Source organism: Virgibacillus sp. M23, from assembly GCF_034190895.1.
GTDB lineage: Bacteria > Bacillota > Bacilli > Bacillales > Amphibacillaceae > Virgibacillus > Virgibacillus salarius.
The window spans coordinates 1-57,671 of the sequence record NZ_JAWDHA010000020.1 but is presented as its reverse complement, the minus strand read 5'-3'; the positions used below and the strand labels follow the sequence as shown (position 1 = coordinate 57,671).

At 37.7% G+C, this 57,671-nt stretch carries 47 protein-coding genes, 1 pseudogene and 1 riboswitch (1 of these 49 running past the window's edge); of the genes and pseudogenes, 34 read left to right on the top strand and 14 right to left on the bottom strand.

Features of this window, described 5'->3' with window-relative positions:
• The 5 genes from RVS70_RS10210 to RVS70_RS10190 all read left to right on the top strand — a co-directional run.
• Positions 1-149, top strand: partial view of an isochorismatase gene (locus tag RVS70_RS10210; protein WP_321133182.1) — the end only. 325 nt of this gene lie to the left of the window's left edge; 149 of the gene's 474 nt are visible here — the last part of the coding sequence; the start codon falls outside the window, past its left edge; the stop codon is at positions 147-149.
• 64 nt (positions 150-213) lie between these two features.
• Positions 214-1,248: a S66 peptidase family protein gene (locus tag RVS70_RS10205; protein ID WP_166530936.1), complete on the top strand. Its 1,035-nt coding sequence runs from the start codon at positions 214-216 to the stop codon at positions 1,246-1,248.
• A gap of 73 nt (positions 1,249-1,321) precedes the next feature.
• A complete protein-coding gene (locus RVS70_RS10200; RefSeq protein WP_228089015.1) occupies positions 1,322-1,516 on the top strand; it encodes a hypothetical protein in 195 nt (64 codons plus the stop codon).
• Between the two features lie 20 nt (positions 1,517-1,536).
• Positions 1,537-1,749, top strand: coding sequence for a hypothetical protein (locus RVS70_RS10195; protein WP_321133179.1), 213 nt, complete (start codon positions 1,537-1,539; stop codon positions 1,747-1,749).
• Positions 1,749-2,399: a hypothetical protein gene (locus RVS70_RS10190; protein WP_321133177.1), complete on the top strand. Its 651-nt coding sequence runs from the start codon at positions 1,749-1,751 to the stop codon at positions 2,397-2,399. The genes RVS70_RS10195 and RVS70_RS10190 overlap by 1 nt, the downstream gene beginning before the upstream one ends.
• 283 nt (positions 2,400-2,682) lie before the next feature.
• Here the strand turns inward: RVS70_RS10190 and RVS70_RS10185 are convergent, their stop codons facing one another.
• Positions 2,683-3,426: an SDR family NAD(P)-dependent oxidoreductase gene (locus tag RVS70_RS10185; protein ID WP_026681734.1), complete on the bottom strand. Its 744-nt coding sequence runs from the start codon at positions 3,424-3,426 to the stop codon at positions 2,683-2,685.
• Between the two features lie 14 nt (positions 3,427-3,440).
• On the bottom strand, positions 3,441-4,193 hold the full coding sequence (locus RVS70_RS10180) for an SDR family NAD(P)-dependent oxidoreductase (protein ID WP_121604700.1): 753 nt from the start codon (positions 4,191-4,193) through the stop codon (positions 3,441-3,443).
• Positions 4,194-4,598: 405 nt separating this feature from the next.
• Between RVS70_RS10180 and RVS70_RS10175 the strand changes: the two genes are divergently transcribed.
• The 5 genes from RVS70_RS10175 to RVS70_RS10155 all read left to right on the top strand — a co-directional run bounded on the left by RVS70_RS10175 (position 4,599) and on the right by RVS70_RS10155 (position 9,325).
• Entirely contained in the window at positions 4,599-6,059 is a 1,461-nt protein-coding gene (locus RVS70_RS10175) for a LuxR C-terminal-related transcriptional regulator (RefSeq protein WP_162986372.1), read from the top strand.
• A gap of 47 nt (positions 6,060-6,106) precedes the next feature.
• Complete coding sequence (locus tag RVS70_RS10170; protein ID WP_321133174.1) at positions 6,107-6,943, top strand: GNAT family N-acetyltransferase; 837 nt, start codon at positions 6,107-6,109, stop codon at positions 6,941-6,943.
• Between the two features lie 83 nt (positions 6,944-7,026).
• Positions 7,027-7,302 carry a GNAT family N-acetyltransferase gene (locus RVS70_RS10165; protein ID WP_026682787.1) on the top strand — a complete coding sequence of 92 codons (276 nt, stop codon included), beginning with the start codon at positions 7,027-7,029 and terminating at the stop codon, positions 7,300-7,302.
• 77 nt (positions 7,303-7,379) lie between these two features.
• The gene (locus tag RVS70_RS10160) at positions 7,380-7,610 is read left to right on the top strand and encodes an excisionase family DNA-binding protein (RefSeq protein WP_026682786.1); all 231 of its coding nucleotides are present in this window, start codon (positions 7,380-7,382) and stop codon (positions 7,608-7,610) included.
• 509 nt (positions 7,611-8,119) lie between these two features.
• Entirely contained in the window at positions 8,120-9,325 is a 1,206-nt protein-coding gene (locus RVS70_RS10155; RefSeq protein WP_321133173.1) for an N-acetylmuramoyl-L-alanine amidase, read from the top strand.
• A 398-nt stretch (positions 9,326-9,723) separates the two neighbouring features.
• Here RVS70_RS10155 and RVS70_RS10150 read toward each other — a convergent pair whose 3' ends face one another.
• Positions 9,724-10,710 (bottom strand): P1 family peptidase, encoded by a 987-nt coding sequence (locus tag RVS70_RS10150; RefSeq protein WP_026682784.1) that lies wholly within the window; start codon positions 10,708-10,710, stop codon positions 9,724-9,726.
• A 95-nt stretch (positions 10,711-10,805) separates the two neighbouring features.
• Between RVS70_RS10150 and RVS70_RS10145 the strand changes: the two genes are divergently transcribed.
• From RVS70_RS10145 to RVS70_RS10130, 4 genes are all read left to right on the top strand, one after another.
• Positions 10,806-11,381 carry a peroxiredoxin family protein gene (locus tag RVS70_RS10145; protein WP_026682783.1) on the top strand — a complete coding sequence of 192 codons (576 nt, stop codon included), beginning with the start codon at positions 10,806-10,808 and terminating at the stop codon, positions 11,379-11,381.
• Positions 11,382-11,567: 186 nt separating this feature from the next.
• Positions 11,568-12,689: a CdaR family transcriptional regulator gene (locus RVS70_RS10140; RefSeq protein ID WP_026682782.1), complete on the top strand. Its 1,122-nt coding sequence runs from the start codon at positions 11,568-11,570 to the stop codon at positions 12,687-12,689.
• 136 nt (positions 12,690-12,825) lie between these two features.
• A complete protein-coding gene (gene glcD, locus RVS70_RS10135; RefSeq protein WP_321133171.1) occupies positions 12,826-14,238 on the top strand; it encodes a glycolate oxidase subunit GlcD in 1,413 nt (470 codons plus the stop codon).
• Positions 14,238-15,611 (top strand): (Fe-S)-binding protein, encoded by a 1,374-nt coding sequence (locus RVS70_RS10130; protein WP_051388448.1) that lies wholly within the window; start codon positions 14,238-14,240, stop codon positions 15,609-15,611. The genes glcD and RVS70_RS10130 overlap by 1 nt, the downstream gene beginning before the upstream one ends.
• A 403-nt stretch (positions 15,612-16,014) precedes the next feature.
• On the opposite strand, the gene RVS70_RS10125 is transcribed toward RVS70_RS10130, so the two are convergent.
• The gene (locus RVS70_RS10125; RefSeq protein ID WP_205389653.1) at positions 16,015-20,295 is read right to left on the bottom strand and encodes a S8 family peptidase; all 4,281 of its coding nucleotides are present in this window, start codon (positions 20,293-20,295) and stop codon (positions 16,015-16,017) included.
• 863 nt (positions 20,296-21,158) lie between these two features.
• On the opposite strand from RVS70_RS10125, the gene RVS70_RS10120 reads away from it, so the two are divergent.
• From RVS70_RS10120 to RVS70_RS10090, 7 genes and pseudogenes are all read left to right on the top strand, one after another.
• Positions 21,159-22,445 (top strand): globin-coupled sensor protein, encoded by a 1,287-nt coding sequence (locus tag RVS70_RS10120; RefSeq protein ID WP_321133168.1) that lies wholly within the window; start codon positions 21,159-21,161, stop codon positions 22,443-22,445.
• Positions 22,446-23,118: 673 nt separating this feature from the next.
• Positions 23,119-23,266: riboswitch (FMN riboswitch) on the top strand.
• 418 nt (positions 23,267-23,684) lie between these two features.
• A complete protein-coding gene (gene ribE, locus RVS70_RS10115; RefSeq protein WP_026682778.1) occupies positions 23,685-24,329 on the top strand; it encodes a riboflavin synthase in 645 nt (214 codons plus the stop codon).
• 12 nt (positions 24,330-24,341) lie between these two features.
• Positions 24,342-24,956 (top strand): annotated as a pseudogene (ribB, locus tag RVS70_RS10110) (3,4-dihydroxy-2-butanone-4-phosphate synthase); the annotation flags it as partial.
• A gap of 1 nt (position 24,957) precedes the next feature.
• On the top strand, positions 24,958-25,422 hold the full coding sequence (gene ribE, locus RVS70_RS10105) for a 6,7-dimethyl-8-ribityllumazine synthase (protein ID WP_026682777.1): 465 nt from the start codon (positions 24,958-24,960) through the stop codon (positions 25,420-25,422).
• A gap of 878 nt (positions 25,423-26,300) precedes the next feature.
• Positions 26,301-26,516, top strand: a complete 216-nt coding sequence (locus RVS70_RS10100) for a hypothetical protein (protein WP_121604706.1) — start codon at positions 26,301-26,303, stop codon at positions 26,514-26,516.
• Between the two features lie 13 nt (positions 26,517-26,529).
• Complete coding sequence (locus RVS70_RS10095) at positions 26,530-28,398, top strand: ABC-F family ATP-binding cassette domain-containing protein (RefSeq protein ID WP_321133166.1); 1,869 nt, start codon at positions 26,530-26,532, stop codon at positions 28,396-28,398.
• A gap of 398 nt (positions 28,399-28,796) precedes the next feature.
• Positions 28,797-29,372 carry a hypothetical protein gene (locus RVS70_RS10090; protein WP_121604708.1) on the top strand — a complete coding sequence of 192 codons (576 nt, stop codon included), beginning with the start codon at positions 28,797-28,799 and terminating at the stop codon, positions 29,370-29,372.
• A gap of 30 nt (positions 29,373-29,402) precedes the next feature.
• On the opposite strand, the gene RVS70_RS10085 is transcribed toward RVS70_RS10090, so the two are convergent.
• Positions 29,403-31,121: a DNA-binding protein gene (locus tag RVS70_RS10085; protein ID WP_321133165.1), complete on the bottom strand. Its 1,719-nt coding sequence runs from the start codon at positions 31,119-31,121 to the stop codon at positions 29,403-29,405.
• A 228-nt stretch (positions 31,122-31,349) separates the two neighbouring features.
• Here RVS70_RS10085 and RVS70_RS10080 point away from each other — a divergent pair, with 228 nt between their 5' ends.
• From RVS70_RS10080 to RVS70_RS10060, 5 genes are all read left to right on the top strand, one after another.
• Positions 31,350-32,402 (top strand): C45 family peptidase, encoded by a 1,053-nt coding sequence (locus RVS70_RS10080; protein WP_321133164.1) that lies wholly within the window; start codon positions 31,350-31,352, stop codon positions 32,400-32,402.
• A 243-nt stretch (positions 32,403-32,645) separates the two neighbouring features.
• Positions 32,646-33,317: a hypothetical protein gene (locus tag RVS70_RS10075; RefSeq protein ID WP_026682773.1), complete on the top strand. Its 672-nt coding sequence runs from the start codon at positions 32,646-32,648 to the stop codon at positions 33,315-33,317.
• Positions 33,318-33,651: 334 nt separating this feature from the next.
• The gene (locus tag RVS70_RS10070) at positions 33,652-33,864 is read left to right on the top strand and encodes a hypothetical protein (protein WP_321133162.1); all 213 of its coding nucleotides are present in this window, start codon (positions 33,652-33,654) and stop codon (positions 33,862-33,864) included.
• Positions 33,865-34,114: 250 nt separating this feature from the next.
• The gene (locus tag RVS70_RS10065; RefSeq protein WP_321133160.1) at positions 34,115-35,218 is read left to right on the top strand and encodes a glycerol dehydrogenase; all 1,104 of its coding nucleotides are present in this window, start codon (positions 34,115-34,117) and stop codon (positions 35,216-35,218) included.
• Between the two features lie 334 nt (positions 35,219-35,552).
• Positions 35,553-35,747: a hypothetical protein gene (locus RVS70_RS10060; RefSeq protein WP_121604059.1), complete on the top strand. Its 195-nt coding sequence runs from the start codon at positions 35,553-35,555 to the stop codon at positions 35,745-35,747.
• A gap of 102 nt (positions 35,748-35,849) precedes the next feature.
• Here the strand turns inward: RVS70_RS10060 and RVS70_RS10055 are convergent, their stop codons facing one another.
• The 5 genes from RVS70_RS10055 to kynU all read right to left on the bottom strand — a co-directional run bounded on the left by RVS70_RS10055 (position 35,850) and on the right by kynU (position 41,699).
• Positions 35,850-37,193: a CoA-disulfide reductase gene (locus RVS70_RS10055; protein WP_026682897.1), complete on the bottom strand. Its 1,344-nt coding sequence runs from the start codon at positions 37,191-37,193 to the stop codon at positions 35,850-35,852.
• Between the two features lie 55 nt (positions 37,194-37,248).
• Complete coding sequence (locus RVS70_RS10050) at positions 37,249-38,592, bottom strand: sodium-dependent transporter (RefSeq protein ID WP_321133157.1); 1,344 nt, start codon at positions 38,590-38,592, stop codon at positions 37,249-37,251.
• Between the two features lie 344 nt (positions 38,593-38,936).
• Entirely contained in the window at positions 38,937-39,785 is an 849-nt protein-coding gene (kynA, locus tag RVS70_RS10045) for a tryptophan 2,3-dioxygenase (protein ID WP_321133155.1), read from the bottom strand.
• Complete coding sequence (kynB, locus tag RVS70_RS10040; RefSeq protein WP_321133154.1) at positions 39,775-40,428, bottom strand: arylformamidase; 654 nt, start codon at positions 40,426-40,428, stop codon at positions 39,775-39,777. Before kynB ends, kynA begins: the two co-directional genes overlap by 11 nt.
• Entirely contained in the window at positions 40,428-41,699 is a 1,272-nt protein-coding gene (gene kynU / locus RVS70_RS10035) for a kynureninase (RefSeq protein ID WP_026682900.1), read from the bottom strand. Before kynU ends, kynB begins: the two co-directional genes overlap by 1 nt.
• Positions 41,700-41,984: 285 nt before the next feature.
• Here kynU and RVS70_RS10030 point away from each other — a divergent pair, with 285 nt between their 5' ends.
• The 7 genes from RVS70_RS10030 (at position 41,985) to RVS70_RS10000 (ending at position 50,485) form a co-directional block, all read left to right on the top strand.
• A complete protein-coding gene (locus RVS70_RS10030; RefSeq protein ID WP_205389659.1) occupies positions 41,985-43,568 on the top strand; it encodes a Na+/H+ antiporter NhaC family protein in 1,584 nt (527 codons plus the stop codon).
• Positions 43,569-43,683: 115 nt separating this feature from the next.
• On the top strand, positions 43,684-44,853 hold the full coding sequence (locus RVS70_RS10025; protein WP_121604714.1) for an aminotransferase class I/II-fold pyridoxal phosphate-dependent enzyme: 1,170 nt from the start codon (positions 43,684-43,686) through the stop codon (positions 44,851-44,853).
• 4 nt (positions 44,854-44,857) lie between these two features.
• Positions 44,858-46,519, top strand: coding sequence for a thiamine pyrophosphate-binding protein (locus RVS70_RS10020; RefSeq protein WP_026682903.1), 1,662 nt, complete (start codon positions 44,858-44,860; stop codon positions 46,517-46,519).
• 34 nt (positions 46,520-46,553) lie between these two features.
• A complete protein-coding gene (locus RVS70_RS10015) occupies positions 46,554-48,047 on the top strand; it encodes an aldehyde dehydrogenase family protein (protein WP_026682904.1) in 1,494 nt (497 codons plus the stop codon).
• A gap of 98 nt (positions 48,048-48,145) precedes the next feature.
• On the top strand, positions 48,146-49,318 hold the full coding sequence (locus RVS70_RS10010) for a saccharopine dehydrogenase family protein (RefSeq protein ID WP_026682905.1): 1,173 nt from the start codon (positions 48,146-48,148) through the stop codon (positions 49,316-49,318).
• Between the two features lie 68 nt (positions 49,319-49,386).
• Complete coding sequence (locus RVS70_RS10005) at positions 49,387-50,154, top strand: IclR family transcriptional regulator (protein ID WP_321133148.1); 768 nt, start codon at positions 49,387-49,389, stop codon at positions 50,152-50,154.
• A 16-nt stretch (positions 50,155-50,170) separates the two neighbouring features.
• Entirely contained in the window at positions 50,171-50,485 is a 315-nt protein-coding gene (locus RVS70_RS10000; RefSeq protein WP_121604716.1) for a DUF3870 domain-containing protein, read from the top strand.
• Between the two features lie 228 nt (positions 50,486-50,713).
• Here the strand turns inward: RVS70_RS10000 and RVS70_RS09995 are convergent, their stop codons facing one another.
• The 4 genes from RVS70_RS09995 to mreBH form a co-directional block, all read right to left on the bottom strand.
• The gene (locus RVS70_RS09995; RefSeq protein ID WP_321133145.1) at positions 50,714-52,162 is read right to left on the bottom strand and encodes an NAD-dependent succinate-semialdehyde dehydrogenase; all 1,449 of its coding nucleotides are present in this window, start codon (positions 52,160-52,162) and stop codon (positions 50,714-50,716) included.
• A 143-nt stretch (positions 52,163-52,305) separates the two neighbouring features.
• The gene (locus RVS70_RS09990) at positions 52,306-53,511 is read right to left on the bottom strand and encodes an acyl-CoA dehydrogenase family protein (protein ID WP_026682908.1); all 1,206 of its coding nucleotides are present in this window, start codon (positions 53,509-53,511) and stop codon (positions 52,306-52,308) included.
• A gap of 13 nt (positions 53,512-53,524) precedes the next feature.
• Entirely contained in the window at positions 53,525-54,685 is a 1,161-nt protein-coding gene (locus tag RVS70_RS09985) for a CaiB/BaiF CoA transferase family protein (RefSeq protein WP_026682909.1), read from the bottom strand.
• Positions 54,686-55,102: 417 nt separating this feature from the next.
• Positions 55,103-56,110, bottom strand: coding sequence for a rod-share determining protein MreBH (gene mreBH, locus RVS70_RS09980; RefSeq protein WP_026682910.1), 1,008 nt, complete (start codon positions 56,108-56,110; stop codon positions 55,103-55,105).
• A 446-nt stretch (positions 56,111-56,556) separates the two neighbouring features.
• On the opposite strand from mreBH, the gene RVS70_RS09975 reads away from it, so the two are divergent.
• Positions 56,557-57,480 carry a CAP domain-containing protein gene (locus RVS70_RS09975; protein WP_026682911.1) on the top strand — a complete coding sequence of 308 codons (924 nt, stop codon included), beginning with the start codon at positions 56,557-56,559 and terminating at the stop codon, positions 57,478-57,480.
• Positions 57,481-57,671 lie beyond the last annotated feature (191 nt).

Below are 57,671 nucleotides of genomic sequence, written 5' to 3'. Positions count from 1 at the left end.
ATACTAATACAAGCTTAATTGCGTGCTGTTGGGATCTTAAGCTAATGAGCTTTGAGAGGGATAGCTGGGTGGGTACGGTTCTGAATCATCCATCAGGTCAACCTAGTGTGGAGGAATATTTACAGAAGCAATTAAATGTTGATATATAAAAAAGTCTCGTGCAGCAATACATACGAAAGGTAACTTTCTCAGAAAAGTCAGGGTGGTGGTTTTATGTTAAAAAAGCCAGAAATGTTAAAAAAGGGAGATCGTATTGCTACTATAAGTCCGAGTTGGGGAGGTGCTGGTGATCCAGAATTAAGACGCCGTTATGAGCAGGGAGTCAAACGTTTGGAAGATGTATTTGGTTTAGAAGTGGTGGCTATGCCTAATAGCCTAAAAGGTTCAGATTATGTATATAAAAATCCCCAAGCCCGTGCTAATGATATAATGACAGCATTTAAGGATAAGTCAATTAAAGCAATTATTGCCAACATTGGTGGAGATGATAGTATTCGATTGCTTCCCTTTATTGATTTTGACGTAATGAAAAATAATCCAAAGATTTTACTAGGATATTCAGATGTTACAATCCTACATTTGTTCTGTTATAAAGCAGGAATAACATCATTCTATGGTCCAGCGATTTTAACTGATTTTGCCGAAAATGTAGAAATGCACGCGTATACTGTTGAATCTATTAAACAAACGTTATTTTCACGAGAGCCTATAGGTGAAATTAAGCCAGCTAAAGCATGGACGAGTGAATATTTAGATTGGGCAGTTGAATCCAATAATCAGATACAAAGAACAATGCAACATAATAATGGATATGAATTGCTTCAAGGCTCTGAAGTGGTGTCTGGTAGATTAATTGGAGGGTGTATAGAAGTTTTGGAGATTGCAAAAGGAACAGAGCTCTGGCCTGCTAAGAAGGACTGGGAAGATAGTATTATATTCTTCGAAACTTCTGAGGTCAAGTCATCCCCAGATCTCTTGAAATCTTGGTTACGCAACTATGCGGCACAGGGTATTTTGCAGGCTGCTAACGGAATCGTTTTTGGGAAACCAAAAGATGAAGCTTATTTTGCAGAATATAAAGAAGTTATTCAGTTAGTCATGCAAGAGTATCAATTAGAAGATTTACCTATCCTTTATAACTTGAATTTTGGTCATACGGAACCCAAAATCGTTCTACCGTATGGGGCGATGGCTGAAATTAATTGTGATCGTCAAACATTCACCATTCTGGAAAGTGGTGTGAAATAGCATCTTTAAATAACGATTAGATTAGCTTCGTTTTGAAAAGGTTGTTCGTATAGATAATATAATTGAATTGATAATGGTAATAATAGCATATGGATTACTTGGTGTGATAGCACTTCATACGTTTCAAAAGCATTCTCAAGCCTTGAGCTTCTGGAAAGCAATCTTATTTTTAATTATCGGACTTATTTCCATACAATTAACAGTTGGTTCTTTTGATATTACTGTGTTTCCAATTAGTGTAGTATTACTATTTTTAATAATAATTTGAATCCATTTGCTGAGAGGCCTGTGGATAGCGGGAAATGGTTTGAAGCAGTACATACATTAGGTTCAAATCACAGAGAGGCATGTTTTCCGTATGTATTAACAGGCATCGAAACAAAATGGGGTAGTGGAAAATCACCTATCATTTATCTTGAAAGTATACTTATTTCGATGGAAGATAAGCAGTTATATTTTCGATCATCTGCCCCTTTTCTAAAAGAAAAGGGGTCATCATAATGTATAAAAAAATAATAATGTTTAGCTTATTAGCAGCTGTTATAGTATTTTTCATATATTGGTTTTATCCGTTTAAGCCTAGTGTATTCTTAAGTGATGAGCAGATTGCTTTGGAAATAGAGGAGGTTATATTTAAGAGTAACGTAAAACAAGATGTAATAAAAATTGATGAACGGCATTTCTTCGTCCCATTTATTACAGAAAATCAAACGTATTCAGGAAGTTACTGGGAATGGAAAAGAAATCAATGGAAATTGAATTGGGTTAAGATTAATCTCCGACCACGTGTGTTAAAAATAGAGGAGAATAATCCCGAAACGTATTATTTTGTATGGAATTTAGATCCTCGTGACCAAGTGGCAGCATTGGATTTTTTTCTGAAGAAAAAACGAGGCTATTCTGGAACTAATTATCATCCAGCCATACAGATGAAGGATGAAATATCGCTTGATACGTCTTCTTATGGTATACGTAAATTGCCAAATGATTGGAAAAGCATGATTGAGGAAATAAAAACATTCGAAGCGACTAAAGCGACGAATACATTTAATAGATTTATTTTCGAGCATCATCTAAGATTTGGCTGGGTTCCATATGATAATCATCATAAAGTGACAGATATTACTTATTCGCTCAATGGATCTGGATAATCTGTAAATAATGAAGAAAATTTTGAGCGTATGTTTCATTTTTCGTTAACAGATTTAGAAATTGCCCACTAAAAGACTCGTCATTGCTGGACTGGTAGTAACTAGTATGTAAAATAGAAACGGCACTGGCCCTTAGACTAATCCATACTATAATTGGCGTGTGAAACTCATATGGAAGTCTGACATAGCTAGTTGTGCTTTTAAAGCAGTTATTGGGACAGGTCGTTTCTATGAATATTCTACTAAAGCATTGTTAACATTACGCTTTATGTTTATTTTTAGCTTATTGCGCAGTATAGCCACCGTCTACTAATAGAGTTGTTCCAGCAATAAATGAGGCATCGTCACTTGCTAAAAACAACACGGATTTAGCAACTTCTTCTGCTTTACCCAGTCTTCCCATTGGATGGAGACTAACAAGATGGTCCTTTACTTCTGGCGAAGATTTGGCGATTAATGGAGTATCAATGTACCCTGGGCAAATAGCATTAACACGTATGCCTTCTTTGGCGTAAGCAATACCTAATGTTTGGGTAAGTAGTTTTACACCACCTTTTGCTGCGGAATAGGCGGTTACACTATCCTTCCCTACGAAGCTGTGAATGGACCCGCTATTTACAATAACTCCACCATCCTCCTGCTGCCGCATTTGCTCAATGGCGTATTTATCGGAAAGATAAACGCCTGATAAATTAATATCAATTGTTTTTTTCCACTTATCGTAGGATAGCTCATGGATATTTGCGTCATTCGCAATTCCAGCATTTGCAAACATAATGTCCACTCTGCCAAAATGTCGTACCGTTTGATTAATCATATTTTTTGTATGTTCCTCGTTGGAAACATCGGTTTTTATAAAGATGGTTTCATATCCTTTTTGATTCAGCTCATCCGAGATTTCTTGACCATGGTCTGAAAAGTCCGCTATTGCTACTTTAGCACCTTCCTGTACAAATAATCGCACAGTTGCTTCTCCAATACCGCTAGCGCCACCAGTAATAATTGCTATTTTTTCTGCTAATTTCATTTGAAAAACTCCTTTTAGTTTACTGTTGCTCCACCATCAATTACAAACTCAGCTCCTGTTGAGAAGGAAGCATCATCTGAAGCAAGAAATAGCACCATTTTAGCTACTTCTTCAGGCTTTCCCATTCTTCCAAGTGGATAGGTTTTGTCTAATTCTTCTTTGGAATGACCAGTTTGTTCAGTTGCATAGTTAGCCATTGCTGTCTCAATATAACCGGGATGGATAGAATTTACGCGCACTCCAGTATTTGCATACTCCATAGCAATATCCTTCGTCATTATACGTACAGCACCTTTGCTAGCTCCATATAGAACATGGCCTGGCGCACCGTTAAGCCCTGCTACAGAGGAAGCATTAATGACAGACCCACTTTTTTGTTTTGCCATTACTGGAACAGCATGTTTCATACCCAAGAATACACCAGTAACGTTAATCGACATAAGACGGTTCCATTCTTCTAATTCAGTTTCTACAAGTGGTTTAATAATATAGATGCCAGCATTATTAAATAACACATCAATTGTGCTGAAATGGTTTATAGTTTCATTAATTACTTGCTTCCAATCCTCTTCATTACTTACATCATGCTTAATGAAAATCCCTTCCGAACCTAACGCTTTTATTTCGTCTACTGTTTTTCTACCAGATTCTTCGTTAATATCTGTGATGACTAATTTCGCCCCTTCGTTAGCAAACAATAGGGCTGTCTTCTTACCAATTCCAGTTCCTCCTCCTGTAATGATGGCTACTTTATTCTCTAGCTTGATCACGATCGTCCTTTCTAGTTATATGAATAGGGTTTTATTATTGTTAGTAATGTATACATTACTAGTTATCTAAAGACACCTCCTTAAGAAGGGATACAAATAAAACTATAGGATGATTAGTTTAAAATTTGTACTTTCTAAATTATTTTTCTTATAATAATGGTGATTCCGTAACTCCATGATGATGTATTACGGCATTCAAGTTTTGTGACTATTTCTCGTAATTCTTTTCTTAGTATAGATAATCGACTGGTGTTCATGCGTATTTATCGAAAATGGTATACGTACGTTATATAAATTGTATATGGCATATGAAAAAAGGAATATCCTATGAATAGAGGGAAAATAGTCATAAAATACCGTTCAAATATAGGAAGTTTTGGTATAAAGGGGGTTAGAATAGAATTGACACAGCATGCTCATTTCATTCCAGAAATATCCAATGAGGATTTTAAACGATTTATCAGGACACATAAGCAACAATTGCAGGGGAATATGAACATTCATCTTCAATTAGATTCATTACTTACCAATTACGAACAAGAAGTAATAGGAATACTTGCAAATTCTTTCTTTGAAACAATTACAGGTTCCGATCAATTAAAAACAAAACTGGCGTTTCATCAATTATTAAGCATCTGGATACAACGTCATATTTCTGTATTATCTGTAAAACGGCTACATGCATTTTATTTCATTTTGGAGAAGGCATTTGTAAATTTATACGATGAAACGAAAGATGAACAGTTATTATCGGGAATATTATTCTTATCATCAACCTTTTCTAAGTTATTTCAAATATATGCCTCTGCAAACAACCGTAGTCGTGATAGACGTGGCCTAATCCCACATGATTTTCAAATATTAATAACATCTTATTTAGCAAGTTATCCTATTGGTGAACTATATTTACTACAAAATCAACAAGCCGTTTCACCGATTGTGAGCAGCTGGAAGCGGTCTGAAGTTGATGGTAGTCTTCATTTTGTACCAGACGCTTTTCAAACATCATTAAGCCCAGGTTTTCTCGATCAATTGCCGTGCTTTCCATTAGCTGATGGAGCATTGTATATAAAAGGGTCACTCGGGCTCACTATTCAAGAACAATCGTCAATTGCTAATTATATTTCCCAAATAAGTAATTTGATTACAAAGTATGATCGACAGGAGAAAGCAATTACGAAAAAATTACTTACATTAGATAGATTTAATACGATTTTATTAGATTGTGTAGGTGTAGATGATCTCGCTTATATCATGAAGCAATGTGAAGAATTACTACACTATAATCGATGTGTATTATATGCCTATATCCCTTGGTCTAAAGAATTTAAGGGGATAGTCGGTTCAGAATTATCAAAGGTTCAAGGATTTAAAGGCCCACTTTATCCGAATCAACTATTTGATCAGATACGTATTACCAAGAAACCAATGTTTATTAAAGACCCTGCTCTTTCCATTAATAAAGAAACCATTGAACTGTTTGAGCTTTCATCTTTAATTATTGTGCCAGTGTACTACGAGCATGAAATGTTAGGCTGGATTACCCTCGATCAGATGGGAAAAGAATTTGAAGTAGCTAAAGATGAGCTTGAGCTACTTGAAGAAATAGGAAAGCGAATTGGGCATTTTATTCAAAAGCACGAGGGCCAGGTACATCCACTTTACGGCATTCAACTAACAAAACGTGAATTAAACATTTTAACCCTATTAGCTGAGGGCTATGACAATAGACAAATGGGGGAAAACTTACATCTTAGTGAACACACAGTTAGAGACTATGTCAGTAGTCTTATGGGGAAACTAAAGGCAAGGAATCGCACCCAAGTTGTTTCAACTGGCTTCCGTCTAGGTCTCTTAAAATAATACAAGGAATAATATGATTTAGGGAAGAGGGTAGGATGGTAATGCGAATGACAGATAGAATGCAAATGATAATAGAATGTGCAGAAGAAGAAGCGGCAAAAACGGATAAACAAACAGTGTCCATTCTTCATTTATTAATCGCTTTTTTGAAGCAAGACGCTAGTTTTTTGGCTGAGCTTTCCTATTGGAGCTCCATTAGTATTGAAGAATTGCGTTGTGTGGATAAAAACGTTCAAACCTTTGATTATAGGCAAATGTCAAGTTCATACTTTTCTATACCTGTTGAAAAAGATGTAACAATTGTTTTTGCTTCCGCTATTGGATATATGCAAAAATTCAATCAAATATATTTGAACGAGGGTCATTTACTCAAAGCTTTGTTAAGAACAGATCAAGTGGACAAGCTACTGACGGATGATGATAAGTTTATGATGATAAGCTTAGGAGCTACAGCAAGAGATATGATTACCCATCTTGGTAATTATTCATTTCCAAATATTCCATCTTCATTCGGGATTCGACGTGTATATCATACAGATAGGAATAAGCTTGTATCATTTGTCTATGATCACTTTTCGCGGGAATGGTCATTAACAATTGAAAGGGCTTTCGTTGAAGGGAAAGATACGATCTATGTTGCTACTGATTCGCAACGTAACTATGTGGGATTTGCTGCCTTTGACATCTTTCAAAATAAAAAGAACTATTTTGGTCCAATGGGAGTAAAGTTAGACTTAAGAGGAAACGGAATTGGATTTGGTTTATTACACCATTGCTTACGAGATATGAAAGAAATTGGTTATGAATATGCAATACTTGGTGGGGCAGGCCCGATTGAATTTTATGAAAAGGCATGTAAAGCAGTCATTATTCCCATATTTTAAAGAAGATTACTCCAAACTGAATAGTTTTTTTAGTTATTATTAAAACTATCTTTACAAATTCATTTTAGAGGAGCGGTTGAATAATGGCAGCTGTAAAAAAAGGAGATCATAAATTTTATATTGGAGATGATGAACAAAATCCAGAAGCCGAAATTACGTTTGATACTTCTGATGAAGGGCATATAATCATTACTCATACCAAAGTATCGGAAGAATTACGTGGCCAAGGCGTTGCAGGGAAATTAGTTGATGAAGTGGTTAAATTTGCACGGAGAGAAGAAAAAAAGATTAAACCTGCTTGCTCCTATGCGAAAAACAAAATGGAAAGAACTCCAGAATATCGTGATATCTTGGTATAATAATCGGGGATGGGTTTAATAGTACGTGTTAGAGGTGAGTTACGTTTCCAAAATGATGAAGAAAGGAATGGAGGATGATGTATCTAACCATACCGGAAACGGCGGAGTTTTTGTCTATGGAGGAAACAAAGATTAACGCGCTTGTTCTACAAGGTAGAATACGTGCTGTTCATGATGGTGAACAGTTTCTGATTAATAAAGAGCAATTTCATACACATTTAGAGCAGGTGGAAAAATACCGTAAAATGATTTTAGATTATTTGAATGAGCCAATTCCTGAAGATATAGATGTTAAGGATGAGGATTAGAAAAAAAGCGATAAAAAAACCCGTATTACACATTTAAAGTGATACGGGTTTTTTATATGTGGATTGATCCACTAACCATCAGTGGGGGATAAAGAAAACGCTCACCAACTGATGGAAAGTTCACTCTATGCTTAACATGAAACTTATGAACTAATCTGAGTCATTTTGTCTAAAATTGTAGATTTTGGTAGACAAAGCACATAAAATAAATTAATATGAAGATAATAATTTTAGTATATTCAGATTATTAGGTAAATAGTCCTTATTTAACTAAGTCATTTGCTTCAGTAACGATACGACGCTAGCCTAAGGAATCTATTTACAAATAAGTAGGGAGGTTAGAGAGTGAAGACAACGTAGAAATAAGCTATAAACAGTAAATGTCTTCCTTTAGCACACACGTAAATTCTTTTTAATTTCTAGTAAATTTTGGCGGATGATGTTGTATCTTTGCTATAATCTAGTAATGAAAACTAACTACAGGAAAAATGAAGGAGGCTTTTTATTTAATGAAGCGGCTCATAACAGTGAGTATAAGTATGGTAATCATTCTTTTTATTAATTTATTCGAATTACCTGTTAGCGCCCAAGATGCCGAGATGTATGAGGTAGGATCAGCTAATTTAAATGTAAGGTCGTCTCCTAATCATCAAGCACCAATAATAGGTAAGCTAGATAAAGGTGATAGAGTAAAAGTTTATAAGGAGTCTTTTGGTTGGGTACAAACGTATTATGGTGGTCAAGAGGCATGGGTTGCTTCACAATATTTATTTAAACCAAGCTCGTCAGCGAAAGCGGCAGGCTATACGCAAAAAAATCTACCGAAAGCACAGAATGCAGCAACTTTAACGAGTAAAGATAAGGTATTTGCTGCAGGGACATCTAATCTAAATGTAAGATCTGGTCCTTCTCACGATGCACCGATAATAGGGCAATTACAAAACGGCGATAAAGTTAGAGTATACAAGGAATTCTTTGGCTGGGTACAAACGTATTATGATGGACAAGAAGCATGGGTAGCTTCACAATATTTATTTGAGGTCAACGAAACAAATCAAACGCAGGTGTCTAAGAAAACTAGCAAAAAAAATACAGAAAATACCCAAGCGGAAAAAGTGGAATCCACGAAGAAAGATGAACAGAAGAAAAGAGAAGCTAATACTGCTAGTACTGGATCCCTTCAAGGATATAATATTGTAATTGACCCTGGACATGGAGGGAAAGATCCGGGTTCCCTAGGCGTAAACGGTGTGTTCGAAAAAGATATAATTATGCGCACTGCCGATCACGTGGAGCAAAAGCTGCGTCAAGCCGGTGCTACGGTTATTCTGACACGCAATAGTGATTATTACATTTCTCTGAACGAGCGAGTGAGATTAAGTAATTTATATCATACACATGCATTTATTAGTCTACATTACAATGCCCATCCCTTAATGAGAATGAATGGAATTGAAACATACTACCATTCGGGTGAAAAAAACCGTGATTTAGCTAGCAATATTCAAGGTTCGCTGGAGCAAAATGTATCTTTGCAAGGTCGTGGAATTAAAGAAAGTAACTTCTATGTTTTACGTAAAAATCGTTTTCCAAGCGTATTAGTAGAATTAGGGTTCATTACTAATCCAGGTGATTTATCTATGGCACAATCTGAAGACTATCAAAATACGGTTGCAAACAGTATCGTAGAAGGCTTGATGAATTACTTTAATTAAAGAAAGAGACTAAGATAAAAGAATGAAAAAACAATAAAAAACGAATGATAATTAGGTGAAATTAATTATCGTTCGTTTTTTGATTAGAATCATTCATTTAGCACCTGAAATAAGCGAGACTCCGGCGGGAACAGCACAAGTCCGAAGATCCACGTGGTAACGTGTTTTTCTTTGCCAAGTTAGCTGAGGCCTAGCCTGCGGAAAGCGAATATATTTTCACGGTGCGGCGATGATCCTCCTATTGATAACATGATTATTCGTATTTTGAGTAAAGAAGTTGTGTTTTTTCCCAGCCTCTTTCATGTTAACAAGTTAATTCGTGAAGCTAATTAAATCAGTAATTAAATTTCTATTAACATACCAGCGCTGAAATAAATCTATCGCTAGCAAGTACTAGCTTAGAAAGGTGCCTTTTCAATGACCCTTCCTTTTCTTCCTTTCGTAGTATCTGCTTTTTTTAATGAACGAATAACACCTTCCTCAATCACTTCGACTACTGCTTGAAATAACTGATTCATAATAGGATGATCATCACGGAGATACGTCATGGCGTCGTTCATCGTACTTCGTTTATGCTCATATGTATGTGCTGTGGAAAAGGCGATTGCAATGTCGCCACTACCATTATCCAAATGACTACCAGTTCTTCCTAGTCCTGCAGCACATCGTTTGGCTAGCCGTTTCAGTTGCCTATGATACATAGGAGCATCCGTTGCAATCACCATCATAATCGATCCATCTGGTGTGTCTAAGTATATTTTATCCCAAGCAGCAAATAAAGCATCTTCTCGCTTTCCAAAATTACTTACAACAAGACAGCCGACAGTATACTTTTCATTCAGGTGGGTAACGATTCGCGATGCAGTGCCGATACCGCCTTTATAGCCGAAACATACCATTCCTTTTCCAGCACCTACTGCGCCCTCTTTTACTGGATGTATAGTTGCATTTCTAATGGCTTGGATGGCATGTTCTGGTTGAATTGCCGGGTATCGTGCTGTATGTAAATAACTATCATTGCATTCGCCAACGACCAGATTAATGGAACTAGTAGTATCTCCTATTTCTTTTGTTGTTTCAAGCATATATTGCAGCGTTCCTTGCCAAACAGAACCGACACTAAACGTATTTGTTAGCATAATTGGTGATTCTAATAAACCGAGCTCCTCCAGTTGAACAAGACCAGTTGTTTTACCAAAACCATTTAATACAGCGCTGCCAGCATGTGTTTTTTTTCGAAATAGATTACCACTGTGTGGCAATATAGCGGTTACACCAGTACAAATGGTTTGCTCCTCATTTAATTTTTCATATCGTGTTACATGGCCTACATGAACATCATGTACATCGGTAATACAGTTGTTTATCCCTTTTTGTAGTTTCATGAATAATTACTCCTTTTTTAAAGTATTATAGCAAAGTATGTTCTCCTAGCGTATGTGGAATAATAGTCCTAAATAGTATGTCAAGGAGGGCATTTATGAAGCGAGTGACGCTATACCTACCATTGTTGGTAGCTATAATTACCATTATTTATATGCTGTATATTATCGTAGAACAACCATCTACTACCAACGATACAAAGCAGGAAAGTGTGTCTGTTAGTAGTGATAACAGTCCAAGTGATATCGATGAAGGGCTTCAAGTAGGGAAACTAGCACCAGATTTTACGTTAAAAGGTCTAGATGGTAAGAAATATCGTTTATCAGATTTTCGTGGAAAAAAAGTAATGTTAAATTTCTGGGCATCATGGTGTCCACCATGTCGTGATGAAATGCCAGCAATGCAACGCTTCTATCAAGACAAAGATGTCGTATTACTTGCTGTTAATTTAACAAGTACAGAGCGGAAAAAAAGTGATGTTACTAACTTTATAAAGCAATATAAGCTGACGTTTCCAATCTTATTGGATGAAGCAGCAGAAGTCAGTGACAGATATCAAATCAAACCAATACCGACTACGTACTTAATTGATTCCAAAGGGCATATTCAATATAAAGCCTTCGGAGCAATGAGCTATGAGTTAATGATTCAGGAATTTCAGAAGTTAGAATAACATTTGGTGTTCTATAATCCAATCCGTTTACATGCCATACCGGTGAAAACCAACATTTATCGTTGTTCTGTTTTTGGTTGATTTAAACACTTTTGTCACCGCCTCGTAAATGAGTATTTCTTTTCTATGCGATCATAATAGTGATAGAATAGATGAAATAACTAAGCGAATTAGTAGGTGAAGCTATTGGACAATGTTCTATTTCATACAGATCAAATATATAATGCGATCGTACGAGAAATTAATCGTTTAATAGATGAACAGGTTATATTGACAAATGAGCAAGGTGTAATCGTTGCAAGTACAAACTCGGATCGTATTGGTAGTTTTCATGAGGGCTCCTATCTTGCTATGAAAAACAAGGAAAAGATGATTATGACAGATGACGATGTAAAGCGACTACGAGGAGTCCGCCCTGGTGTTGTACTACCTATTATTATTGAAGATAAACCGATGGGAGTTTTAGGAATAACTGGCGAACCTAGTGTTGTAGAACCATATGCAATGCTCGTACAAAAGGTTACTGAATTATTTATTCATGACTCCGTTGCTCGAATTAATCAGGAAAGTAAAACACGTGATTTGGAATTTTTTATTTTTGATTGGCTTAACCATACAGGGGATTTTTCACAATTATTAGAGCGAAGCGACTTTCTTCATATTGATATGTTTTCCTATGATCAGGTTGTTGTTTTTAAGTGTGATTATCTAAAAATAAATCTGACGTATAACCAACTTGAAATGGTAAAGAAATTATGGAGTTCAACGATAAACGCATTATTTATTCGCTGGGGACAAGAAAAAATTGTTATGCTGCTGGAAGCGGTAGAAAAGGATAGGCTAACTGAAAAGCTGCTCTCATTTATTACTCATATAAAAAAGGAAATGGATATTCAGCTATATGCAGGCGTTGGCAATAAAAACGATTCAAAAAGATTATCTTACTCGTTCCAGCAGGCGAATAAATCTAGTGAATATGCTAATTCTAAACATCCCGTTGTTTTTGAAGCAGATCTACGTTTTGAGATGTTGACACATGAATTATCCGCAGAGACAAAAGATCAGTTTGTCCTACGTTCAATAGGAGCGTTAATTCAAGAGGAAGAATTAATGCAAACACTATCAAGTTGGTTCGAGAATAATATGGCAGTGCAATTAACAGCAGATAAATTACATATTCATAAAAACACACTGCACTATCGTTTAAATCGAATTGCGGATGTAACAAAATTAAATGTGAGAAATGTAGACGATTTAATGCTTTTATATATAAGTCATCGATTTTATAATGAAAAAAGGAAGACATAACTAAAATGTGTTAAACTTTTTGTTCATATGTATAAAGGAATTCGCTTACTAAGAAAAATATTTGTGCAATCGCACATATATTTTTCTTTTATTATTTCATAAAATAGAAGTATGATGACTAATTAGGAGAATGTATATGTTACATATGAATGTAAAAGAAAAACTGGTTTCCATTGTTGGAGTGGAAAATGTGGAAGATAATAATGCTAGCTTATTAGCTTATTCCTACGATTCTACTGCAAGATATCAAGCACTTCCTGATGCTATGGTCGCTCCGCGTAATAAACAGGAGGTAGCGGCAGTTGTCAAGCTCTGTAACGAGTATAAAATCCCAATTGTACCACGTGGTTCAGGAACGAATTTATGTGCAGGTACAACCCCAACAGAGGGGGGAATCGTTTTGATATTCAAGCACATGAATCAGATCTTAGAGATTGATCAAGAAAATTTAACGATGACCGTTCAACCAGGTGTTTATACAAAAGAAATTTTGGAGGCAGCCATAGAAGTTGGATTGTTTTATCCACCCGATCCTGGTTCGATGCATATTTCTCAGATTGGTGGCAATATTAGTGAGAATTCCGGTGGTCTTCGTGGACTCAAATATGGGGTAACGAGAGATTATGTTCTTGGTCTAGAGGTTGTGCTCCCTAACGGTGAAATCATTCGAACAGGTGGAAAGCTAGCTAAGGATGTTGCTGGCTATGACTTAACCAGATTATATATAGGTGCTGAAGGAACGCTTGGTGTCATTACGGAAGCGATCCTGAAATTAATACCACAACCCGAGACAAAAAAGACAATGCTTGCACTTTATGAGGATTTAGAAGCTGCTGCAGAAACGGTTTCCGCGATTATTGCTAACCGAATTATTCCTGCAACGTTGGAATTTCTTGATCAAGCAACGGTTCAGGTAGTTGAGGATTTTGCAAAAATCGGGTTACCAACAGAAGCAAAAGCCGTTTTGTTAATTGAACAAGATGGTGCAGCAGAAGTAGTTGCTCGCGACATGGAGAAAATAGAAGCGTTATGTAAGGAAAATCGAGCGTTTGATGTTCAGGTAGCAAGGACTAATGAGGAAGCAGATCAATTAACTGCAGCAAGGAGATCAGCTTTATCAGCTTTGTCACGATTAAAGCCAACCACCATATTAGAGGATGCAACAGTCCCGCGTTCAGAAATTGCAGAAATGGTAAAAGCAATCGGTGAAATAGCAGAAAAATATCAATTAAACATCTGTACATTCGGTCACGCAGGAGATGGGAATTTACACCCGACGTGCTTAACGGATGCTCGAAATGAAGAAGAAATCGAATTAGTTGAAAAAGCATTTGCGGAAATCTTTCAAAAAGCAGTGGATCTTGGTGGGACAATTACTGGCGAGCATGGAGTAGGTATGATGAAGCTTCCATATTTACATTTGAAGGCTGGTGAGCATGGAGTGGAAGCGATGCGTAGCATTAAAAAAGCGATTGATCCAAATATGATTATGAATCCGGGTAAAATGTTTGAGACCACTGAAAGAAAAAGAGTGGTGGTTGAACAATGATGGATAAACAGGAAAAAAAGCAAATTCAGTCAGCATTCAAAGAAAAAATGGATTACGATGAATTAATGAATTGTACCAGGTGTGGTTTCTGTTTACCAACTTGTCCAACGTATATTGAAACGGGAAGAAATGAGGTCCATTCACCTAGAGGTAGGATTGCATTAATGAAGGGGCTTGTAGATGGTGTTATTGAGCCGAGTGAAGAAGTAAAGCAATCCATTGATATGTGTCTTGGTTGTAGGGCATGTGAACCAGTTTGTCCTTCTGGTGTGAATTTTGGTAGATTGTTAGAGCAAGCTAGGGATGCGATTTATCAAAATAAAAAACAAACCGTACCTGAAAAAGTTATGAAGGGTATCTTTTTTAAAGGTATTTTTCCACATCAAAATCGAATGGTAGGGCTAACGGGATTATTGAGTTTTTATCAGAGGTCGGGTGCGCAGAAGCTAGCACAGGCAACAGGTATAATGAAGCTATTTCCTGAAAGTATGCGTACAATGGAAAAGGTGTTGCCAAAAGTTCCGAAAAAAAGTGAAATGAAGGCTCGACCACGCCACTTACAGCCACTAGTAAAGGAACGAAAGAAGAAAGTTGCCTTTTTCTCTGGTTGTTTAATGGATACAATGTTTATGCGCACAAATGATGCCACCGTAAAATTGTTACAGTATGCAGGTTGTGAAATTGTCGTTCCTGATACGCAAGCATGCTGTGGTGCTCTACATGGTCATAGTGGGGAATTGAAACAAGCAAAAGAAATGGCAAAACGTAATATTCAGGCATTTGAAGTAGCGGGTGTTGATTTTATTATTACCAATGCGGGAGGCTGTGGTGCCTTTTTAGTAGAATATGATCATCTCCTAAAGGATGATCCTGTATGGAGTGAACGTGCGAAAAGTTTTTGTGCTAAGATTAAAGATATAACAAGTATATTAATTGAATTAGATTTTCATAAACAACCGCTTGCGCTTGAGAAAAAAATTATTACCTATCAAGACTCTTGCCATCTGAAAAATGGACAAAAGACGTTTATGGAGCCTAGACAATTACTTGAGTCTATCGAAGGTGTTCGGTATGTAGAAATGAAGGATGCAAGCCGATGCTGCGGTTCAGCAGGTATCTACAATATTGTACAATCGGAAATGTCTATGCAAATTTTAGATTACAAAATGGAGCAGGTACAGAAAACAGAGGCAAAAATGATTGTTACTGCTAACCCAGGTTGTTTATTGCAGATGAAGCTTGGGATTGAGCGTGAAGGATTATCTGATGAAATGCAAGCTGTGCATATCGTTGATTTACTACTTGAAGCATATGAGAATGCGAATGCTACAAACGAATCAAGTAATCAACAATTTTTAGCTATGCAGACATAAGAACAAAAGTGCTAGCGCCAAATTAGAAACGTAATGACTGGAGCGAGCTAAAGGAGATAAAATATCTCCTAGACTACAAAAAAGGAGCTGTCACTTCAAAAAGACAGCTCCTTTTTCTAATCACGGAAATATGCAATATTCCGTGGGAAAGAGTTAGACCTTTTACTACATCTTCTTTATACTATTTTTCATCTCATAGAATATCATAGAATATTAGCATTTTCCGTCATTTCCACTATACATGGCTTTGGATCAATCTCCTTTCCATTCGTTTGCTCCAAAGGAGATGATTCCGTCGTCATTTATCTCCTATATAACTGGCAGTACTCCACCCGCTTCAAGCAATAAAGGGAAACCATTATTGGTAAGTGGGGGATAAACAAAACCCCCACTGAAAGAAGTCTCAATTTATAAAGAGTTTTCCGTTTGCCTGTTGACGATTAGTATTTCCATATTCATCTTCAACCTTAACTTCAATAACAGCTCCTTGTGCACGTAGGTTATTGATTGCTGTCCAAAAGCCTTGATAATGGCCATCTGATGTTTCTATCATGGGCAATTCGGTTACATTTGCAAGTCCTAAGGGTTCATTAACCAGTGGCATATGAATAAGAAAAGAAGCTTTAAGACCTGGAACACTATCAAACTCGATATGAACGGATTCTCCTGTTTCAAGAAATACGTCATCCTCCGGATTAAGGTGATTAATAGATGGAATGGTATGGTTTACGTCAACTGTAATGGTTTTCTTGACCTGATTTCCGCTTCTATCTTTTGCAATGACTTCGATTAGATTTTCACCATTGTTTACCATAACCCGTTTTGTGTAATTACCATCGTCCGAAACCGTTGCTTGTTGTCCATTAACTGTGACAACATCAAGATTACCAACGGATACTGTACCTTCAACAGTTATAACTTCTCGATTTGTTTTTTCTCCATCCTTAGGAGAATCAATTGTTAGGGAAGGTTCTTTGCTGAACGTAACAGTAACCGATTCTGATTCACCTACGGGCTGACCGTTGTATAAAGAGACGATAGTAAGCTCATTTTCTCCTTCCGTAAGCACTGTATCTATTGTAAAGGATCCGTCTTCAGCAACCTCCACTGATTCACGTTCTTCATCGTTATTCATAAGCTGTGCAATGGTTCCTGGAGAGGCGGTACCCTCGATTGTGAGCTGTTGCTCATTGGTATCGTAATCCGCTTCCGGTGATGTGATTACAGGTGTTGCAAAATCAGGAGTGTCTTTTCCATAATCAACCACAGCACGTATCATATAGTTACCTATATTATCGTTTGCTTTGAACCATTTTCCGCCAATGTAGTCCCAGCTTTTTCCCGCAGCATTTTCAATGTCACCATCTGAAACAAATCCAGGAATAAACGGATAGTCATTTGCTTGAAGGTAAACGACATAGAAATCATCCTCAACGACAATGCCATGTTGCGAAAGGTCTACTTCTGTCCATTGATTTAAATCTCGTTTTGCTTTTGCTTCAATTGGTCCCGCTAATCGATTTCCAGGAGCTCCATTTTCACCCGTGGCATCATAAATTGCGATCAAAATATCATCTCCACCAGGTACAGGGACGTGAGATGCCCAAAATTGGAGCTTTGCACCTGTTAGCATAGCGGATTCCTTTCCTTCATCTAAAGCCATTTTTACAGCAAAGCCATTGCCTTCTAAGAGCATGGCTAGATTTTTACCATAGTCTCCATTGTCATAATAAATTTCTGACGTCTCATTGCTGGAGAACGTTGTTAATTCAAAGTCTAGCTGGTTTGCCTCATTTTCCTTCACCAGTACAGACTTAGCTTCACCATCATATCCTTCTGCAAATACTTTTACTGTATAAGCACCCTCATAGGCTTGCAAAGTATAGGTACCATTTTCGCTAGATTTAACAGGTTCCGCATGCTCGTCTTCCAATAGAAAAATGGTTGCATTTTCAATTTTATTACCGTTTTTATCTGTAATTGTTCCCGAGATTTCCTGCTTAGGTAGCGGCTCTAAGGAAATTGTCGGAGAAATATCCCCATTCTCAGATAACGTCACAGTCTCTGTTACCGGGCTATATCCATAGGCATTAACGGATAGTGTGTAATCACCGGGTGGGTGATGAATGATAAATTCTCCATTTTTAGGATTGGATTTTGTTTCCCATCCAGTTTCTTCTACTCCAATGGTAGCTTCACCTACGGGTAAGAGATCTGAATCATTGGTTGCTTGTAAAGTAGATATTGGATAGGATAAATGTTCCTGCATATCCTGCATAGTCGTTTTCATCGTTCCAGATGTTTTCATGTTTTGCTTCTCGTTTTTTTGTGCACGATCGTTTGTTAGACGAACATCGTCAAGATACCATCCAGCAAATTGATTATCCTGTGACTTTAAATTAAACCCAATATAAATCTTTTCTCCTGCATAGTCAGATAAATCAATTCCTGTTTCGTGCCAGTTGTCATTCGATTCTGTAATATGATACAATTCTTCCCAATTTTCCTTGTCAGTAGAAACATATATTGTTCCTGTATCCCAGCCGAAATAGCTTAACTCGTACCATTGTTTAAAGCGCAGTTGTGTTCCGTTCTCTGGAAGAATTGGTGGCATAACCATCGTCATATCTGAATGCATTTCATATTGTCCACGAAGATTTGTGCCCAGTAATTTTCTACCAGAGGCCGCTTCTTCTGGTCCGTAGCTTGGTAGTCCCCATTCCCAGGAATTATTAGTACCAAAGGAATACCAGCCGTCTGGATAAGATTCAAAGTCTTCTGAGTAGCCATCCGTTATACCTTCCTCTATACGAACCAATTGAGGTTCACTTTCTGTTACATTTCCACTGAAATCTTCGACTCTCCACCAATAATGTAGTGACGTACCTGAAATATCTTCTAGTGGCACAACAGAAGTATACGAACCACTTTGATGGTTTCCTTCAATTATAGCAGCTGGATAGCTACGTTCTGTATTATTGTCATACTGTACATGTAGTGTAACATCATTAACACTTGTATTATCTTCCGCATGTACCGAAAAAGAAGCATTTTCATTTAAAAACACAGCTTCTCTGAGTTCTGATTCTACTGTTGGAGCTTGATCATCTTGTCCATACGTCTGAACCTGTCCTGTAATTGTGCCTATTCCTTGTTCAACAGCTTCTACTGCATCGTCTACATTTAGAATACCGTACCCATAACCATTATTTGGGGCATTTGTATACTCCTCATTCGTTTTTTCCGTAGCAGTTAGCTTTAAGATATTTTCTATCTCATCAACGGTTAAAGAAGCATCGACTTGCTTCATTAATAATATTGCAGCTGCAACATGTGGGGCGGCCATAGAAGTACCGCTAGACTCCCCATAGTCAAATGTATCCCATGATGCACCAGGTAGAGAAGAACGAATGGTAACTCCGGGAGCAGAGATATCTGGTTTTATTTCACCTCTCTCTGACGGTCCTTGAAGAGAGAACGATGCTAAATCATCATTTGCATCAGTAGCACCGACAGCAATGGATTCTGGATAATTCGCTGGTGCTGAAGCTGTACCAGGCTCTGATGGATTCAAGAACCCTGCATTTCCTACAGAGAATATAGGAACGATTCCAGCACTGCGCCATGCCTGTACCATTGGTCGAAACCAGTCATTGTTTATTGGGCTACCACCCCAAGAGTTATTTACCACATCTGGAGCTTTTTCCGGATGAGGCTCACCGTTCTCATCTGTTGGGGCTAGTATCCATTCTGCGGCTTCCAAAATATAAGAGTCATAGCCTGTTCCTTGATAGAATGCTCTGGTAGCAATCCACTTTGCACCTGGAGCGACACCGATTTTATTTTGTCCACCTTCCTCTTGACCAACCATCGTGCCCATGGTATGCGTTCCGTGGCCATCTGAATCCATTGGACGTGAGCGATCAAAAACAGCGTCATGCCAATTGAATTCATGAACTGGTTGATCGGGATCATCTTCTTGATAACCTCTGTATTGTCTGGTTAAAGCTGGATGATTACCTTCTACTCCACTATCAATATTTGCAACGACGGTACCCTCTCCAGTTATATTTCTTTCCCAAACTTCCGGTGCTCCTACTCGCTCAATATTCCATTCGGTATCCTCTGACTGGTTGTCTGTTTGTTTTACGGCGAACGTATTATCCTCTTCAATAGGAAGAAGTTGCTGTTGTTCATCCAGTATGATCGATTTTACCTGCTTAGATTTAGCGATTCTTTCCACTGATTTCTCATTTCCAGTAACAGAAAAGGCATTAACAATGAAATAGCTGTGAAATTGCTTGATGTTCCCCGATTGTTTTTGTTTTTTTAGTAAGGACTTTAGATCCTGTTGCGTTTTTTCGGCATTTTCTTGTAATGCAGACACAACGGTCCTTTGTTTGAGTTGTTTTGCCTTAGCGGTAGAAAGTTTTGCTTGTATTGCTTCTTTTTTTGCACTTTCTGCTAGCTGTACAGTATTGACCTGATCCTTAAGAATAACTAGATAACGCACATAATCAGTTTTATCAAATGTTTTTACTAGCTTACTTTGTATTACTTGACTAGCAGACTCGCGCTTATCTTGTTGGGCAAAAACATGTGATAGATATGGCGTAGCTAATGTGATAAGTAAGATACAGATTAGCAGAACGGCAATATATTTCCTCATGGGAAATTGCTGCATTTTTTCTCCTCCTTTTTTTTGGTATAAATTCCCCCTAGTTCCATTGGTAGTTGTCTCTAACTATATATGGAGAGTAGTGTAGAACTTTGTCAATATTTGTCTTAATTTTAAAAATGATAGTTTTGTAGCTATTTTTCCAAAATTTTTCGTAGTTCTTTTCTCCTGCTTCATTGTAGTGAACAGCGTGTAAACGTGAATACATTAATAATCTTAGGTCACTAACATTTACCAGGTTTTTAAACGGTTATTGATAAATAAACCATTGGTATTAGTTTCGCAATTTGATTTCATGCAATTATTTCTTTATTAATGAAAATAGGGCATCATATGTGTTTCGTTTATCCTGCATATAAATTCAAGCAATAAAGGAAACCAATATGTTTAAGTAGGGGATGGACTGCCAGTCAATGTCCGATTGGTTCAAAGGCCTTAGGTCATATCCTTGAAAGATAAGAAGTATAAAATTTGCCCATGTGGATAAATATGGGCGTGTTGAGCCACATCCAGCTCCAGCACCCAGAAACGAGGTGACTTCACGAATCTCCCTAATCTAAGTCATCATCGGCTTGCAAGCTCATCGTAATTTCTTTATCTCCGTTGACTCGCTCCAGTCCCTACGGTTCTAATCAGGCGCTTTCGCTTTTGCTCTGGAACTAACTTTCGGTGGAGGATAAAACAACACCCCTAACTCATTGAATTTTCACTTTATAAACATTTATACTCGCGTGAAAATAGACTATCTAGTAAATTAGGGCTGAATTAACCATAAAAACTACAAGTCGATCGAAGGGATCGTTCACTAGACTGAAAATAAGTAACTATTTTGCCGATATTAACCCTATACAGATAGGGGGAAACAATTGATGTTAAGAAATACCAAAAAAACTACCACACGTCAATTAGAAGGTGGACAAGCCAAGCTTCAAATAGAAGCTGGTAGTGAAGTAGAGAGACAATTTCAGATGATTGGACTTACGGAGGCCGATTTACGAATAATTCATTGTACGCAAGAATATGTCGTAGAAAATCTGGATTTTATGGTTGATAGATTTTATCAAAATCTAGAAAATGAACCTGCTTTACTACAAATTATTAATCAACATAGTTCTATAGAAAAACTAAAGCAAACTTTAAAAAGACATATCTCGGAAATGTTTACAGGGGTAATCAATGAGGAATATTTCTCCAAACGACAACGAATCGCTTTAATACATGTACATATCGGACTTGATACAAAGTGGTACATGTGTGCCTTTCAAGACCTGTTCTTGTCATTGGTGACAATAATAGAGAAGAACATTAACTCAAAAGACGAATGTTTCCTAGCAATTCGATCCATTTCAAAAATAGTAAATTTAGAGCAACAGCTGGTATTGGAAGCATATGATGCGGAAACAGAGCGGATAAAAAAACAAGCAGAGGAACAAAAGCAATTAATACGAGAAAATGTAGCACATGCATCGGAGAATCTTGCGGCCATATCGGAAGAAACAAATGCTGCGTTCCAACAACTGAGTTCACAATCAGATGAAATTGTATTAATTGCGAATGCTGGGTCAGAGCTTTCACATTTAGCAGAGAAGCGAGCGACAAATGGTAAGCAGCAAGTAAACGAACAGAAGGAAAACATGTCGACAATTCATTATTCTATACATAAGCTTGCTAGTGAGGTGAAGGCTTTAGCAGATATATCAAAAAAAATGCAAGGAATTATTGATATTGTAACGGGGATCGCTGATCAAACAAGCCTGCTTTCTCTTAATGCTTCAATTGAGGCTGCACGAGCTGGTGAGCACGGTCGTGGATTTGCAGTCGTGGCAGAAGAAGTTCGGAAACTTGCAGATGAAACAAAAAGATCAGTCACAAATGTGTCAACCCTTATCTCGAATACAGATCAACAAGTAGAAAAATTAACTGGATCATTATATAAAATTAGCGAAGAAATCGAAAATGGAAACGATACGTTTAAAGAATCGGAAACGCATTTTGCAGAGATTGTTAATACGATGAAAAAAACCAGGATTCAAAATAATAAGATTGAAAAAGAGTTTATTTCATTTGTGAACGTATTGGATGAATTAGGTAAAGCAATGGACGAAGTGGCTTCTTCAGCAGATAATCTTACGATGATTACTAGTGAAATGCAATAGCAAGGAAGGTACTGTAATAATTACTATTTTATGGTGTGACCCATTTATTATATAACCATATATTTATTTTTTATCCCGCATATAACTGGCAGTAAGTCCCCACTTCAAGCAATCAAGTGAAACCAATATGGATAAGTGTGGGATCGACTGCCAGTAAATGTCCGATTGGTTTAACTAACCATCCGTGGGGAAAAACAAAACCCCCCACGGATGGAAGTTTCATTTTATCCCGCATATAATTGGCAGTAAGTCCCCACTTCAAGCAATCAAGTGAAACCAATATGGATAAGTGTGGATCAACTGCCAGTAAATGTCCGATTGGTTCGGGCCTAAATGGAAGTAGGTCACAAAGGCGTTGCCACAGGATGTGGCGAATGAAGCCTTTGTACGTATATGTTTTAAAAACAGATGGAAGCTTCACTTGATTTGATTACAGAAGTACGAATATCTATAGTTAAATGAATGCTTACACAACTTTAGGAAGCTATAAAGATGATGGGGAGAAAAATATCTCCTTGCATTTTTATATAAGTATTGATAATATTTAAGCAATAATCCTTAAGGAAAGTGGAAGGATTTTGGTAGGAACTTGGCGGGGGTTTATAGGAACCAATAAATGCCCCTATAATAATAAAAAGTTACTACCGTAATAAGGAAAATATAATATAGTAGTTATTTCCTTCGGGGTCGGGTGAAATTCCCAATCGGCGGTGATGAAGTTATTTACTTCTTAGTCCGTGACCCGTGCGGCATAATGCCAAACGGTGGATCTGGTGTGACTCCAGAGCCGACAGTTAAAGTCTGGATGGGAGAAGGAATTTTTGACGCAGCATGTTAGCAAATAGGATACGTATGCTATTTGCCAACGTTTTTTTGCCATTCATATTTTCAATGGCTTATTTACGTATACATGTGGTGACGAAATTCTGTCCTCAAAGCCTCTGAAGCGAAATTCAGAGGCTTTTTTCGTAGTCTAGTAAATTTGTCCATATGGATAAATTTTGGCGTGTTGAACCGCGTCCAGCTCCAGCGCCAAGAAACGATGCGACTTCACGAATCGCCCTGCGATAAGTCATCATCGGTTCGCAAGCACACCGTGATTCCTTTATCTCCGTTGACTGGCTCTAGTCGCTACGTTTCTAATCGTGCGCTTGCGCTTTTGTTCTACTGGTTGGAAAGATAAAGCCAGTATAAGTTCGATCTAGTACGCTTCAATTTTAGGAAAAAGGAGTGAAATTTATGTTTACTGGAATTATTGAAGAGAAAGGTGTCATTCGCTCCATAAAGCAACCATCTAAACAGGCAATCTTTTTAACAATTACTGCCAAAAAAGTGATCATGGATATGCACGTTGGTGATAGTGTTGCTGTTAATGGGACTTGTCTAACAGTTGCTGCATTTGATGATATTGGCTTCTCTGCGGAGGTGATGCCAGAGACAATGAAAGCTACCTCTCTAAAGGAACTGACGAAAGGGTCTGAAGTGAACCTAGAGAGGGCGATGGGAGTTAACAGTCGATTTGGTGGACATTTTGTTTCTGGCCATGTTGACGGTACTGGAACGATTATTCAGAAATATCAAAAGGAGAATGCCATTTATTATGACATTGAAGTGGATAAGGAACTAGAAAGATATTTACTAAAAAAGGGTTCGATTGCAGTCGATGGTGTAAGCTTAACACTATTTCAAGTTCGTGGGAATGTCTTTACGATATCATTAATTCCTCATACAGCTTCCGTGACTATTTTAGGAGATAAAGGCAAGGGGAGCTTGGTGAATATAGAGTGTGATATGCTCGTGAAACATGTAGAGCAATTGCTTTCCCATTCTACTGATTCAAGGAAGCTTGATCATAATTTTCTTAAACAAAAAGGTATTATTTAGGAGGTGCCATAAATGAACACAATTGAAGAGGCTATCGATCAATTAAAGACAGGGAGACCTATCATCGTTGTGGATGATGAACAGAGAGAAAATGAAGGAGATTTAGTAGCACTATCTGAACTGATCACTCCTGATACGATAAACTTTATGATCACCCACGGTAAAGGCCTGGTTTGTACATCGATTGAGTCAGAAGTAGCAGAGCGAGTTGGACTTTCTTTAATGACATCAAACAATAACGATCCGCTATCAACAGCCTTTACAGTCAGTGTAGATTATAAGGATACAACTACTGGGATAAGCGCACATGAACGCTCAACGACAATTCGTGCCTTAGTTAATAAATTTGCAATGAAAGAGGATTTTAAACAGCCAGGTCACGTATTTCCTTTAATTGCTAAGGGTGGAGGTGTTTTAACACGTCCTGGACATACAGAAGCTTCCGTGGATTTAGCAAAACTTTGTGGAGCAGCCCCATCAGGAGTTATCTGTGAAATAATTAAAGAAAACGGCATGATGGCGAGAGTGCCAGATTTAGAAAGAATGGCTGCCAAGTTTAACTTATGTATGATTTCTATTGAAGATTTAATCAATTATCGATTAATGATAGAAGAGGAGTGTAAGCAAAATGGGACATATATTGGAAGGTAATCTTGTAGGAACCGATTTAAGAATCGGTATTGTTGTAAGTAGGTTTAATGACTTTATTACTAGTAAACTTCTCGAGGGGGCTGAGGATGCCTTAATTAGACATGGTGTAGCAAAGGAAAATATTACGATTGTTTGGGTTCCTGGAGCATACGAGCTTCCATTAATTGCTAAGAAAATGGCTCTGAAAGCAGACTATGATGCCATTATTACTTTAGGAACAGTTATTCGAGGCTCGACACCTCATTTTGATTATGTTTGTAATGAAGCAGCAAAGGGGATATCTCAAGCATCCTTACAATCCGAGAAGCCAGTTATTTTTGGTGTCTTAACAACGGAGTCCATTGAGCAGGCAATTGAACGTGCTGGTACAAAAGCAGGTAATAAAGGAGCGGAAGCAGCGTTATCAGCTATAGAAATGGCAAATTTACTTCGATCATTATAAAACGATATATCAAAGCAAGTAAGCAACTTCTCAGAAATAGTTAGAGGAGTTGCTTTGGTTATTTTGCTATTTCTCTTTCTTACTTTATTCCACATAACTGGCAGTAAGCCCCCCACCTCAAGGAATAAAGTGAAAGCAATATGGATAAGAAGGTGTTCAACTGCCAGTAAATGTCCGATTGGTTCACCTAACAATCAGTGGTGGATAAACAAAACCACCAACTGATTGAAGTTTCACTTTATCTAAAATAATATCCTTCTAACGTTGGAAAAATCCATAGGGATAGGATAAACTTGTCCGTAGAGGATTTTTTTAATTTATCCCGCATATAACTGGCAGTAAGATCCGCGCTTTAAGCAATAAAGTGAACCCAATATGGGTAAGTGTGGAACAACTGCCAGTAAATGTCCGATCGGTTTAAGGGCCTTTAGGTCATACCCTTGTGGTACTAACCATCCGTGGGGAAAAACAAAACCCCCCACGGATGGAAGTTTCACTTTATCCCGCATATAACTGGCAGTAAGATCCGCACTTTAAGCAATAAAGTGAACCCAATATGGGTAAGTGTGGAACAACTGCCAGTAAATGTCCGATCGGTTTAAGGGCCTTTAGGTCATACCCTTGTGGTACTAACCATCCGTGGGGAAAAACAAAACCCCCCACGGATGGAAGTTTCACTTTATCCCGCATATAACTGGCAGTAAGATCCGCACTTTAAGCAATGAAGTGAACCCAATATGGGTAAGTGTGAACAACTGCCAGTAAATGTCCGATTGGTTTAAGGGCCTTTAGGTCATACCCTTGTGGTACTAACCATCCGTGGGGAAAAACAAAACCCCCTACGGATGGAAGTTTCACTTTATATATAAAAAATATGAATGATAAAAGATCTTGTGTTCACAGATATGGGGGAGATTATTATTAAGCTATTATTAGGACAATTAGTAATCATTGCTGTTGTATGGACGGGAATGGCTTTTTTCTTTTCAGAGATGGCTGAGCCAAGTAAAGTTATTTTCTACCTTGTAACTTCTTGGATGCTATTGTTAATTGTTATTATTATTAAAACATGGTTAAAGAATCGAAAGAGTTGAAGGATGATCGAGAATGCTAACCGTTGAAAATATAACGAAATCATTTGGTGATAAAATATTATTTCAATCTGTTTCCTGTATCATTGCTGCGCATGAACGAATAGGGTTAATTGGAGTAAATGGTACCGGGAAGTCTACATTCCTTAAAACAATCGCAAAACTTGAGTCACCAGAACAGGGTACGATTCAGCACGCAAAAGATTATCAAATTGAATACTTAGCCCAAGATCCAGATTTAGATGGGGATTTGACAGTGATGGAGCAGATTTATTATGGTAATTCGTTAATTATGCGTGTGATGCGCGATTATGAGCGAGCATTGCTGGATTTACAACGTGATCCAACAAGTGAAAAAGAGCAATCAAATTTGCTTGTGATGCAGCAGAAGATGGATGAGGCAAATGCGTGGGAAGCAAATACAGCAGCCAAAACGGTCCTAACGAAGCTAGGCATTACAGAATTTAATAGAAAAATAAATGCGTTATCTGGGGGACAAAAAAAGCGAGTGGCCATTGCCAAAGCCTTAATTCAGCCTGCTGATCTCCTCATTTTAGATGAGCCGACGAACCATTTGGATAATGAGACGATTGATTGGCTTGAGAGGTATTTACAATCATATCGTGGCTCCCTATTAGTAGTTACACACGATCGATACTTTTTAAATCGTGTGACGAATCGAATTTTCGAATTAGACAAAGGAAAGCTTTATTCGTATGAAGGGAATTATGAGATTTTTTTAGAAAAAAAGGCAGAGCGTGAAGCGCTGGAGAGAAGTAATGAGATGAAGCATAAAAATACGCTACGCAGGGAGTTAGCGTGGTTAAAGCGTGGAGCTAAAGCTCGTTCGACAAAGCAAAAAGCAAGAATTGATCGTGTTCATGAGATGAAGGAAAAAACATTTGACACGAATGAGCAAGCCATTGATGTACCCGTAGGATCTGTCCGATTAGGGAAAAAAGTAATAGAGCTGAAGGAAGTAGATAAGTCCTTTGCCAATAAACAAATCGTAACCAAATTGAATCAATTAATTGTTCCTGGAGACAGATTAGGTATTGTAGGTCCAAATGGGTCTGGGAAAACGACGTTGCTCGACTTAATGGCACAGCGTATTACACCAGATAATGGAGAAGTTATTATTGGTGAAACAGTGAAAATCGGCTATTATACACAGGGTGATGAAGAGCTTAACGGTGAAATGAGAATCATTGATTATATAAAAGAAGTAGCTGAAGTTATCCACACAAAAGACGGGGCGATTATTACAGCTGAGCAAATGCTCGAACATTTTTTATTTTCTCGAACACAACAGTGGACGTATATTCGGAAGCTATCAGGTGGAGAAAAACGTCGTCTCTATTTATTGAAAATATTAATGGAAGAACCAAATGTTTTATTTTTAGATGAGCCTACCAATGATTTAGATACGCAAACATTAAGTGTATTAGAAGAGTATCTCGATCAATTTCCTGGCGTCGTTATAACAGTTTCACATGATCGATACTTTTTAGATCGAGTGATTGACCGTTTATTAGTTTTTACGGAAAATAATCGTATAATACCTTACTATGGAAACTACACGGACTATCTAGAGAAACAGAAGGAAATACCGATGACCCAAAAGCCTGTTGAAAAAACAGAAAAAGTAAAGCCGAAGAAACAGAGGAAAAAACTTTCCTATAATGAGCAAAAAGAATGGAATGAAATTGAAGATGTTATTACAGCATTGGAAGAAGAACTGGAAAAGATCCAGGATAACATTGTAAATGCTGGAAGTGATTCAGAAAGAGTCCAAGTATTATTTAACGAACAGCAAGAGATAGAAGCCAAATTAGAGGCAAAGATGGAACGTTGGGAAGAGTTATCATTATTAATTGGTGAATAGAACCTACCTGCAATGAGGTGCATCCCTAAAGTTAGACCAAATATCTAATTGCTAGGGGTGTTTTTTGTTGTCTAGGAAAATTATAAAATATGCCCATGTGGATAAATAGGGGCGTGTTGAGCTGCGCCCAGCTCTAGCGCCCAGAAACGATGCGACTTCACGAATCGCCCTAATCTAAGTCAACATCGGCTCGCAATCTCACTGTGATTCCTTTATCACCGTTGACTCGCCAATCATCGTTTCTAATCGGGCGCTTGCGCTCTTGTTCTTTATTGTAAATCCATACATGAAAACAGCGTTTTGTATTGGATAAAAGCGCTTAATTGTTTATCTGTATAGAATTACGAAGATAAGCTTAAACTAACCTCAACGATCGTTTATTCAGGTGGTTAAAGCGTATGAGTGTAGATGAACTATATTATCAAATTTATGAATTAAAAGAAAGACTTGGCATTCTACAGGAAGAGTATTGGCATCAAACTTCTGGTCCAGATACATGGTATTTTTGGTTCAATATTGTGAGTGTAATCATTCCTTTCGTTCTTTTATACTTTTTCTTGGATCGAGGGAGAGTATTTGAAATCGGTTTTTATGGTTTTGCCATACATGTCATGTGGTCTAATCTTGATAATGTATTATCGATGTATAATTATCTTATTACACCACATAGTATTTCCTACTTATTTCCAACAAGTCTTACAGTGACAACAGTTGTGCTGCCGATTGGATTTATGTTGCTCTACCAATATTGTACGAATAAAGGGAAAAATTTTTATTTATATGCTATCGTGCTTTCTGCTGGATTTGGATATGGATTAGCCTCTATTTTTATTGCTTTGGATATGTTAATTTTGCATGGAGGAATGAAGTTAACCTATATATTCTTATTGGATGTTGCTATTTCGTATCTTGCTTTTTGGCTAACCAAATTGTTCTGGTGGTTAAAAAATCATGGACCTAAAAAAACAGGCTAAGGAGTAAATCCTCCTAGCCTGTTTTTCCTTTTATTCTGTTAGTCCCTCAATGGAGATTGTTTCTACTATTCCGGTTTGATTGTCACGCATATTTGCTTCTAATTGAACTTTATCGCCTATTTGCAAGAAAATGGATCTTGGTGCTTTTCCAGAATTTACGGTATAAATAGTCGCATCATCTTTAAGTAAGAATTGAACAATTTGTTTTTTATCTTGCGTTGTTACAACAACCCGTTCAACAATACCATTTCTCTTTTCTAATGCTGCTTCTCCAGTTGATTCCACATTACTAGGATCTTGCGCCAAAGCTAAACGATAAGCCTCAAGTGTACTTCTGGCAGTATCACCAAAAACAACAAAATCGGAATCAGACGCTTTAATATATGCATAATGTTTAAATAATCCGTTTGGATCAAGGACATTTACAACCCATGTTGGATTCCCATCAATGTTGTAAAGAATTGGCATGGAACCAGTCCATTTCTTTTCAGGGAACTCTTTATTTACAATTTCCTTTGCACCCTTACTATCCATTATGCCGTTATTCTTTTCCCCGTTATAATATGTTAGTTCACCTGTTCTTGCATTAATTAAGGTGTAACCAAGTGCGGAGTCAATATTCTCTTTTGGGGAAGACATATCAGTAAAATAATGCATCTCTCCATTCTCATCAAAAATTGGTGTAACGCTTGATTCCGTACCAGATTCATTCGCAATCTTTACATCCTTTTTGCCAAAAAGGGAGTTCAGCCACCCATGAATATATTTCCCGAAATATTCATTCTCATTTGAGGCCATTTCTGAACTAATGGATCCATCAATAAATTCAGGTGCATCAGCAGCATGATATAGTTTAACATCACCTGTAACAGGATCGACTACGGCAACATGTAATTTTTCCATATCTGGCTTGTTCGTTAGTCCGATTGGTTTAAAGAGCGTTTGAACATACCAAGGCTTTCCATTTTCGTCTACTTCAATTTGTGCCTCACCACTTCGAATATAATCTGGATGCGCATTATAAATGGTACGATCAATGTTATGATGAAAGTAGCTCGAATTTGTATACTTCATATTATTTTTAATAAATTTTGGCTGGGCATTAACATCAGTAGCAGAGATAGTGAAATAACCTTCTGTCTCTTTGCCTCTAAAGTACCTCCAGAAATCAGTGAACTCTACCGGTGCAACGAACACAATGTCATCTTTAATTTTTTGCACCTGCAACTTACCTAAGTCATAATATTGTGTGTTTGGTACTACACTCATCGCCTTCTGTACTTTATTTCGAGCAAACTCAGGCGAAACAACAATTGGTGTAGCATCTTTATCTAAAGGTTTGGCTTCAGCTACTTCTTCTTTAGCAATGGATTCATACGTATCATCTAAGGTGAATATTCCTAATACAAAAAATCCAGGAATAGCTATAACAGTAAATACAATGATGGCCCCTGTGATCACATCAAACTGTTGACTTGATTTGCTAAAAGGTTGGCTTGACGTAAGCATATACAAACCAGTCATACCAGCTACTCCAATGATGATATTGGCAATCGTCATATTTGGAATCGTAATAGGTGGCATAAAAATATAGACGATTATAGCCCCTATGATAAATAAAGTCGCAAATATAATAGCAACTGCCTTAAAAGTTGTTACTCGATATTTCTTGTTTTTAAGTACAAAATATCCAGCAATAACAAAATACAGGATAAAGGATAGAATCGTTGTTGTTAATATTCCTGTCATGCTTTCATCTCCTATCTTCTTTACAAGAGGGAACTTTGAGAGTCCGGAAAAAATAGTAGCTTTATATACACAAAAACAATATGTGAACCCTACAAGTAATGATGTGATTATTACCTTTATGAATGTATACGTTGAAAATGAATAAAAAGTTTCAGTTTAGGCACATTTATTTTCAAATAAATATAAATTCATTAAAATAGGGGGATACGAATGCAAAGGGGGGAGCGGATGAAACAAATTTATAGTGATGTTATTCAATTTCGTGGTAGTCATTATGAATATGGGATTAGACAGGGTGAATGGTTAAGAAATTCATTTATTCTTGAAAACAGAAAGAAGCAATGGGGAATTAGAAGACCGCGTTTCACTATTAATGAAAGTGAGGTAAAGGCGGCTATCACGACGTTTGCTCCAGGAATATGGGAAGAACTTCAAGGACTCATGCATGCGTTAAAGTGGGATATGAATGATGTACTTCAAGAGTTCGGTGGCTATCGTTTAGCGTATACCAAAAGTGGTTGTTCTATTTTTACAGGGTCCAATTATATGATACGTAATTATGACTATCATCCGAAAACATATGAAGGGCGCTATACCATTTTTCAACCAAATGATCAAGGTTTCGCGACCATTGGACCGTCACAGCGCATTACTGGCAGAATGGATGGTATGAACGAACATGGTCTTGCATTGGGCTATAATTTCATTCATCGTCGAAAGCCGGGTGATGGCTTTATTTGTAATATGATCGGAAGAATAATTTTGGAAAGCTGTAGAAATACAGAAGAGGCAATACATTTATTGAAAGATATTCCTCATCGGCACTCATTTAGTTATGTATTGTTAGATAGGAGCGGGGATTCTATTGTAGTAGAAGCATCACCGCGAGCTGTTAAGGTACGTCAGTCACATGTATGTACCAATCATTTTGAAACATTAACAGCTGAAAACCGTTACCATTTGGATGATTCCTATCGAAGGAAGCGGGCAATAGATGAGCAAAAGGGGTCATTAAATAATGCTTATCAAGCATTTGAAATGATGAATAATTCAACAAGAGGTGTATTCTCTACTAAATATAAAAACTGGTCGGGAACCATTCATACCTCTGGTTATTTTCCTAAAGAATTAAAGGTGTGGTTTGCTTTAGGTGGAGATCGAAAGCCAGAAATCTTTGACTTTAAACGATGGTTAAAAGGGGAGAATATAGCCATGAAACGAGTAATTGGAATGGTTGATACGGACTTGCCATTTGTTCATATGGAAGAAAATGTTCGATAAATACTATTATTTAGGAATTCAATGTTTAAAGTGTTGAGGTTTAAGGGAAAATAAATTTAGACTGACATTATCTGTACAAGTACTTGCTCAACAGAATAGGAGTTTATTACAGCTCAAGAAACATGGATTACATGCATGATCATTCAGAATAAAAGGATTTATTTATTTGAATGAAGTTTTACTTTATTTATGAGTTCCAGTTATATTATACTCAAATGGAATATGAAGGTAGGAGGTAATCTAATGAAGCTTTTTCAGGTAAGGAAGGGCCAATTCGTTTTTTACAAGAATGAATTGCATAAAGTATATTCGGTAAAACCGATGTTTAAAAAATCGGTTCATTTATATCGCCTAAAGGATATGCAGCAAATTCTAACGAAAGCAAGCGAAATAGAACTCTATAGACCACAACATAATGATACATTTATTTTTTACGGGAAAAGGTATACGATTGATAAGAATAAGATGCCAGAACCAGGGGACTATATTCTAATTATTAAGCCAGCTCCAGATTTCCTTGACCATTATTCCTTAAATGCTATTGAAAAAGTAGATAGTGTGGAAGACGGGAATGTTGTTACCACTAGAGATAATGGAGTGAAGCATAGTGAATATGTTGTAATGGTCCCAGGTAAGGCTGATGCAAGTCAAGAAATAGCTTATTATGATAAAAGCCTCGTGCCAGAAGAACAGCAAATTCAAGATGAATCGATTAGCTACCTTGCTGAAAGTGACGGCAGCTTAAAGCCAGTCGTTGGTGATATATATATTGATATTGCTAATGAAACAAAAGCAATGATTGTCGCTATGACAGAAGATGAGGTTGTGTTCGGGCATGGAGTACGTGTACATGTGGCGGATCTACTTAATGAGGAAAATTACAAGTTAGTTTATCGTTTTGAGGAAGATTTATAATTAATCATCAGTCCCTAATCATCAAAAATTGGCGATTAGGGATTTTTTTATAAGTTAAGAAAGTATAAAATCAGTGCAATGATTGCGTTAAGCCAAGTAGTTATTTTGAAATGTTTGATGTATATTGGCAATGCTCCGACTAATTACTTCGCTTTCCGCGGGCACGGCCTTAACTAACTTTGCAAAGAAGAACACGTTGCAAAGTGGATTTTCGGCTCGTGCTAATCCCGCAGGAGTCTACGTAATTAGTCTCCGCTATGCGAAGGTGCAACAATTCTTGTCATAAGTAATAGGTTGACTTTTTTTACAATGGGTAAAGTGAAAATCGCTATTCGTGAGTATAATAGCAGCTGTGTTACTTCATGCTAGCGTTGTAGAGCCTGATAATAGCGAAGGCCGGCCACTTCAACTCCTGTGGGAAATGTTTGACCTGAAGATCCACTTTTTTGAGCGGGTTTTGCTAAAAAAGTTAGCTGAAGGACAAACCCCACGGAAAGGGAAGTGGGCAAGCCGGAGTGGTGGTCAAGCAGTAGCTATTATTCCATAATAGCTACTAGAGAAAGCGTAAATCTGAGCATTTAGTGATAAGGAATGAGCGAATTTTGCTCAGTTTTTCTTATGGTTATAAGCAGACATAATACAAAGGGTTCGTATGTCTCAAGGAGGTGTCATAAAATTGAATGCGCGTAAATGAAAATCTTTGATTATGAATATAATGTGAAACACTTCACAAAATATGGATGAAAATTCGTAGAATTGGTATACTATAGATGTAAAAATTAGAAAGGGTGAAGAAAATGTCAAATATTGTTTTTGTATCACCTGGTAAATATATTCAAGGAAAAGATGCCTTACATCTTATTGGAAAACATGTGAAATCAATCGCAGAAAAGCCACTTATTCTTTCTGATGATGTGGTTTGGGACATAACTAAAGAGACAATTGAAGCAAGCATGAGGGAAGAAAATTTGGACTATCATTATGTTCCGTTTAATGGAGAGGCCTCATTAAGTGAAATAAAAAGAGTGGTAAATGAAGGGAAGGATCATCAGGTAGATGTAGTAGTTGGTGTAGGCGGAGGGAAGACATTGGATACAGCTAAAGCGATAGCAAATGAATTGCATGCTCGTGTTGCTATCGTTCCAACTACTGCTTCAACAGATGCACCTACGAGCGCATTATCTGTGATATATAGTGATGAAGGAGTGTTTGAAAGTTATAAGTTTTATCATAAAAACCCTGACTTAGTACTTGTTGATACTGCAGTTGTCGCCAAAGCTCCAGCTAGATTATTTGCGTCTGGTATTGCTGATGCGATGGCTACATGGGTAGAGGCTCGAGCTACACTGAAGCGCAATGGTGATACGATGGCAGGCGGAAAAACAAGTATTGCAGCTAAGGCAATTGCTAAAGAGTGTGAAAAAACATTATTTGCATATGGAATAGCTGCATATCAAGCAGTAAAAAAAGGATTGGTTACGAATCATGTAGAAGCTGTAGTGGAAGCTAATACATTATTATCAGGATTAGGTTTTGAAAGTGGTGGCTTAGCAGGAGCACATGCCATTCATAATGGATTCACCGTACTCGAAGGTGATATTCACCACCTTACTCATGGCGAAAAGGTTGCATATGGTACATTGGTGCAGTTGTTATTAGAGCTCCATAGCGAGGATGAAATGATAAAATATATTCAATTTTATCGCGAACTTGGTCTTCCAACTACATTACGAGACATGCATTTAGACGATGTTTCTTATGAGGAGCTGCTAAAAGTAGGCGAGGCAGCTACGCAAGAAGGAGAGACGATGAAAAACTTATCACCAAGTATTCAGGCTGGTGATGTTGCTTCAGCTATACTTGCAGTAGATCAGTTAAGCAAACAATTTGTGAATAAGTAATATCAAAAAACTGTCCATGGCGATTTTATCTCATGGACAGTTTTTGTTTCTAAGTTAAGAAAGTATAAAATCAGTGCAATGACTGCGTTAAGCCCAGTAGTTATTTTGAAATGTTTGATGTATATTGGCAATGCTCCGACTAATTACTTCGCTTTCCGCGGGCACGGCCTTAACTAACTTTGCAAAGAAGAACACGTTGCAAAGTGGATTTTCGGCTCGTGCTAATCCCGCAGGAGTCTACGTAATTAGTCTCCGCTATGCGAAGGTGCAACAATTCTTGTCATAAGTAATAGGTTGACTTTTTTTACAATGGGTATAATGAAAATCGCTATCCGTGAGTATAAAAGCAGCTGTGTTACTTCATGCTAGCGTTGTAGAGCCTGATAATAGCGAAGGCCGGCCACTTCAACTCCTGTGGGAAATGTTTGACCTGAAGATCCACTTTTTTGAGCGGGTTTTGCTAAAAAAGTTAGCTGAAGGACAAACGCCACGGAAAGGGAAGTGGGCAGCCGGAGTGGTGGTCAAGTAGTAGCTATTATTCCATAATAGCTATTAGAGAAAGCGTGAATCTGAGCATGTAGTGATAAGGACTGAGCGAATTTTGCTCAGTTTTTCTTATTTTTGGATATAATTATTGTTCAAGTTTAGAACTGGCTTTATATCCAAGAATATTTATTGGATCCTTTGGACTAGAATAAGGTGGTGCATAACCAAGCTCTAAATCAGATAGATCAAAGACGGTTAGCTTTCCTTTGATTGCAGTGGCAAGAACTGCTAGACGCTTATCTACACCTGCATGACCAACGACCTGCCCACCTAGAATGGTTCCATGCTGTTTATCAAATAAAACCTTTATCCAAAGCTTATCTGCTCCAGGGTAATAGCTTGCATTTGATAACGATTGAAGTGTAGCTACATCGTATGATTTTCCATAGGCTTCTAAGCTGTCACTATTATGACCAGTTGATCCAATTGTTAAATCGAATAATTTTAAAATATTGGTGCCATATGTTCCATTATACGTAATAGGTTTTCCATTTAGATGATTAGCAATGACAAAAGCTTGACGATGGGCAGGTCCTGCTAAGGCAATATTTCTCCCATGACCAGTAATTGGATCCTTTGTTTCTACTACATCTCCTAATGCATAAATACTTGGATCACTAGTTTGCATAAAAGTGTTGACTAAGATTGCGCCTGTTTTGCCAATTTCAAGGGATGCATCTACTGCAAGCTTGGTATTTGGACGAATTCCAACAGCCATGATGGTGAGATCCGCTTGAATAGTTCCTCCACTGTTTACATGTAATAGCTTTCCATCATTTGAGAAATGATGAAGGCCATCATTTAATCGTACTTCTATATTCTTTTTCGTTAGGTATTCTTGCACAATCCTAGCCATATCTGCATCAATAACATTCATTACTTGTTCAGAGCGATCAATAAGTTTGCAGGTTATTCCTTTGGCATGTAAATTTTCAATCATTTCTAAACCTACAAAGCCACCACCAATAACAGCTGCGGACTTAGGCTGATTTGTTTCGATATAAGCATGAATTGCATCCATATCAGGTATCGTATGCAAGCTAAATGTCCGTTCCCTATTCATTCCCTTAATAGAAGGCATCACTGCAGATGCTCCAGGTGACAAAATTAACGTGTTATAGGTTTCTTGATGATTGCCTGTCTTTGAGCAATAGGTAATTTCTTTATTGGAACGGTCAATGGCTGTTACCTCTGTAAACGTACGGACCTCTACCTGAAATTTCTCACTAAATTTTTCTTTGGAATATAGAATAGCATCCCTATTTTCTATAGTACCTCCGATGTAATAGGGCATTCCGCAATTGGAAAAGGATACATGGCCACCCTTCTCCAATAAAATAATCTCATCTTCTTTGTTTGCTCTACGGATTTGCGCTGCTACGGTTGCCCCACCACCAACGCCGCCAACAATAAGGATTTTTTTGGCCAACTTGATCACCTCACTTTTTAACGTTCACATTCATTTGCATTACTAGTACTTTACCCTAAATAACCCCAATTGAACCTAAAAAAACAATAATGATTGTCACTGGGACAAGCCAGCGCATTAATTGGAACCATACATGGTATATCCCATCTGATAGATTATTTGCTGAAGTAAATTCCTGTTTTATAAGGCTTTTATCCATTCTAAATCCGATAAACAGAGCAATAAATAAACAGCCACCAGGCAGCATGATATTACTCACTAGAAAATCGGAGGCGTCAAAAATAGTTAGACCGAAAATCTTAAAATCAGCAAGGCTACTAGAGGATAATGCAGCTGGTATGCCTGCAATAAATACAAGTATACCGGAAACGATGGCTGTTTTTTTACGAGAACGTTGTTTTTTCTCACTGAATGCAGATGTTATGATTTCCAGCATGCTAAAGGAAGATGTTAAGACTGCAAATAAAAATAATAGTAAGAATAAACTTAAAAACAACTCTCCAAATGGCATTTGAGCAAATGCCTCTGGAAGCACAATAAAAAGTAACCCTGGACCTTCAGCAGGTTCCAAGCCAAATGCGAATACCACTGGGAAAATAGCAAGACCAGCTAGTAAGGATACAAAAATATTCATAATAGAAACAGAGCCTGCTGACATTGGCAAGCTAACATCTTTATTTAGATAAGAACTATATGTGACCATAACGGAGATCCCTACGGCGAGTGAAAAGAAGGATTGGCCAAGTGCATATAAAACATTTTCTGCATTAAGCTTAGAAAAGTCTGGTTGAAGGAAAAAACGTAATCCTTCTATTGCTCCTTCAAAAGTTACGGATCGAATAACGAGTACAATGAAGAAAATAAATAATAATGGCATTAAGATTTTACTTGTTTTTTCAATTCCGTCCTTAATTCCAAACGAAATAACGATGATATTAATTAAAATAAATAATAAATGGCCGATGATCGTAATGAGTGGATTACCGGTTATCGTTGCGAATAATTCCCCATAATTAGCCGAATCACTTATAATCATGCCGGGTATAGAGATTGCACTATAGATTAATACCCACCCACCAACGACACTATAAAAGGACAGAAGTAAGAATGCTCCTATAACTCCCCAATGTCCAATAAATGACCAGCCAGATTTTGGTGCAAGCTTTTGGTAGGCAGATACTGCCTCTTTCTGAGTACCTCTTCCAATAATAAATTCAGCAATTAAAATAGGAAGACCAATGATGATTGTAAATGCGATGAACAACAGGAAAAATGCTCCGCCACCATTCATTCCTGTCATATACGGGAATTTCCAAATTGCTCCTAGGCCAATTGCAGCTCCTGCTGAAGATAGGATAAATCCTAGCTTTGTTGACCATTGATCTTTTTTCTTTTCCATAAAATTTGTCTTCCTCTCTTCTTTTATTCGTTAGCTCAGATGTAATGTAGAAGACTTACTGAATAGTTCAGTCATAAATAGGGGCTGTCTCAAAGGATAGCTTTGTTTCCAGACACCTGTAAAGCCCTCTTTTCGTGAACAACGTTTCGTCTTTTTGTGAGTACATACTCTCACTCCGGTGATTTACACGAAAGTTCCTCCTACTTGAGTCTCAAATCTAGCAGTTGCTATATCGCAAAGCCCTTTCTTAAACATCCCCTTTAGAATTATGTTTCACTTTATTTACATTATCCGCAAATGTCAAGCAAAATTTTTTTACAAGGTGAAGAAGATAGTCTTCCAATTTAGAGCTTTGTTCGGATTTCCCAAAGCTCAGGAAAGAAATAGTGATTTAGTACGTTTTTTAGATAGCCAACTCCAGAAGATCCACCTGTACCTATTTTATGTCCAATTATTCTTTCTACTGTTTTCATGTGTCTAAAGCGCCATTGTTGAAACCAATCCTCGATATCAACAAGCTTTTCTGCAAGTTGATACAAATCCCAATGGGAATCGACATTTTTATATACAGTCATCCAAGCCTGTTCCACAGAGTCATCCTTCTCATATGTTTTCGAAAAGTCTCGCTGGAGAATGTCTGGATTTATAGAAAACCCATTTTTTTCCAATGCTTGAATTGCCACGTCATAGAGTCCTGGAGCATGATAAGCATCCTGTAGTAATTGATGTACTTCTGGGTCCTTTTCATAGATTTTAAGGATAAAGGGTGTTTTATACCCTAGTACAAATTCAACAAGACGGTATTGATAGGATTGGAATCCAGAGGCATTACCGAGCTTATCTCTAAACTCCATATATTCTGCAGGGGTCAGTGTAGAAAGCACATCCCATGCTTGGATAATCTGCGATTGGATTTTGGAGACACGAGCTAGCATTTTAAAGGAAGCTTGAAGCTCTCCTTGTTGTATCGCACGGATTGCAGCCTGTGTTTCATGAATAATTAACTTTAGCCAAAGTTCACTAACATGGTGAATGATAATAAATAACATTTCATCATGATGATCAGAAAGTCGTTTTTGACTGGATAGTAATGTATCTAACTGCAGGTAGTCCCCATAGGTCATTTTTTCTTTAAAGTTGGTATGAATACCTTTTTCAGAACGAAATGTATCGTTTATATGTTTATTTGTCATGCTGTGCATCCTCCTTATTGATGGGACATAGGGCAGCTCGGACTGGACTTCCATCTGCACCATGAATATGTAATGGAAGCGCAATAAGCTCATATTCTCCCGGTTTAATTTGATCTAACATAATATTTTCAAGTATATGGATACCATGATCCTGTAAAGCATGGTGTGTTACAAGATCTTTACTATCTGGAGCATCTACGGAAGGTATGTCAACTCCCAGTAGGAAAACACCTAATCTTTGTAAGTACGGTGCAATATTAGGATCAAGGTTTGGTAACACATCTGGAAAGCGCTCGGGATTGTTTGGCAGCGAAGTGCGTAATAAGACGCGGTTAATCTCTGATGGCCAATGATACTGGGACAACACCTCCGCTGTTATGGTATTAGCTTGACTAACGTCAATAACTACTGATTTTCCAATATAAAGATTGATGTCTAGTTGCTCAATTGTTTTTCCATTTGAATCAAAATGGAATGGTGCATCAATATGTGTTCCAGTGTGAAGACTAGTTGTTATTTGGCCGATATTTACAGATTTTGTTTCTTGTTTTGATGCTGTAAGGGAATAGGAAAAGGGCTTATCCCCTGGCCAGTGAGCAATTTTATCAGTTAAAGGCTGTGAAATATCAATCCATTCTCCCACTATGCAATCACTCCTCGTTTGTTTTCAAAGTGCTTATAGCTCTGATTATCCATAATTGATTTTAAAATGTTTACCATTTTCCATACTTCCTCGAACGTATTATAAAGTGCTACCGGTGCTAGGCGAATGCCGTTTGGATTTCTGAAATCTGGGATGACTCGATTTGCCTTTAAGGCTTTACAAATGCGTGCAGCTTCTGGATGCTCCAAATATACATGGCCGCCCCTAATTGCTTGATCACGTGGATTAGCAATCGTAAAACCGTGATCAATCAGTTCCGTGTCTATTAAGTTCATTAAGTATTCAGTTAACAGAAGTGATTTCTTTCTAATTTTACCAATGCCAGCCTCTTCAAACATAGATAGTGAGCCTAATAATGGTGCAGCACTAAGTAGATGAGGTGTTCCAATCTGATAAGCACCAGCATCTGAAGCAGCAGTTAAGCTATGTTCCATATCGAATTGTTTTTCCTTATTGGAACTAAACCAACCTGCAAGTCCTGGATGGTTACCGAAGTGCTTTTGATGAACAAATAACCCTCCAACGCTACCTGGTCCACCATTTAAGTGTTTATATGTGCACCAAAATGCAAAGTCAACATCCCAATCATTCAGTTGATGAGGAATAGATCCGATAGAATGACAAAGATCAAAACCAATAATAATGCCACGTTTATGAGCTTCTTTTGTGATGGTTTTCATATCAAGGATTTGGCCACTACGATAGAGTACCCCTGGTAAAACAACCAATGCGATTTCATCTGTCATTGCTTCAATAATGTCGGAGGTTTCTAGGGTATGACCATTTCTACTCTTCACTTGAATGAGATGCTCCTCTGGATGGAGTCCTTTCAGCTGTAGCTGACTTTTTAGTGCATAGATGTCGGATGGGAAATTCAATTCATCCGCAAGTATCTTTGTCTTCTTACCGTTTGGTTGGAAAAAGCTTGCTGTTAGCTGATGAAGATTAGTGGTTGTTGACCCTGTAATAATAACCTCTTTCGGTTGAGCGCCTACAAGATGTGCGGACATTCTTCCTAATTTTTCTGATAAATAGAACCAAGGATGTTCACCTTCTGTCCAACCATCAATCCCATATTGCTTCCATGATTCCATAATGGTGTTGACAGCTTGTTCGGCACGTTTAGACAATAATCCAAGTGAATTTCCGTCGAAATATAAGCGCTCAGGTGATTGATAAAATTCATGTCTAAATTCGTTTAATTCGTCCTCTTTGTCTAATTCCTGTGCGTACGTAATGTCTGTATTCATGATCAAGCACCTCAATTCTTTGATTATTAGTTAAAAACACTATTCTATTCTAACAAATAATATTAGGGAATGTGTGAAAAGTCTGGTAATAACTTTACTTCCTTACTTGTTATAACGCAATTACTTCGTAAACGAAAAGTTTTTCTAGTATAAAAAAGGTATTTATTAAATAATATAGAATATTAAGAATATAAATATGGCAGTTAGTAGGGAGTGGTTCATGGTATAGGAAGCTATTATTCATCTTTGTCCTGAAAATTGAAGAAATAATAAGGGGGGAACATAATGGAATCAACAGTTTGGTCATTAGTACCACCAATTTTAGCAATTATTATGGTGTTATTAACAAAGCGAGTACTATTGTCACTAGGAGTAGGAATCGTGGCGGCAGCTCTTTTTATTGATAGTTTTGATGTTTTAGGATCTATTGTGTTGATATGGGAGGCATTTAAAGGCGTTTTTGTAGCCGAAGGAGCATGGAATACTTGGAATGTCTTTCTTCTATTATTTGTACTTATGCTTGGTATATTAACTGCTTTTGTTAGTATGATGGGCGGGACCGCAGCATTTGCAGAATGGATGATTAAACGGGTGAAAACTAGAGTAGGTGCTCAAGTCATGACAATGCTACTAGGTATTATTGTTTTTGTAGATGATTATTTTAATAGCCTTACAGTCGGTCAAGTAGCGAAGCCTGTTACAGATAAGCATCGTGTGTCTCGTGCCAAGCTAGCTTATATCGTAGATTCTACCTCTGCGCCAATTTGTGTCATTGCACCAGTTTCTAGCTGGGGAGCGTATATTATAGGGATTATTGGCACCGTATTTACAACACATGCCATTTCAGAATATAGTGCTTTTGGAGCTTTTATCCAAATTATTCCGATGAATTTTTATGTGTGGGCAGCATTGGGAGTGGCGCTAGTAATCGCTATTCGCCAAGTTGATTTTGGGCCAATGAAAAAACATGAGCAGCGAGCAATGAGTACTGGGGAGGTTTTGAATCCGGAAAATAAGGATAAGGTAGACGTGGCAGCGAAACTGCCAACAAGTGAATCAAGTCGAATTAGTGATTTGCTGATTCCAATTGCCGTATTATTCATCTCTACTATTGTTTCTATCTACGTGAATGGATTAGTAGCTATAGAGGGTGAAAAGACATTAATTAACATATTCGGAAATGCTGACGTATCTGTAGCCTTATTATATGGTGGAATCATCGGTTTAGTAATAACATTTGCGCTGTTTAGTCGTCATATTATTACGGGTAAGCTTTCAGGCAAGCACTTTATTACGGGAATCATAGGAGGAACTAAATCTATGCTTCCTGGTTTCGTCATTTTAATTTTCGCTTGGGCCATTGTAGACTTAATCGGTCAGTTAGGAACGGGTACTTATTTAGCAGGTATTGTAGAGGCCACTAATATTAGCTTAACATTTTTACCATTCATCATTTTTGTCATGGCAGGCTTTATAGCATTTTCTACAGGAACTTCATGGGGATCTTTTGGTATTCTATTGCCAATTGCTGGGGAAATTGCAGCCGCAACAGACGTGTCATTAATTCTTCCAATATTGGCAGCAGTGCTGTCTGGGGCAGTTTTTGGTGATCATTGTTCTCCTATTTCAGATACTACGATTCTGTCATCTACTGGGTCTAGCTGTCATCATATTGATCATGTTACTACCCAAATACCCTATGCACTTGTTGCAGCAATGATTGCAGGTTTAGGCTATTTAATCTTTGGTATGACAGAAAGTGTTTGGTTAGGTCTAGCTATAGTAATTGTTAGTATTACAGCTTTATTTGCTTTTACAAGAAGAAAAAATGCAACAGATAAAATCAATGAAGAGCCAATTGCAAAATAATTAGGTAATTTGTATGATTTATTTTCAGTATATTGTCAATTTTAAAAAGTTACTATATACTGTTGATATATAAATGAAATATCGTTTCAATATTTGAAACGGCAGGAGGGTAATAATGGCCTTTATTTCTGATAAAGTAGAAAGCTTACCACCCTATTTGTTTTCGGAATTTCAGAAAAAGAAAGAGCAGCTTCTCGCAAAGGGAGTAGATGTTATCGACTTAGGGATAGGTGCTCCTGATTTGCCAACTCCGGAATTTATTTGTAAGGTTCTAGCAGAAGAGGTGATGCATACAGAAAATCACCGCTATTCCACATACAGTGGATGTAGGGAGTTTAAGGAAGCGGTAGCTGAATTCTATTTAAAGCGGTATCGCGTTTCGCTGGATCCCGATTCAGAAGTGCTAGCGCTTATTGGCTCTAAAGAGGGTATAGCTAATTTGATACAAGCGGTCATCAATCCCGGAGACAAAGTAATCGTACCTGATCCAGGGTATCCTGTTTATCGTAATGGAGTTCATTTAGCTGGAGGAGAGAGTGTTTCATTACTTCTAGATAAAGAGAATAATTATATTCCCATGTATTCCAGTCTTACTAAAAAAGATGCGCTAGAAGCAAAGCTAATGTTTCTTAATTACCCTAGCAACCCAACTGCTACGGTAGCTGATATAAGCACTTATTTGGAAGCGATTACATTTTGTCATGATCATCAAATTGTTTTAGCTAATGATGCAGCATATGATCTTGTGACATTTGGAGACCATCGAGCCCCAAGTGTTTTACAAGTACCTGATGCCAAGGATTATGCTGTTGAGCTAGGATCATTATCCAAAAGTTTTAATATGACTGGCTGGCGGATTGGCTATGTCGTAGGTAATAGGAAGATCATAAAGGCCCTGTCTACATTAAAGAGTAATATTGATACATGCCAGTTTATTCCGATACAGAAGGCAGCAGCAGCAGCTTTAAGAGGTGACTTCTCGACAGTACAAGAAAATAATATGATTTACAAACACCGTATGGAGAAACTGTACAATGCATTAAGGGAAGTAGGTATATCTGCTGCAAAACCAAAGGGAACTATATTTATCTGGGCTGAAGTACCAGATGGATACACATCGCTTGAATTTGCGAATCAATTATTGGACGAAGTAGGTCTTATTGTTACACCTGGGACAGCTTTTGGAACACAGGGCGAAGGGTTTATTCGAATTACACTTTCTGTAAGTTCGAAACGATTGGATGAAGTGATCAGCCGCTTAAAGCAGCTTAATTGGAAAGGGTGACAATATGCAAGTTACGAATACAACAGAGACAGCAGCAAAAGCCATTATTACCTGTTTAAAAAGAGAAGGTATAGAACGTGTGTTTTGCGTGCCAGGAGAAAGTTATCTGCCTGTACTAGACGCATTACATGACGAAACATCTATTCAAGTAATCTCGGCAAGACATGAAGGCGGAGCTGCTTTTATGGCGGAGGGCTATGCAAAATCAGCGCTGAAGCCTGGTATTGTTCTTGCAACAAGAGGAGTAGGTGCGGCAAACCTTTCCATTGGTGTACATACAGCTTATCAGGATTCCACACCAATGGTTGTGTTTCTTGGGCAGGTGCATAGTAAATTTAGAGGTAAAGAGGGCTTTCAAGAAGTAGATTTAGATCAATACTTTCAATCTATTGCTAAATGGGCGGTTGAATTAAAGGATGCAGAGCGGACTCCAGAGATTGTGCAGCGCGCTTTTCGAATTGCCACGTCAGGACGACCAGGGCCTGTTATCATTTCGTTGCCAGAGGATGTTCTAAAACAGGAAGCACGGATGAAGTATGGACCAGTGATTCATAGACCAACTCCTGCACCATCGATGACAGAAGTGAAAAAAGTCGAGAGCCTTTTGGATAGTGCCAAGCGTCCGGTAATTATTGCTGGAGGTGGAGTGAAAAGTGCAGGCGCTGAACAGCAATTAAAGCAGTTTGCAGAAACATATCATTTACCTGTAGTTACTGCCTTTCGACGTCATGATGTATTCCCGAACAACCATTTGTTATATGCCGGTCATTTAGGACTTGGCACAGCAAAAGAAATATTGGAGACAGTTTGTGCAGCAGATGTTGTCTTGGCAATGGGAACGAGACTTTCTGAAGTAACGACCCAGGATTATTCGCTTTTGTCACCTGATCAAACACTGATCCACATTGATATTGATTATAACAGTATTGGAAAAAGCTTTACACCAGTTCTTGGCATCGTAGCTGATATGAAAGAGGCGCTTTATCAACTTGAAAAAATTACTGTTAAGCAATCGTGGACAACGTGGGCATTTGAACGAAATGCAGCCTTTATCAGGGCAAGTCGCTTAGAAGTAGAAACAGAAGACCCTATTAATTCTCATATTATCGATTATTTAATCAAAACGTTACCGGAGAATGCCTTAATTACAAATGATGCCGGTAACTTTGCTGGCTGGGTCCATAGCTACTATCCTTTTAAGTATCCCCATACGTATGTAGGTCCTACCTCTGGAGCAATGGGTTATGGGATGCCAGGGGCTATCGGGGCTAAGCTCGCTCTTCCAGATCGGTTAGTTGTTTCATTTTCTGGAGATGGCGGTTTTATGATGACGTGCCAAGAGCTGGAAACAGCTGTAAGATATGATATTCCTATCATATGTCTCGTTTTTAATAATAAGATGTATGGTACGATCCGGATGCATCAGGAAATGCATTACCCCACGAAGGTGATGGCAACAGATTTAGGGGATGTTTCCTTTAAAGACTTAGCAATTAGCTTAGGAGCAGTGGGGTACTGTGTGTCATCATCTCAGGAATTTAAGGTTGCTTTTGCAGAGGCTTGTCAGCTTAAAAGGCCTGTGTTGATTGAGATCTTAACGGATAAGGAGCAGATTTCTGTTTCATCAACAATATCACAAATACGTGATCGAGCTATGGAACAGTAATATAAATTGGAAAAATTAAAGGAGGTTTTTTCAGATGACAGCAACGTTGCAAACAAAGAAACTATCAAATTTTATTAATGGCGAGTGGGTGACGGTAGATTCATCGACAGCTGTTATTAATCCAGCGAATGGGGAAGAAATCGTTCAAGTACCTTTATCTGGAAAGGAAAGTGTTGATGTCGCTGTAGCAGCGGCTAAGCAAGCACAGAAAGAATGGGCATTGGTTCCTGCACCGCAGCGAGCAGAGGTGTTGTATCAAGTTGGGAACATAATGAAAGAACGAAAAGAGAGGCTATCTCAATTATTAACCATGGAAAATGGAAAAGTAATTGAAGAGGCTCGGGGAGAAGTTCAAGAAGGAATTGATATGGCCTTTTATATGGCTGGTGAAGGGCGTAGATTATTTGGGCAAACAACTCCAGCTGAATTAAAGGATAAATTTGCAATGAGTCAGCGTTGTCCTGTTGGTGTTGTTGGTATTATTACTCCGTGGAACTTTCCAATAGCTATTGCCACATGGAAGTCGTTCCCTGCAATTGTTGCTGGAAATGCAGTAATTTGGAAACCAGCTACGGAGACACCAATCATGGCATATGAGTTAGCAAAGATATTTGAAGAAGCAGGTCTGCCAAAGGGAGTAATCAACGTTGTATTTGGTGGAGGTTCTATCGTTGGCGATGCCATGGTTCACCATGACGATATTCGAATTATTTCTTTTACAGGATCAAATGAGACTGGTAGAAACATTGCAGCAGAATGTGGAAAGCAATTAAAGAAAGTATCTTTGGAGATGGGTGGCAAGAACGCAGTTATTGTAATGGATGATGCAGACATTGATCTTGCAGTCGAAGGGATTCTTTGGAGTGCATTCGGTACAAGTGGTCAGCGCTGTACTGCCTGTAGTAGAGTAATTGTTCATGAGCGTGTAAAAGAAACGCTTGAAGAAAGATTATTAGTAGAGATGGAGAAATTGACGATTGGAGATGGGCTAGATCAATCGGTAAAAGTTGGACCTATTATTAATAAATCAGGTTTGAATAAGATTAAGCAATATGTAGAAATTGGAAAAGAAGAGGGAGCGAAACTATTGGCTGGAGGCTTTGTATGGCAGAATGGAGTAAGTCAAGGTGGACATTATTTTGCACCAACTCTATTTACGGATGCCAAGCCTTCGATGCGGATTGCCCAGGAAGAAATATTTGGCCCAGTTGTCTCTCTAATTCCTGTAAAAAGCTTTGAGGAAGCGATTGAAGTGAATAATGGGGTTAGCTATGGTTTATCAAGCTCTATATTTACGAAAGATGTGAATCAAGTATTCCAAGCCCAACGTGATTTAGATACTGGAATTGTCTATGTTAATGCAGGTACTACTGGAGCAGAGATTCATTTACCATTTGGTGGTACAAAGGGAACCGGCAATGGTCACCGCGATTCAGGTGTGCAAGCATTGGACGTATTTACGGAGTGGAAAGCAGTTTATGTAGATTATAGTGGAAAACTGCAACGTGCTCAAATCGATGTCGATTAGTAAATAAAAGTAAATCTTCATCGGGTAGGGTATTACTACCCGTTAACCAGCGACAGACTGGAATACTTCATGAATATGATGTAGAAGGAGTGGATGGAATGAAGATAGGGGTATTAGGATCAGGATTAATGGGTAAAGAAGCTGCACGTGATTTGGTTACAAGTGAAGGAGTTACTGCTGTAGGATTAGCAGATATTGATTTAGCACGCGCACAAGATATATGTGAGCAGTTACAATCCTCGAAATTGACTGCATATCAGGTCAACGCAGCTGATAAACAGGAATTAGCTAATTATATGCGCCGATTTGACGTGATTATTAATGCATTATTTTATTCGTTTAATGAAGTAGTTGCGCAAACTGCAATTGAGGTCGGAGTAAATGCTGTTGATTTAGGTGGACATATTGGCCATATGACAGATAAAGTCTTAGCTTTGAAAGAGGAAGCCAAAGCTGCTGGAGTTACTTTAATTCCAGATCTAGGGGTAGCCCCTGGAATGATTAATATTCTTTCTGGATACGGTAACAGTAAATTAGATAAGCTAGAATCTATAAAACTCTATGTTGGTGGGATTCCAGTTAAACCAGAAGCACCGCTTGAATATAATCATGTATTTTCGATGGAAGGTGTATTTGATCATTATACAGATCCATCCTTGATTATACGAGACGGAGTGAAGCAGGAGATTCCATCTTTGTCTGAAGTAGAGCGAGTCTATTTTGAAAAATTTGGACCGCTTGAAGCATTTCACACTTCAGGCGGTACTTCAACTCTCTCTATATCTTATCCTCATTTGCAGACACTAGAATATAAGACGATTCGCTACCCAGGTCATGCGGAGAAGTTTAAGCTTTTAGTAGATTTAAACTTAACACGTACGGACTATCAAGTGGATATTAATGGTCAACAAGTAAGTCCAAGAGATGTTTTCTTAAAGGTTCTTGACCCAATTGTCGAGCTAGGGGAAAAAGATGATGCGGTTTTATTACGTGTTGTTGTCTCTGGTCAAAAGGACGGACAATCTACGACGTATTCGTATGAAATGACGACATATAAAGATAGAAAAACCCAAGTAACTGCTATGGCTAGAGCAACAGCTAACACTATTTCGGTTGTAGCACAAATGATTGCCAACCAAACAATTACAAAGAAAGGTGTCTATCCGCCAGAGCAAATTGTTCCAGGTGATCCATACATGAAGGAAATGGCAAAACGTGGGGTAAACATTATGGAAAAAGAAAACGTAGTAAAGACACATGTTAAGATATAGATAGATTTTTCATCCCTCTGCAATGAAGCGGAGGGATTTAACTTTAAATCTCAGCAAGGAGTCTATCGATGAATCAAAGCGTAATGAAAGCATTAAAAATTGTAGAGTTATTTAGAGAAGGTGCTCAAGAATTATCCTTAAAAGAGATCTCCAATCAAGCGAAAATGCCAAAACCTACTGCTTATCGATTACTAGCCACGTTAGAACAAAATGGTTATCTAAACAAAACGAAGGAAACGGAGCATGATGTGAAATACCAATTAGGGTTGAAATTTTTGGAGCTAGGAAATTTAGTTTCTGATAGACTTGAAGTAAGGGGGATAGCTTTACCTTATATGGAGAAATTAGCAAAGGAAATTAATGAAGTTATCCACCTTGTCATCGTGAATCAAAATGAGGCTACTTATATTGAAAAGGTAGAAAGCTCAAGAGCACTTCGTCTTAATACTAGAATTGGTAGGAGTGTACCATTATATATTGGGTCTGGACCAAAATTGCTTCTGGCCTTTTTGACAAGTGAGCGGCAGGAGGCTATTATCAATCAATCGGAGCTTATATCTACACATCATCCGATTAATAAAGAGCAGTTAAAGGAAGAAGTAAAGCAAATTCAAAAAAATGGTTATGCATATAGCATTGGAGAGCAGGATGAGGATACGACAGGAATATCCTATCCGATCTATAATTTTCAACAAAAGGTTGTTGCTGCATTAGCAGTAAGTGGTCTTTCCAGCCATTTCGAAGGAATTAATTTGGAGTTAATAAAACAAGAAGCAGCTAAAACTGCAGCTGAAATTTCACAAAAGCTGGGCTATCAATCAGCTGATCAAGATTAGAGGAGGGATTTGTAACTTGAATACAGTATTCATTGCAGGGCATGCTCGTTTGCCTTCAGGAATGGCAGCCCAAAGCATTTATCAGACCTTAACAATTACAGCTGAAATTGATAAAAAATACGGTGTTATTGTGGCAGCGGGCTGTACATTAGCTACGGATCATGGAAAAGATTTTGTCCAGCAATTATTAAGAGGTCATAGTCTACAGGATGGTATCGAAAAACCAGTTGAACTTATTAAGAAACATTACTTAGGGAAAGCAGGTAATGCATTATCATCGGCTTTGAAGGATTTGTATAAACAATATCAAAGCTGTTATGAACAAACATAAATGAACATGTACAAGGGTATTAGATTTCGGCAAAAATTGGGAACTTGAAAGAATACGAGTTTTGTATGAACGACAATTGGGAACGGTGGTCTGATAGGGGAATGCTCACCTCAACAAAGGAAATGAATATGATTGGAAAAATGGTGTTCCTTTATAAAATACATATCTAGTATGTAGGAAAAGAAGCTGTCTTTTGAGACAGCCCCCTTTTAGCAATAAATCTAGTTATTATTGATCAATACCAATAGATATATATTTTTTCTCTACGAATTCATCCATACCATGATGGCCACCTTCTTTTCCGATACCTGATTGCTTTATACCACCAAATGGAGCCTCGGGCGTTGCAGGGAAGACGTCATTAACACCGACAATACCATAATCAAGCTTTTCTGAAACGCGGATAGCTCGATTGGTATTTTCCGTAAATATATATGCTGCTAGCCCGTAATCCGTATTGTTTGCCTTTTGAGTGACATCCACTTCATCTGTGAATGTTTGGATAGGTATAACTGGTCCAAAGGTTTCTTCGTGCATAATTTTCATGTCTTCTGTAACATTAGATAAAATCGTTGGTTGATAATAATGACCTGGTAAATCACCTTTCCACAGCTTTCCTCCGTGAGCTACAACAGCTCCTTTATCCATTGCATCCTCTACATGAGATTGTACCTTTTCACAGGCTTGCTTATTTATTAATGGCCCAATCTCTGTATCTTTTTCTATTCCTAAACCTATCTTTAGATTTTTTACTTTTTCTTTTAAAAGCTGTGCAAATTTATCCGCGATAGAGGAATGAACATATAAGCGGTTTGTGCATATACATGTTTGCCCATTATTTCTAAATTTACTTCCTAAAACGAGTGATGTTGCTTTTTCGATATCAGCATCTGCAAAGACAATACTTGGAGCATGACCACCTAGCTCAAGCGATAATTTCTTTAAGTGTTCGGCACTTTCTCTCATTAAATATTTCCCAACAGCAGTTGATCCAGTAAAAGTAATTAGACGTACATTTTTATTGGTGAGTAATCGTTTTCCAATTGCCCGTGCATCACCAGTTACTAGATTTACTACACCTTTAGGCAATCCAGCACGTTCAAATAGCTTGATAATTTCTATTGCGGATAAAGGTGTCTCTGGGGCTGGTTTTAATACTACTGTACAGCCAGCGGCTAATGCAGGAGCTAATTTACGGGTAATCATCGATGAAGGGAAGTTCCATGGTGTTATTGCTCCTACAACGCCTACCGCTTGAGGAATGACAACAAGTCGCTTGGATTTTATGGAAGAAGGGATCCACTCGCCGTAATTCCTGCTCGCTTCCTCTGCATACCAAAGCAGAAAACCAGCAGCACCTTTTACTTCTCCAATTGCTTCTTTTAAAGGCTTCCCTTGCTCCAATGTTAGTATTTTACCGAGACGTTCTGCATCATCAAGCATGAGTTGAGAAGCTCTATATAAATAACGTGACCTTTCTCTTCCGGTTTTGTTGCTCCATACAGGAAATGCTTCTGAAGCAGCTTGAATAGCCCGATCCGTTTCTTTCCCTCCAGCAAAAGCAACATGAGTTATAGGTTCTAAGGTAGCTGGATTATAAATTGTATCAGTTGTATCTTCATGAATATCTTCCCACACTCCATTAATAAATACGCTCCTTGTAAATGCATCAAACATGATAAAGCCTCCTTTTAAAAAAGATCAAACACCCGGTAGCAAACCAGGTGCATCACTACTATTACTTTATTCTCCAAGTAATTCCTATTAGAACCTTAATGAAGCGATTATCTAAAAATCTCACCATCTCTTGCTGTTTTTAGTCAGTTAATCAATTCATTTTGCTCCCATGCAGGTAGCATGTTGTTTAATGTTTTATCTTTACGATAGCCAAGCACATATTCAGCCTGCATAATCGTGTGAATTTCACGTGTCCCTTCATAGATGACAGGTGCCTTAGAATTACGTAAGTAGCGTTCTACTGGATATTCATCAGAAAACCCATAGGCACCATGAATTTGGACAGCATCATCTGCAGCCTTATTAGCGAAATCACAGGCCTGCCATTTTGCTAATGAGGTTTCCCTTGTATTGCGTTTTCCTGCGTTTTTTAATTCTCCAGCACGATAAACAAGCAATTTACTCATTTGCAAACCCGCTTCCATATTTGCAATCATTTGTTGAACTAATTGATGTTTACCAATTTCTTTACCAAAAGTTGCTCGTTCATGACAATATTTAATACTTGCCTCTAGACAAGCCATGATTTGGCCCACTGCTCCAGCTGCAACTGTAAATCTACCATTGTCCAGTGCAGACATAGCGATTTTGAAGCCTTCTCCTTCTTCGCCAAGTAAATTTTCCTTTGGTACTTTAATATGATCGAAGAATATTTCACCGGTGTTTCCAGAACGAATGCCTAATTTACCTTTAATTGCTTTAGAAGAAAAACCTTCCCATTCCCTTTCAATAATGAAAGCCGAGATTCCTTTATGCTTTTCAGATCGTTCTTTTGTATAGGCGAAAACGATAAAGTTATCGGCAGTATCGCATAACGAAATCCATGTTTTTTGACCATTAAGAATATAATAGTCACCTTGCTTTGTTGCAGTTGTCTCTAATGCTGCAACATCTGATCCAGCGCCAGGCTCCGTTAAACCAAAAGCACCGATCTTTTTTCCCTGTGCTTGAGGTACTAAGTACTTCTGTTTTTGTTCTTCATTCCCCCACTGTAATAAAGTCATACTATTTAAACCAGTATGAACGGATACGGCAGTACGAAATGCAGTATCTCCACGTTCAAGCTCTTCGCAAACAATAGCAAGGGCGTTATAATCCATACCGCTTCCTCCATATTCCTCTGGAATACATACACCCATTAAACCTAAATTTGCGAGCTTTTGTATGATCGTAGGGTCAAATTTTCCTTCCCTATCCCATTGAGAAATATAAGGCATTATTTCTTTATCCGTGAACGTTCTTACGGTGTCTCTTAACATATTTTGTTCCTCCGTGAAATTGAAATTCATTTAAACAACTCCCTTATATTTTTTTATTTGATACACCTAATTGCTTGAAAATTACACTATTATGTTCTCCGGCATCAGGTGGATGGTGCCTATAAGTAACTGGCGTACGTGATAATTTTAATGGACTTCCTATCATATTAATTGTTCCTGCGGTAGGGTGGGGAAGATTAATAAACATTTCACGGGCAAGTAACTGTTTATCGTTTGCTACCTCAGCAATGTTTTGAATAGGACCACATGGTATTTTCTGTTGTTTGCATTTTTCTAACCAGTCGTTAGTAGGATAATGCAACAATACATTTTGGAGCAGAGGAATTAACTCTTCTCGATGCTCCACTCGATTAGGATTAGTCAGAAACCGTGGATCTGTTTTTAATTCAGGCTTATTAATAACGTCGCAGAGTGCCTGGAATTGTCTATCATTCCCTACTGCAATTACCATCTCACCATCTTTTGTTTTGAAGGTCTGATACGGTACAATGTTTGCATGGTTATTTCCCAATGGAGTTGGTATCTTACCTGACATTAAATAATTGCTACCTATATTAACAAGTGCACTGACCGCAGTATCGTATAAAGCTATATCTAATTTTTGCCCTTTTCCAGACTGGCTTCTTTCCAGCAGTGCACCTTGAATACCTATGCATGCATATAATCCTGTCAGAATATCCGTTATTGCTACACCTAGCTTTTGTGGTCCAGTATCTTCATCTCCAGTAATGCTCATTAAACCACTCATAGCTTGAATAATAAAATCGTATCCAGGCATGGCCTGATAAGGTCCAGTTTCACCAAAACCAGTAATAGAGCAGTAGATGAGACCGGGATTTATTTCCGAAAGCGTTTCGTAGTCTAATTCGAATCGTTCCATCGTTCCAGTCCGAAAATTATTGATGACGACATCGCTCTCTCTAATCAGTTCTTTAATTTGTTTTATTCCTTCTTTAGACTTTAAATCGATCGTAATACTCTTTTTATTACGATTCGTACAAAGATAATACGCGCTTACTCCTTCTTGAAAGGGCGGTCCCCATTTCCGAGTTTCATCACTTCCACCTGGTGCTTCTACTTTAATAACCTCTGCACCAAGATCACCAAGAACCATTGTGCAATAAGGTCCTGCTAGTACTCTTGATAAATCAAGTATACGAATATGCTCTAAAGCACCTGCCATGTTTTCACTCCTTTTTGTAGAATTAAAAAGCCAATTCAAACTAAATTACAGTGCACTGTAATTTGAGTTGAACTGGCTTTTACCTGTTGATACGGCTCTGGTATGGAGCTGTGAACAGGTTAGGCAGCTTATTGATAGGTAAATAGATGAACGAAAATCAATAATGCATATGCAGTTAATTCTTATTATTCAGTATACTATTATCTATTTGGTTTGTAAACGTTTTCTTTATGGGTTTATGAATATGGAGAATGAGTGGTATTTGTGCAAAATTAGGATGTGTATAAAGAAAGCTTGTAAAGAAACAAAGGGGTCTCTTTACAAGCAGATTAAGAAGAAGTCTAGTATTTATTTTATAAGTAGTCTAAACCTCGTTGCTCAACTATTTTATCCATAGGAGTTTTAGAAGTTCTTTTATTATTTGGTTGCTTTTTGTAATTTATTAATCATTTTTAGGGCTCTGCCTGTTCCAATAGCAACGGATTCAAGTGGATTTGGTGCCAGATGTACTGGAACGATAATTTCTGTAGAAAGCCATTCCTGCATGCCATTTAATAGCGCGCCACCACCAGTTAAAACAATCCCGTGATCTACTATATCTCCACTTAGCTCTGGTGGGCAATTTTCAAGTGTTGAACGAATTGTTTCTAATACTTGCTCTAAAGACTCTTTCAATGCAATATGAATTTCCTTTGATGTAATGGTAACTGTTTTAGGTAGTCCTGTTACCATATCTCGTCCTCGAATTTCCATTGTTTCTTCCTTATGATTCGGATGAGCATAGCCAATTTCCATTTTAATATTTTCTGCTGTCCGCTCTCCAATTAAAATATTATAGTTTTTACGGATATGATGAATAATTTCTTCATCCATTTTGTCTCCACCGATACGAACGGAATTACAGGAAACAACTCCACCGAAAGATATGATACCAACCTCTGAAGTTCCACCACCAATATCAACAATAACATTTGCAATGGGCTCATCAACTGGTAGGTCTGCACCAATTGCAGCAGCGATTGGTTCTTCGATTAGATGTACGTGTTTTGCACCATAGCTTGTTACAGCGTTATGAATAGCACGGCGTTCTACTGTTGTACTTCCAGAAGGAGTACAAACAACTACAACTGGTTTACGCATGGACATTCCGATTTTTTTGCTCACTTTTTTCAAGAATTCTTTAAGCATTTGAGCAGTTACATCATAATCTGCGATTACACCATCTTTTAACGGGCGAATAGGTATAATGTTTTGCGGTGTTTTCCCTACCATTTCTTTTGCTTCCGCTCCAACCGCAACTACTTGTTTTGTATTTACATCAATAGCAACAACAGAAGGTTCATTTAATACAATACCTTTAGATTTCGAATATATGAGTATATTAGCAGTACCAAGGTCGATTCCAATCTCAGCAGTAGATAACATAATTTAGATCCTCCAATGATGACAATTTTATCTTTTATAATAGTTCTCTTATTGATTATAGTTTTAGGGGGTAGATATACAAGTGTTACTTTTTGGAAAAATAATTAAGAGATGAAAAGACTATTATACTACAATGTAAAGAAGATTTGCCCCTATTTTACGTGACATTTCTATTACAAATTGTTAGAAGCTGTAATATAACATCTGGATTTGCAACCATGTCAACACTAATTTTATTGTAATTTTTTCCTATATATTGTTATTTTTCCTGTGTACGCTTTTCGCTAAAAAAATGAATCCCTATAAATAATAGGTTTAGAGAATTGCTAATACCATGTTCGCATGTGAGTCAATCGATTGGCAAGCTCTTCCATAAATATTACAAAAAATCCATGCTATGATGATTTTGCACGAAACAAAACAACGATAAGGAGCGTGTCACATCAATGATTAAAAAGATAGGCATAGTTACTGCATTATCTACTGCATTACTATTTGGAGGGGCTTTTTCATCTTCTGCTGATGCTTCTGCAAAAGACTTTTCGCAGAATCATATATACAAAATCTTCTATTCTATTAATGGGGATTGGAAGAGTATTTCTGAGGATAATTTAAATGATTTACTAGCTAAATATATGAATAAATTCCAATTAAACTGGAATGAAATCAATTGGGATAAAATTCATGTCGAAAAGCAAGATAAATCAAACGCAGAAAAACCAGCAAAAAATGAAAAACCTGCCAAAGAAGATCAAGCAGATCAAAACGACAAACCGGCTAAAGAACAAGAAAAATCAGAAGAACCTAAGCAACCAGCTAAAGAACAAGAGAAACCTGAAGAGCCAAAACAACCAGAACAATCAGAGGAAACACCAGATAAAGAACAGCCTGCCGAGGAGCAGCAACCTGAAAAACAACCAGAGCAAAATAATAATCAACAACAAACAGAAGAACAACCTAGTCAAAATGAAGAGCAAGCACAATCTCAAGAATTAAGTCAGTTTGAGCAAGAAGTAGTTGATTTGACAAACCAAGAAAGAGCTAAGCAAGGTCTACCAGCTCTTAAAGTGGATACAGAGCTAAGTAAAGTTGCGCGTGAAAAATCAAAAGATATGGCAACAAATGGCTACTTTTCACACAATAGTCCAAATTATGGTTCTCCATTTGATATGATGAAGCAGTTTGGTATTAGCTATAAAACAGCAGGTGAAAATATTGCTAAAGGGCAAAGAACTCCTCAAGAAGTAGTGAATGCTTGGATGAACAGTGAAGGTCACCGTGCAAATATTATGAATGCTAATTTCACTCACATTGGAGTGGGGTATGTTGAGCAAGGCAATCACTGGACTCAACAATTTATTGGAAAATAAGTAGTTTAGGAGATTGACTGAGGTCAATCTCTTTTTTTATAAGTTAAGAAAGTATAAAATCAGCGCAATGACTGCGTTAAGCCAAGTAGTTATTTTGAAATGTTTGATGTATATTGGCAATGCTCCGACTAATTACTTCGCTTTCGGCGGGCACGGCCTCAACTAACTTTGCAAAGAAGAACACGTTGCAA

Bases quoted from the DNA above. Each gene is read 5' to 3' on its own strand.
- ribE (WP_026682778.1), top strand. From the start codon at position 23,685: ATGTTTACTGGAATTATTGAAGAGAAAGGTGTCATTCGCTCCATAAAG.
- kynA (WP_321133155.1), bottom strand. From the start codon at position 39,785: ATGACAAATAAACATATAAACGATACATTTCGTTCTGAAAAAGGTATT.
- RVS70_RS10145 (WP_026682783.1), top strand. From the start codon at position 10,806: ATGAAGCGAGTGACGCTATACCTACCATTGTTGGTAGCTATAATTACC.
- kynU (WP_026682900.1), bottom strand. From the start codon at position 41,699: ATGAATACAGACATTACGTACGCACAGGAATTAGACAAAGAGGACGAA.
- RVS70_RS10050 (WP_321133157.1), bottom strand. From the start codon at position 38,592: ATGGAAAAGAAAAAAGATCAATGGTCAACAAAGCTAGGATTTATCCTA.
- RVS70_RS10090 (WP_121604708.1), top strand. From the start codon at position 28,797: ATGAGTGTAGATGAACTATATTATCAAATTTATGAATTAAAAGAAAGA.
- RVS70_RS10085 (WP_321133165.1), bottom strand. From the start codon at position 31,121: ATGACAGGAATATTAACAACAACGATTCTATCCTTTATCCTGTATTTT.
- RVS70_RS10205 (WP_166530936.1), top strand. From the start codon at position 214: ATGTTAAAAAAGCCAGAAATGTTAAAAAAGGGAGATCGTATTGCTACT.
- RVS70_RS09975 (WP_026682911.1), top strand. From the start codon at position 56,557: ATGATTAAAAAGATAGGCATAGTTACTGCATTATCTACTGCATTACTA.
- mreBH (WP_026682910.1), bottom strand. From the start codon at position 56,110: ATGTTATCTACTGCTGAGATTGGAATCGACCTTGGTACTGCTAATATA.
- RVS70_RS10080 (WP_321133164.1), top strand. From the start codon at position 31,350: ATGAAACAAATTTATAGTGATGTTATTCAATTTCGTGGTAGTCATTAT.
- RVS70_RS10015 (WP_026682904.1), top strand. From the start codon at position 46,554: ATGACAGCAACGTTGCAAACAAAGAAACTATCAAATTTTATTAATGGC.
- RVS70_RS10155 (WP_321133173.1), top strand. From the start codon at position 8,120: ATGAAGCGGCTCATAACAGTGAGTATAAGTATGGTAATCATTCTTTTT.
- RVS70_RS10030 (WP_205389659.1), top strand. From the start codon at position 41,985: ATGGAATCAACAGTTTGGTCATTAGTACCACCAATTTTAGCAATTATT.
- RVS70_RS10010 (WP_026682905.1), top strand. From the start codon at position 48,146: ATGAAGATAGGGGTATTAGGATCAGGATTAATGGGTAAAGAAGCTGCA.
- RVS70_RS10100 (WP_121604706.1), top strand. From the start codon at position 26,301: ATGATAAAAGATCTTGTGTTCACAGATATGGGGGAGATTATTATTAAG.
- RVS70_RS10185 (WP_026681734.1), bottom strand. From the start codon at position 3,426: ATGAAATTAGCAGAAAAAATAGCAATTATTACTGGTGGCGCTAGCGGT.
- RVS70_RS10065 (WP_321133160.1), top strand. From the start codon at position 34,115: ATGTCAAATATTGTTTTTGTATCACCTGGTAAATATATTCAAGGAAAA.
- RVS70_RS10095 (WP_321133166.1), top strand. From the start codon at position 26,530: ATGCTAACCGTTGAAAATATAACGAAATCATTTGGTGATAAAATATTA.
- RVS70_RS10130 (WP_051388448.1), top strand. From the start codon at position 14,238: ATGGATAAACAGGAAAAAAAGCAAATTCAGTCAGCATTCAAAGAAAAA.
- glcD (WP_321133171.1), top strand. From the start codon at position 12,826: ATGTTACATATGAATGTAAAAGAAAAACTGGTTTCCATTGTTGGAGTG.
- RVS70_RS10200 (WP_228089015.1), top strand. From the start codon at position 1,322: ATGGTAATAATAGCATATGGATTACTTGGTGTGATAGCACTTCATACG.
- ribE (WP_026682777.1), top strand. From the start codon at position 24,958: ATGGGACATATATTGGAAGGTAATCTTGTAGGAACCGATTTAAGAATC.
- RVS70_RS10160 (WP_026682786.1), top strand. From the start codon at position 7,380: ATGTATCTAACCATACCGGAAACGGCGGAGTTTTTGTCTATGGAGGAA.
- RVS70_RS10020 (WP_026682903.1), top strand. From the start codon at position 44,858: ATGCAAGTTACGAATACAACAGAGACAGCAGCAAAAGCCATTATTACC.
- RVS70_RS09985 (WP_026682909.1), bottom strand. From the start codon at position 54,685: ATGGCAGGTGCTTTAGAGCATATTCGTATACTTGATTTATCAAGAGTA.
- RVS70_RS09990 (WP_026682908.1), bottom strand. From the start codon at position 53,511: ATGAATTTCAATTTCACGGAGGAACAAAATATGTTAAGAGACACCGTA.
- RVS70_RS10075 (WP_026682773.1), top strand. From the start codon at position 32,646: ATGAAGCTTTTTCAGGTAAGGAAGGGCCAATTCGTTTTTTACAAGAAT.
- RVS70_RS10005 (WP_321133148.1), top strand. From the start codon at position 49,387: ATGAATCAAAGCGTAATGAAAGCATTAAAAATTGTAGAGTTATTTAGA.
- RVS70_RS10120 (WP_321133168.1), top strand. From the start codon at position 21,159: ATGTTAAGAAATACCAAAAAAACTACCACACGTCAATTAGAAGGTGGA.
- RVS70_RS10190 (WP_321133177.1), top strand. From the start codon at position 1,749: ATGTATAAAAAAATAATAATGTTTAGCTTATTAGCAGCTGTTATAGTA.
- RVS70_RS10150 (WP_026682784.1), bottom strand. From the start codon at position 10,710: ATGAAACTACAAAAAGGGATAAACAACTGTATTACCGATGTACATGAT.
- RVS70_RS10170 (WP_321133174.1), top strand. From the start codon at position 6,107: ATGACAGATAGAATGCAAATGATAATAGAATGTGCAGAAGAAGAAGCG.
- RVS70_RS10025 (WP_121604714.1), top strand. From the start codon at position 43,684: ATGGCCTTTATTTCTGATAAAGTAGAAAGCTTACCACCCTATTTGTTT.
- RVS70_RS10125 (WP_205389653.1), bottom strand. From the start codon at position 20,295: ATGCAGCAATTTCCCATGAGGAAATATATTGCCGTTCTGCTAATCTGT.
- RVS70_RS09995 (WP_321133145.1), bottom strand. From the start codon at position 52,162: ATGTTTGATGCATTTACAAGGAGCGTATTTATTAATGGAGTGTGGGAA.
- RVS70_RS10165 (WP_026682787.1), top strand. From the start codon at position 7,027: ATGGCAGCTGTAAAAAAAGGAGATCATAAATTTTATATTGGAGATGAT.